Origin of the sequence: Mesomycoplasma ovipneumoniae (genome assembly GCF_038095975.1) — a bacterium.
GTDB classification, from domain to species: Bacteria; Bacillota_I; Bacilli_A; order Mycoplasmatales; family Metamycoplasmataceae; genus Mesomycoplasma; species Mesomycoplasma ovipneumoniae_C.
This window is the reverse complement of sequence record NZ_CP146003.1, coordinates 980,413-1,038,083: the sequence shown is the minus strand read 5'-3', so window position 1 is coordinate 1,038,083 and position 57,671 is coordinate 980,413. Positions and strand designations below refer to the sequence as shown.

At 29.5% G+C, this 57,671-nt stretch carries 47 protein-coding genes, 2 tRNA genes, 1 rRNA gene, 1 other RNA gene and 1 pseudogene (2 of these 52 only partly in view); 41 read left to right on the top strand and 11 right to left on the bottom strand.

Annotation, left to right across the window (positions count from 1 at the left end):
- The 21 genes from argS to V3255_RS03750 all read left to right on the top strand — a co-directional run.
- On the top strand, positions 1–421 hold the 3' end of the coding sequence (gene argS, locus V3255_RS03850; protein WP_341516250.1) for an arginine--tRNA ligase. It extends 1,184 nt beyond the left edge of the window; 421 of the gene's 1,605 nt are visible here — the last part of the coding sequence; its start codon lies off the left edge, out of view; the stop codon is at positions 419–421.
- 3 nt (positions 422–424) lie between these two features.
- A complete protein-coding gene (gene rpoE / locus V3255_RS03845; protein ID WP_044284293.1) occupies positions 425–670 on the top strand; it encodes a DNA-directed RNA polymerase subunit delta in 246 nt (81 codons plus the stop codon).
- 21 nt (positions 671–691) lie between these two features.
- Positions 692–1,555, top strand: coding sequence for a class II fructose-1,6-bisphosphate aldolase (fba, locus tag V3255_RS03840; RefSeq protein ID WP_333503609.1), 864 nt, complete (start codon positions 692–694; stop codon positions 1,553–1,555).
- 5 nt (positions 1,556–1,560) lie between these two features.
- Positions 1,561–2,412, top strand: a complete 852-nt coding sequence (locus V3255_RS03835; RefSeq protein WP_333503608.1) for an RluA family pseudouridine synthase — start codon at positions 1,561–1,563, stop codon at positions 2,410–2,412.
- A 96-nt stretch (positions 2,413–2,508) separates the two neighbouring features.
- The gene (locus V3255_RS03830; RefSeq protein WP_333503607.1) at positions 2,509–2,802 is read left to right on the top strand and encodes a glutamyl-tRNA amidotransferase; all 294 of its coding nucleotides are present in this window, start codon (positions 2,509–2,511) and stop codon (positions 2,800–2,802) included.
- On the top strand, positions 2,795–4,114 hold the full coding sequence (locus V3255_RS03825; protein WP_341516249.1) for an amidase family protein: 1,320 nt from the start codon (positions 2,795–2,797) through the stop codon (positions 4,112–4,114). Before V3255_RS03830 ends, V3255_RS03825 begins: the two co-directional genes overlap by 8 nt.
- Positions 4,104–5,504, top strand: a complete 1,401-nt coding sequence (gene gatB, locus V3255_RS03820; protein ID WP_333503605.1) for an Asp-tRNA(Asn)/Glu-tRNA(Gln) amidotransferase subunit GatB — start codon at positions 4,104–4,106, stop codon at positions 5,502–5,504. The genes V3255_RS03825 and gatB overlap by 11 nt, the downstream gene beginning before the upstream one ends.
- Positions 5,505–5,619: 115 nt before the next feature.
- Positions 5,620–9,069: a P97 family adhesin gene (locus V3255_RS03815; protein ID WP_341516248.1), complete on the top strand. Its 3,450-nt coding sequence runs from the start codon at positions 5,620–5,622 to the stop codon at positions 9,067–9,069.
- A 42-nt stretch (positions 9,070–9,111) separates the two neighbouring features.
- Entirely contained in the window at positions 9,112–12,549 is a 3,438-nt protein-coding gene (locus V3255_RS03810; protein WP_341516247.1) for a P110/LppT family adhesin N-terminal domain, read from the top strand.
- A 71-nt stretch (positions 12,550–12,620) separates the two neighbouring features.
- Positions 12,621–12,726: ribosomal RNA gene (gene rrf / locus V3255_RS03805) — 5S ribosomal RNA — on the top strand.
- 90 nt (positions 12,727–12,816) lie between these two features.
- Complete coding sequence (gene whiA, locus V3255_RS03800) at positions 12,817–13,671, top strand: DNA-binding protein WhiA (RefSeq protein WP_303535771.1); 855 nt, start codon at positions 12,817–12,819, stop codon at positions 13,669–13,671.
- Positions 13,661–14,458 (top strand): MAG0110 family membrane protein, encoded by a 798-nt coding sequence (locus V3255_RS03795; RefSeq protein WP_303535768.1) that lies wholly within the window; start codon positions 13,661–13,663, stop codon positions 14,456–14,458. Before whiA ends, V3255_RS03795 begins: the two co-directional genes overlap by 11 nt.
- 45 nt (positions 14,459–14,503) lie before the next feature.
- Positions 14,504–15,061 (top strand): inorganic diphosphatase, encoded by a 558-nt coding sequence (locus V3255_RS03790; RefSeq protein WP_337903009.1) that lies wholly within the window; start codon positions 14,504–14,506, stop codon positions 15,059–15,061.
- 97 nt (positions 15,062–15,158) lie between these two features.
- Entirely contained in the window at positions 15,159–16,505 is a 1,347-nt protein-coding gene (locus V3255_RS03785) for a BMP family ABC transporter substrate-binding protein (RefSeq protein WP_341516246.1), read from the top strand.
- A gap of 82 nt (positions 16,506–16,587) precedes the next feature.
- Positions 16,588–18,114: an ABC transporter ATP-binding protein gene (locus V3255_RS03780; protein WP_337898653.1), complete on the top strand. Its 1,527-nt coding sequence runs from the start codon at positions 16,588–16,590 to the stop codon at positions 18,112–18,114.
- On the top strand, positions 18,107–19,825 hold the full coding sequence (locus tag V3255_RS03775) for an ABC transporter permease subunit (protein WP_341516245.1): 1,719 nt from the start codon (positions 18,107–18,109) through the stop codon (positions 19,823–19,825). The genes V3255_RS03780 and V3255_RS03775 overlap by 8 nt, the downstream gene beginning before the upstream one ends.
- Positions 19,825–20,736: an ABC transporter permease gene (locus tag V3255_RS03770; protein ID WP_303438031.1), complete on the top strand. Its 912-nt coding sequence runs from the start codon at positions 19,825–19,827 to the stop codon at positions 20,734–20,736. The genes V3255_RS03775 and V3255_RS03770 overlap by 1 nt, the downstream gene beginning before the upstream one ends.
- A gap of 83 nt (positions 20,737–20,819) precedes the next feature.
- Complete coding sequence (locus V3255_RS03765) at positions 20,820–21,374, top strand: thymidine kinase (protein WP_044284307.1); 555 nt, start codon at positions 20,820–20,822, stop codon at positions 21,372–21,374.
- Positions 21,375–21,439: 65 nt separating this feature from the next.
- Positions 21,440–21,513, top strand: a tRNA-Gly gene (locus V3255_RS03760).
- Positions 21,514–21,637: 124 nt separating this feature from the next.
- Positions 21,638–21,907 carry an HPr family phosphocarrier protein gene (locus V3255_RS03755; RefSeq protein ID WP_010321031.1) on the top strand — a complete coding sequence of 90 codons (270 nt, stop codon included), beginning with the start codon at positions 21,638–21,640 and terminating at the stop codon, positions 21,905–21,907.
- Between the two features lie 244 nt (positions 21,908–22,151).
- On the top strand, positions 22,152–24,635 hold the full coding sequence (locus tag V3255_RS03750; RefSeq protein ID WP_337903006.1) for a glucose PTS transporter subunit IIA: 2,484 nt from the start codon (positions 22,152–22,154) through the stop codon (positions 24,633–24,635).
- Positions 24,636–25,354: 719 nt separating this feature from the next.
- Here the strand turns inward: V3255_RS03750 and V3255_RS03745 are convergent.
- The 4 genes from V3255_RS03745 to V3255_RS03730 form a co-directional block, all read right to left on the bottom strand.
- Entirely contained in the window at positions 25,355–25,540 is a 186-nt protein-coding gene (locus tag V3255_RS03745) for a hypothetical protein (RefSeq protein WP_252262835.1), read from the bottom strand.
- Between the two features lie 30 nt (positions 25,541–25,570).
- The gene (locus V3255_RS03740) at positions 25,571–25,762 is read right to left on the bottom strand and encodes a hypothetical protein (protein ID WP_303465773.1); all 192 of its coding nucleotides are present in this window, start codon (positions 25,760–25,762) and stop codon (positions 25,571–25,573) included.
- A 197-nt stretch (positions 25,763–25,959) separates the two neighbouring features.
- Positions 25,960–26,643 carry a hypothetical protein gene (locus tag V3255_RS03735; protein ID WP_252262837.1) on the bottom strand — a complete coding sequence of 228 codons (684 nt, stop codon included), beginning with the start codon at positions 26,641–26,643 and terminating at the stop codon, positions 25,960–25,962.
- Positions 26,644–26,649: 6 nt separating this feature from the next.
- Positions 26,650–27,507, bottom strand: coding sequence for a hypothetical protein (locus V3255_RS03730; RefSeq protein ID WP_252262838.1), 858 nt, complete (start codon positions 27,505–27,507; stop codon positions 26,650–26,652).
- Positions 27,508–27,638: 131 nt separating this feature from the next.
- On the opposite strand from V3255_RS03730, the gene V3255_RS03725 reads away from it, so the two are divergent.
- A complete protein-coding gene (locus V3255_RS03725; RefSeq protein ID WP_333503549.1) occupies positions 27,639–28,721 on the top strand; it encodes a hypothetical protein in 1,083 nt (360 codons plus the stop codon).
- A 261-nt stretch (positions 28,722–28,982) separates the two neighbouring features.
- Here the strand turns inward: V3255_RS03725 and V3255_RS03720 are convergent, their stop codons facing one another.
- Positions 28,983–29,771, bottom strand: a complete 789-nt coding sequence (locus V3255_RS03720; RefSeq protein WP_333503548.1) for a hypothetical protein — start codon at positions 29,769–29,771, stop codon at positions 28,983–28,985.
- A gap of 299 nt (positions 29,772–30,070) precedes the next feature.
- On the opposite strand from V3255_RS03720, the gene V3255_RS03715 reads away from it, so the two are divergent.
- The 6 genes from V3255_RS03715 (at position 30,071) to V3255_RS03690 (ending at position 38,985) form a co-directional block, all read left to right on the top strand.
- A tRNA-Trp gene (locus tag V3255_RS03715) sits at positions 30,071–30,144 on the top strand.
- A 34-nt stretch (positions 30,145–30,178) separates the two neighbouring features.
- Positions 30,179–30,670: a peroxiredoxin gene (locus tag V3255_RS03710; RefSeq protein WP_252262842.1), complete on the top strand. Its 492-nt coding sequence runs from the start codon at positions 30,179–30,181 to the stop codon at positions 30,668–30,670.
- A gap of 134 nt (positions 30,671–30,804) precedes the next feature.
- The gene (locus tag V3255_RS03705; RefSeq protein ID WP_333503547.1) at positions 30,805–31,785 is read left to right on the top strand and encodes a prolipoprotein diacylglyceryl transferase; all 981 of its coding nucleotides are present in this window, start codon (positions 30,805–30,807) and stop codon (positions 31,783–31,785) included.
- Positions 31,786–31,894: 109 nt separating this feature from the next.
- On the top strand, positions 31,895–32,812 hold the full coding sequence (locus V3255_RS03700) for an NAD(P)/FAD-dependent oxidoreductase (protein WP_333503546.1): 918 nt from the start codon (positions 31,895–31,897) through the stop codon (positions 32,810–32,812).
- 17 nt (positions 32,813–32,829) lie between these two features.
- Complete coding sequence (locus V3255_RS03695) at positions 32,830–35,970, top strand: P97 family adhesin (protein ID WP_333503545.1); 3,141 nt, start codon at positions 32,830–32,832, stop codon at positions 35,968–35,970.
- A gap of 6 nt (positions 35,971–35,976) precedes the next feature.
- A complete protein-coding gene (locus V3255_RS03690) occupies positions 35,977–38,985 on the top strand; it encodes a P110/LppT family adhesin N-terminal domain (protein ID WP_333503544.1) in 3,009 nt (1,002 codons plus the stop codon).
- Positions 38,986–39,748: 763 nt separating this feature from the next.
- Here V3255_RS03690 and V3255_RS03685 read toward each other — a convergent pair.
- A complete protein-coding gene (locus V3255_RS03685) occupies positions 39,749–41,824 on the bottom strand; it encodes an ATP-dependent Clp protease ATP-binding subunit (RefSeq protein WP_337903003.1) in 2,076 nt (691 codons plus the stop codon).
- A gap of 164 nt (positions 41,825–41,988) precedes the next feature.
- Here V3255_RS03685 and tpiA point away from each other — a divergent pair.
- The 5 genes and pseudogenes from tpiA to rplA form a co-directional block, all read left to right on the top strand.
- Positions 41,989–42,705, top strand: a pseudogene (tpiA, locus tag V3255_RS03680) (triose-phosphate isomerase); the annotation flags it as partial.
- 197 nt (positions 42,706–42,902) lie between these two features.
- Positions 42,903–43,169: a 30S ribosomal protein S15 gene (gene rpsO, locus V3255_RS03675; RefSeq protein ID WP_010321230.1), complete on the top strand. Its 267-nt coding sequence runs from the start codon at positions 42,903–42,905 to the stop codon at positions 43,167–43,169.
- Between the two features lie 49 nt (positions 43,170–43,218).
- Positions 43,219–43,562: RNase P RNA component class B (gene rnpB, locus V3255_RS03670), an RNA gene on the top strand.
- A 519-nt stretch (positions 43,563–44,081) separates the two neighbouring features.
- On the top strand, positions 44,082–44,525 hold the full coding sequence (rplK, locus tag V3255_RS03665) for a 50S ribosomal protein L11 (RefSeq protein WP_069099168.1): 444 nt from the start codon (positions 44,082–44,084) through the stop codon (positions 44,523–44,525).
- Complete coding sequence (gene rplA, locus V3255_RS03660) at positions 44,525–45,220, top strand: 50S ribosomal protein L1 (protein WP_333503541.1); 696 nt, start codon at positions 44,525–44,527, stop codon at positions 45,218–45,220. Before rplK ends, rplA begins: the two co-directional genes overlap by 1 nt.
- Positions 45,221–45,323: 103 nt before the next feature.
- Here rplA and rpsT read toward each other — a convergent pair whose 3' ends face one another.
- The 3 genes from rpsT to V3255_RS03645 form a co-directional block, all read right to left on the bottom strand.
- Positions 45,324–45,596 (bottom strand): 30S ribosomal protein S20, encoded by a 273-nt coding sequence (gene rpsT / locus V3255_RS03655; protein WP_313414349.1) that lies wholly within the window; start codon positions 45,594–45,596, stop codon positions 45,324–45,326.
- 144 nt (positions 45,597–45,740) lie between these two features.
- Entirely contained in the window at positions 45,741–46,196 is a 456-nt protein-coding gene (locus V3255_RS03650; protein ID WP_044284321.1) for a YhcH/YjgK/YiaL family protein, read from the bottom strand.
- 96 nt (positions 46,197–46,292) lie between these two features.
- Positions 46,293–47,777, bottom strand: a complete 1,485-nt coding sequence (locus V3255_RS03645; protein ID WP_337903002.1) for a potassium transporter TrkG — start codon at positions 47,775–47,777, stop codon at positions 46,293–46,295.
- 238 nt (positions 47,778–48,015) lie between these two features.
- Here V3255_RS03645 and V3255_RS03640 point away from each other — a divergent pair, with 238 nt between their 5' ends.
- The 6 genes from V3255_RS03640 (at position 48,016) to V3255_RS03615 (ending at position 54,811) form a co-directional block, all read left to right on the top strand.
- On the top strand, positions 48,016–48,711 hold the full coding sequence (locus V3255_RS03640) for a TrkA family potassium uptake protein (protein WP_337898662.1): 696 nt from the start codon (positions 48,016–48,018) through the stop codon (positions 48,709–48,711).
- Between the two features lie 497 nt (positions 48,712–49,208).
- Positions 49,209–50,543, top strand: coding sequence for an ABC transporter ATP-binding protein (locus tag V3255_RS03635; protein ID WP_337898663.1), 1,335 nt, complete (start codon positions 49,209–49,211; stop codon positions 50,541–50,543).
- On the top strand, positions 50,530–51,390 hold the full coding sequence (locus V3255_RS03630) for an ABC transporter permease (RefSeq protein WP_155270896.1): 861 nt from the start codon (positions 50,530–50,532) through the stop codon (positions 51,388–51,390). The genes V3255_RS03635 and V3255_RS03630 overlap by 14 nt, the downstream gene beginning before the upstream one ends.
- Positions 51,383–52,207: an ABC transporter permease gene (locus V3255_RS03625; protein ID WP_303437990.1), complete on the top strand. Its 825-nt coding sequence runs from the start codon at positions 51,383–51,385 to the stop codon at positions 52,205–52,207. Before V3255_RS03630 ends, V3255_RS03625 begins: the two co-directional genes overlap by 8 nt.
- Positions 52,192–53,907, top strand: coding sequence for a hypothetical protein (locus V3255_RS03620; RefSeq protein WP_333503539.1), 1,716 nt, complete (start codon positions 52,192–52,194; stop codon positions 53,905–53,907). The genes V3255_RS03625 and V3255_RS03620 overlap by 16 nt, the downstream gene beginning before the upstream one ends.
- Positions 53,908–53,971: 64 nt before the next feature.
- On the top strand, positions 53,972–54,811 hold the full coding sequence (locus V3255_RS03615) for a leucine-rich repeat domain-containing protein (RefSeq protein WP_333503538.1): 840 nt from the start codon (positions 53,972–53,974) through the stop codon (positions 54,809–54,811).
- A 9-nt stretch (positions 54,812–54,820) separates the two neighbouring features.
- Here the strand turns inward: V3255_RS03615 and tsaB are convergent, their stop codons facing one another.
- Positions 54,821–55,348, bottom strand: coding sequence for a tRNA (adenosine(37)-N6)-threonylcarbamoyltransferase complex dimerization subunit type 1 TsaB (tsaB, locus tag V3255_RS03610; protein ID WP_303465802.1), 528 nt, complete (start codon positions 55,346–55,348; stop codon positions 54,821–54,823).
- 33 nt (positions 55,349–55,381) lie between these two features.
- Positions 55,382–56,734, bottom strand: coding sequence for a hypothetical protein (locus V3255_RS03605; protein WP_333503537.1), 1,353 nt, complete (start codon positions 56,732–56,734; stop codon positions 55,382–55,384).
- Between the two features lie 156 nt (positions 56,735–56,890).
- Here V3255_RS03605 and pyrH point away from each other — a divergent pair, with 156 nt between their 5' ends.
- Both pyrH and V3255_RS03595 read left to right on the top strand, forming a co-directional pair.
- A complete protein-coding gene (gene pyrH / locus V3255_RS03600; protein WP_252262915.1) occupies positions 56,891–57,601 on the top strand; it encodes a UMP kinase in 711 nt (236 codons plus the stop codon).
- A 1-nt stretch (position 57,602) separates the two neighbouring features.
- Positions 57,603–57,671: the start of a ribosome-recycling factor gene (locus V3255_RS03595; protein ID WP_333503536.1), read on the top strand. It continues 492 nt past the right edge of the window; 69 of the gene's 561 nt are visible here — the first part of the coding sequence; it begins with the start codon at positions 57,603–57,605; the stop codon falls past the right edge of the window.

Here is a 57,671-nt window from a genome sequence, read left to right as displayed (position 1 = left end):
TATTGCTGAACGGGGGTATAATTCGCTTGTAGAATTTGATGTAGACTTAGCAAGTAGCATAAATTCACAGAATCCGTTGTTTTTAATCCAATATGCTCATGCTCGTGCAGTTAATTTGCTGGCTAAATCTAATTTAAATGTCGAAAATCTAGAGACATTTAAATTAGAAAATGAAACTAATTTAATTTCAAAATTAAACCAATTTGAGGAAATTGTTTTAAAAATAGCAAAAAATTATAAAATTAATTTGCTACCAAAATATTTACTAGAACTAGCTAACCTCTTTAATTCTTTTTATTCTAATACAAAAATATTGAATAATTCAGACACAAATAATCTTTTATGTTTAACAAAAGCTGTCTCAATTGTTTTAAAAAATGGATTAAAATTACTTGGAATAAAGGCAAAAGAAAGGATTTAAAAGATGAAAACTATAATTTCAATAGCAATAAATTTTCTAAAAAACCGAGAATCTGCCCATTTTAGCGACATTTTTCTTGAAGTTCAGGTGGCCTTGATGTCAAAATGAGAAAATCAATTACCTAATTTATCCACAGATAAAATTTTAACTTTAAAAAGAGGTGAGCTCTATAAATTATTAACAATTGATGGTAGTTTTGTTGCTTTGGGCAATAATTATTGAGCCCTTAGAAGTGATATTTTAATTTAATTTATTTTTTAAAGGTGTAAAATGAATCTACAAAATACAAAAGCAATGTTGGAAAAAGCCCGTAAAAACAGATACGCAATTCCACATATTAACATAAATAATCTTGAATGAACAAAAGCCGCACTTCTTGGTGCACAAGCTAAAAAATCTCCTTTAATAATCGCGACCTCAGAAGGTGCGCTAAAATATATGGGAGGTCTAAAAACCGTTTATAATTTAGTGACAAATTTAATTGAATTTTTAGAAATAACAGTCCCTGTTGCCCTTCATTTAGATCACGGAAGTTTTGAAACTTGCAAAAAAGCTCTTGAAACAGGATTTACTTCAGTTATGTATGATGGTTCAAGAGAAAAATTTTCAAAAAATTTAGAACTAACAAGAGAAATTGTTGAGCTTGCAAATTCAAAAAATGCAACAGTTGAAGCTGAAGTTGGTCAAATTGGTGGCGAAGAAGACGGAATTGTCGGAAATGGCGAAATTGCTGACGTTGATCAAGCATATGAAATTTCCAAAACTGGAATTACTTGCCTGGCTGCCGGAATTGGTAACATTCATGGTGTTTATCCCTCTAGTTGAAAATCTTTGGACTTTGATGTTTTAGACAAAATTTCTGAAAAAACTCAACTTCCACTAGTTTTACATGGTGGTAGTGGTCTTCCAAAAGATCAAATTCAAAAAGCAATCAAATTAGGAATTGCAAAAATTAATGTAAATACTGAACTTCAACAGGCCAATGCTGCTGCTGTAACAGATTTTGTTGTTTCTGGAAAAATTAAAGAAGGCAAAAATTTCGATCCTCGAAAATTATTAGCCCCAGGAACAAAAGCGATCCAAGAACTTGTTGAGGCTAAAATTGTCGAATTTGGTTCAGAAAATCAAGCATAATTTGGATGATAGAATTTAGCGTATCTGAAAATCAAGTAGGCCAAAAACTTATTCAATTAGTCAAAAAATTGCTTTTGAATTTCAATTACAACGAAATTCAAAAGCTTTTTCGTAATAAAAAAATAAAGGTCAATAATAAGGTTGAATCACAAAAATATTTGCTGGCTTTAGGTGACAGAGTTTTGATTTTTAACTCTAAAAAAGAAGTTGAAAATCAAAAAAAGTTACCTAAAATAAAGGCAAATTTAAAAATAATTTATCAAGATTCAAATGTTTTGATTGTTGAAAAACCTAAGGATTTACAAGTTCATGGCGGTGACAGAAATCTTGATTTGGCCGTTTGAAATTATTTAAAAATAGAAAAAACCGACGTTTTTATGCCTTCGCATGTTGGGCGTCTTGATAAAAAAACATCTGGAATTATTTTATACGGACTTAATTATAAAAGTGTTGTTGAACTTAATAAAAAGCAGAAATTTTTTGAGAAAATTTATACCTTTGAGTCAAAAATAAAGCTAAAAAAACCTATAAAAACCGATCTTTTTATAAGGAAAAACGACCTTAATAAAAAAATGGAAGTCTGCAAAAATCAAGTAGGATGCCAGCTTATTTCTACGACATTTTTTTTTAAAAACAAAAGAAATTTTGCGATTTTACATACTGGCAAAAAACATCAAATCCGAGTAACTTTATCACACCTGGGCTTCCCGATTTTTGGTGATGAAAAATACAATGGCGAGCAAAAAAATCGCTTATTTTTGCATTCATTTTCTTTAAAATTCAATAATTTAGACGGCTTTTTATCTTATTTAAACGGCAAAAAATTTGTCTCAAAACCAGAATGATGAAAAGTATAGATTTTCATCATTTTTTACTTAAAATTCAAATTAAACCCTAATTTCTAGTATAATTTTAAGTTTAATATAAATTAAAATAACAAAATTGGAGGCAAAATGGATAGAGAAAAAATAATTAAACTTGCAAAATCGCTTTATTTTGTTCCTAGTGAAAAAGTAATTGAAACCGTTTTACAAGAAAAAGATCAAATGCTAGAACGAATTAATTTTTTGCATACTTTTGATACAAAAGACGTTCCTAACTTGGAAAAAATTAACTCTTTACCAAAAGGAATTGAAATTTTATTCGATGATGAACCAAATTTTTCTGATTTTAGATCTCAACTTTTTACAAATTCAGTCCATGCAAATCAAAATGAAATTATAACCAAAAAGGTGATTGATGACTAAATTTGAACTAAATATAAACCAAGCGACTGAAAAATTAAAAAAAGATGAAAATAATGCTGTTTTTTCTTTTTTTGAGCTAAAAAATCAAAAAAAGGGAATATTATCAGGCATGTTTTTTAGCATAAAATCAAATTTTGCCACCGCTGAAGGAGTCTCACATGGTTCATCAAATTCGCTTATTAATTTTAGACCCGGATATAATTCAACAGTTTTTCAAAAATTAATTGATCAAGGAGCCCAGCCATTAATTAAAGTTTATAACGACGAATTAGGTCTAGGTGGTAAAGGTCTTTTTTCTTTTTTTGGTAAAATTTTAAATCCACTCGACAAAACCAAGTTAGTTGGTGGCTCATCTTCAGGAAGTGCGGCAACAATTGACTCTGTCCATTTTGCAATCGGCTCAGACACCGGTGATTCAATAAGAAGACCGGCTAGTTTTTTCGGAAAAGTCGGTTTTAAGCCGTCATATGGAGCCGTTTCTCGCCATGGTTTGTTTGCTTATGCAACTTCTCTTGACACAGTCGCTTGACTTACCCACAATGTTAGTGATTCGATTTTGGTTTCGCAGACAGTTTTTGGCCAAGATGAAAATGACTTAACTTCTGTTGAAGTACAAGTCCAAAAAGTTGAAAAAACTAAGCCAAAAAAAGTTTTATTTTTAAATTTTGATGACGAAATTGAACCTTATGTTAAAGAAAAACTCTATAAATTACAGCATATTTTACAATCTGAAGGTGTTTTGGTTGAGAACATCATCCCTGATTTAAATTTACTAAAAACAATTTTACCGGTTTATGAAATAATTTCTTATTCAGAAGCTACTTCAAATTTATCAGCAATAAACGGTTTAACTTTTGGAAATACAGACAAAAATCTAAAATGAGAAGATATTTTCTTAAAAACAAGAACAGACGGATTTGGCTTTATGCTTCAAAAAAGACTGATTTGAGGATCTTTTTTTCTTGAGCAGAAAAATCAAGAGCACTTTTTCATTAAAGCAAAAAAAATTAGAACCCTAATTAAAAATTATTATGAATCATTTTTGAATCAGTTTGATATAGTGCTTTTCCCTGCTTTTTACGGCGTTGCGCCCGATGTTTTTGGAAAAAACAGTGAAAAAAGTGACCAAATTACCAATTTTATACTTGCAATTTCTAATTTAGTCGGAAATCCTTCGATAACAATCCCATTAGGAAAACACAAAAATTTACCTTTTAATCTAGCCATTGACTCAAAAATTAACTCTGATGCAAGTTTATTAGGTTTTTCACTTTATATTGAAGAAAAAATAGGTGACATTAATGTTGAATAATAAATATTTAGTAACTATTGGGGTTGAAATTCACTTAGAACTTAACACAAAGGCAAAAATGTTCTCAAATTCACCAAATTCGAGTGGTCAGCCTAATAAATTTTTTAATCTTTTTGACTTAGGTTATCTTGGAACATTGCCAAAAATAAATAAAAAAGCTGTCGAAAAAGCAATAATTTTAGCAAAATCCTTAAAAATGGAAATTCCGTCAGTACTGGCTTTTGACCGAAAAAATTATTTTTACCCTGATTTGCCAAAAGGTTTTCAAATTACCCAGCAATTTTATCCAATTGGAAAAAATGGTTCAATAAATGTTGGCGATTTTACTGTTTTGATTGAAAGAATTCACCTTGAAGAAGACACGGCCAAGCAAATTCATAAAGAAAATCAAACATTTTTTGACTATAATCGCTGTGGGGTTCCTTTGATTGAAATAGTGACTCATCCGATGCTAGATTCGGCCGAAAAAGCTGCTCAATATGTTGATGAAATCAGAAAATTAGCTTTATTTTTAGGCATTTCTGATGCAAAACTAGAAAATGGTTCGCTTCGAGCTGATATAAACATTTCAGTTCGTGAAAAAAATCAAGAATTTTTTAACCCAAAAGTTGAAATTAAAAACATAAATTCAATTTCTAACATTCAAAAAGCTGCTCAACTTGAAATTGAAGAGCAAATTGATACTTATGAAAAAGGCCAAAAAGTTTCTCAAGTAACTAAAAAATTTAACGACAAATTAATAAAAAATCAAACACTGAGAACCAAAACGGATGCCATAGATTATAAATATTTTCCTGAGCCAAATTTACCTTATATCGAACTGACAAAAGAATTTATTGACTCTATCCAAGTCCCGCTTAGTCCTTTAGAAATCCAAAAAAACCTTGAAAAATACGGTGTTTCTACATTTTATATTAATCAAATTTTAAATAATTTTGAATTTTGAACTTTTTTAAAAAATTCAAATCCAGAAAATTGATCCCAAAATGTAAAATTATTTTTTGCTGAAATAGTTCCAATTATTAACAAAAACGGTTTTGACCAGCTTTTTATTGACCCCGATTTTTTTGGAAAATCAGTCAAAAAATTGCTAGATAATCAAATAAACAACAGCGATTTTCGTCAAATAATTGAAATAAAAAATAAAGAACCTAACTTAGAACTTGAGATTATTATAAAAACAATTTTGGACAAAAAATTATCTGATGACGAGATTAAAAGCCTTTTGGCTGAACTTGTTAGTGAAGAAACTAGTCAAATTGAGCAAAATAAAAACAATAAAGAAAAATTATTTAAAATTTTGATAGGTAAATTAATCAAAAAAACAAAAGGCAATGCTGATCCTAAAAAAGTAAATCTGATTTTGACTCAGTGGCTAAAAAATCTTTAAAAATAAAATCATTTTTAAATGAATTTTTTTGCCTAAAATTACATATAAACATATAAAAAACAGCGATTTATGATATAATTATGTATCTATAAACAAAAATAAATAAGGAGAAAGGATGCACGAAAAAAACAAAAATTCATTAATATTAGCTCTGACCGCTGTTGGTGGTGTTGCTATTTTTGCAACAACGATTGGGCTTGTAACTCGAATTCGCTATACAGGAGAAAATCCGCGAGCTGAGTTAGAAAATTTAGTTTCTCGAATCCAAAATGTTGCCTTTAAATCTGATGTCTTTGATGATTCTACCACATATAGTCAAATAAAAGCACAACTTTTTGACGACAGTGGAAAATTATTAGCTGGCACAAATTTAAATAAATTTATATCTTTTTACACACAAGTTAATTCCAAATTACGCAAATTTGAGCCAACTTTTGCACCAAATAAACCATTTTTAGAATTTGTTGACTTAATTCCAAACGATAATGATCAAAGTTTTGAGCTTCGTTTCCGCGCAAAACACCAAATTGACAATAATCACACCGCATTTTCAACAATAATTTCTAAAAAAGTTTCATTTGCACAACGTTCACAATTTGCTCTTGCCGACTTTAATTCAAATTTAGAAAAAATTACTAAAAGTTTCAAAGAAAACATCCAAAATTTAAGAAGAACAGGTTTTAGCTCTAATTTTTCAAGTCCTAATTTAATTGATCAAAAAATCGCATCCTTAACCCGTGTTGAGGATTTTGCCGCTGACATTAATAAAGCCGGAACTCAACTTGAGGCAGTTGAAAAAATATCTCAATATTTCCCGGATTTTCAAAAAATAATTAACGAGTTAAATTTTGATCAAAATAATTCTTTCCCTTTTAAACAAGGAACAATTTACAATTTTAGTTTAGAAAAACATCCTGGAACAAATAATTTTATTTCAGTTGATTCAAACTCAGTTCCAAGTTTTTTAGTTAAAGCTGAATTGACTGATGATGCAAAATTTGAGCTTAAAAATTTCAACATTGAGGACGCTCAGTTACTTGAAAAAATTGACTTAGTTCCCCAAGTTAGTTCAGGTTCTGAATCAAGTCAAGATGCAAATAATGAAGGAAAAGCTGACGAATCTGGCGAAAAACAAGCAAAAAAAGCAACTTATTTTGCTGATTTAGATGATATTTTATCTAAAATTTCACTCAAAAAATTAAATTTTCTTGATTTTAAAGTTGCTCCAGGGACAATTGCGCAAACTTCTACAAATGTTGCGGCTAATTTACTTTCCTCATCAACTCCTGAGTCATTACCACAACTTCGGCAAGTAAGTTCAGTCCAATTATTTCAAGAAGAAGGACAACAAGAAGGGCAAGGAACTGAAGGAACCCAACCCCAAGTTGATTCTTCAGAACCAACCCCCGCTCCTGAAACAAAAACTGAAAGTTTTGAACAATTTATTGACAAACTTACCGTTAATTCAACTACTTCGATAGAATTTTTAGAAAAAATAAATAAAGATCTTTATAAATCAAATCAAGATCAATCTAAATCTGTTGTAAAAGCGATTGAAGACAGTCTTTTAATAAATCCGATTTCTCTTGATTTTGGTGAATTTTCTCCATATTTTGCACAAAAAAAAGTATCAGGAGTTGATTTTCAGCTTGATATTAATAAAGCAAAAGCAACCTCAAGTACTCTTGAAATTCCGGTAAATATTAACCTTTATTCAAGTTTTTTTGGTGATAAAAATCCTAAACTATTAAGATCAAAAAAAGACACTTTTGAAATAAAATATTTCAAACAAAATGATGGAACAACTGGAACAACTCATCAACTTGACAAAAATCGTCAAGATTTTTACTTTATTAATTCATTACCAGATAATTCTACTCAAACTCAATCAAGTCAAACTTCATCAACTCAGCCTAAAATTCATGAAGAAAAAATTGTAACCGCAACTTCATTTATTTCCAAAGCTGAGTTAGAAAAATTAATTGAAAATGATAATCAAAAATCTGAAGAATTAAAGCAAATTTTATCAAATCAGTTTCAGTATGGATATGACTTTAATCCTCATGAATCAATGCTAAAATCATGAACAGGAAATCAAAAATTCCCTAAATTACATGATTTTTCTGATTTTCAATCTGATGATCAAACAAGCGCACAATTTGGAATTAAATCATTAAAATCTAAGAAATTTTTCACAAACGAGCATGATGTTGCTGCTTTTTATGCTTATTTATTAAGCATGGAGCCAACTGAAATTTTGGAATATCTTTTTGAAATTGCAAAATCAGCAAACTTAATCGATCCTAATGAAAAAATAAATGTAAATGACATCAAAGAAGGTAACATTTTTAGAACCGCAGAAGGTATAGAATTTAAACCTGAGTCTAACATTATGGGTCTAGATTTTAACGGTCATGTTAAAACTTTTGATAAAAGAGGTTGAATTTCTAACTTATTTTTACCAAAAACTATTGCTGACAAATTCAAAAATAACCGTGATGATGACAAAATTTTTGAAGAACTTAACAAAATAAGTCCAGCAAAAATCCAACAAGATTCTTCAGGAAGTGCAACAGGTCAAACCGAAGATATCTACAAAGATATTCGTGAAAATACTAAAAAAATTAATCAAACTAATAACACTTCAAGCTCAGGAAGTGGAGTTTTAGCACCAGTTTCAACCGACGCTGGTCAAACTGAACAATCTGTTAAACCTGTTGAAGAATTAGTAAAAGATTTTTACTCAACAAAAACTGAAAAACTGACTAATTTAAAAGATTTATTACTTGCATTTTATGTTAAGGCTAAAGAACTTAATAATTTTAGAGCTTGAGCAAAAGTTAGTTCAGATTTAGATTATCAAATTGTTTTTGAAAAACAAACTGGTGCAGCAAATTATTCAACAGGAACCGACATTCCAAGCGGATCTGAAGGGTACAATCTTACTTATTATTACAAAATTTTCAATAAAGAAACTAAGGTTGAAGAATATCAAAGCCCTAAAACATCTTTAAAAATATTAGTTTCTAAAACAGATCAAAAACAATCTGAAGAAAAAAAGACACTAAATAAAGCAGTTTTAAGTATCCCACCTTCTTATTCATTGATTCAATATGGAAAAACTGAATTTGATAAAATAGCTACCCAAACTGGTGGTGATCAAGCTTCAAAAAAAGCTTTTGAAGATACAAAAGAATTTAAAGAAATTCAAGAAATTATTAAAAAACACGATCCAAATTTAGTCCTTAGTGTTAAATCTGAAACAAAAGATGTTTTTCATCCTGAAACAACAAAAATAGTTCTCCTTGAAGTTACCAAAAAAGCTCAAAGTGAAACTGAATCTACCGAAAATTCAACCCAAAGTAGTGAAAAATCTCAACTTAATTTTCAAATTAGAATTCAAAAACTACCAGAGCCTGTTAAACCAGCTACTTCAGAAACAACCTCGCCAGCTCCAGAAGCAAATTCACAAACTTCAGGAGCAACAAGTTCAACAACTTCAGAAACAAGTTCAAGTGGTTCAGAAACAACAACAACCCAAACCCAATCATCATCATCAAGCTAAATAATCAATTACAACCACATAATTTTTAGAAAGTAGAAAGACATGCTTAATAAAATAAACAAAATAAAAAATGCAAAAACAATAATTTCAACAGGTTTTTCGATCACAGCAATTCTTACAACGATTGTTGCAGTTCCAATTGGTCTAACAATTTTTGAGCGTTCATATAGTTCACAAATTTTTGGTAATGTTGATAAAAATGAGGTTGTTAGTCTAAAAACTCAGACAACTTTTAGCGAGGAAGATTTTATTAATGCCCTTAATAATCTAAAATTGCACGATGAGTACAAAAATTTATCAGCAAAAACAGCCCTTTCACTGGCTAAAAACCCTTCATATGCTTTTAATTTTTTAAAAGCATATGACTTTAGTCCAATTACTAAACACAATTTTCGGGTAGTTTTAGATATTGAAAAAGCAAATCCCTCTGGCACTGAAGTAAAAAATGTTGTAGTTTATGCTCATTCAGATCCACTAAAGCTTACTTATTCAAAACAAGTTGACCTTAAAGGTTTTGCCCAAAGCGATAAGGCCGATGGTGATTTAGTTGGATTCCAAATTGATCTTGAAAAATCAAAATTAGAACTTTCCGCAGCAAAAAGTTCTAATTTGACAGCTTCAGAAGTTGCTTTTAAACTCGACAATGATTTTCAAGCTTCCTATAAAATATCACGCTCAAAATCTCAAGCATTTTCTGATGCTTTATTCCAAAATGGATTAACTTATAATTTGGTTAACGCTTTAGGTTTGCCAACAATTTTGGAAAAAGGTTATGTTTTGTCGCCAAAAACAGTTGAAAACCAAAAAGCTAAACAAGAAAAAATGGTTATGATTGGTGATTCAGACACCAAAAGAGTTGATAGTTTAATGAATGTTAAAAACTTGGTTTTCAAAAATCATGACGATAAAGCCGGAACTCTTTCAATTTCTTTTGAGTTAATTGACCCGACCGGAAAAATTGTCAAAGAATTTGACTTCCCAATTTTAGGAATTAAAAAATTAAGTGTTGATGTCAAAAATGTTGACCAACAAATTCTTTCACAATTTAGTGATTTAGTTCAATTAAAACCTTTAGTTCAGCTTGCGCTTGTCAAAGATGATCTAAGTTTGGCCCAAACCATTTACAACACCGATAATAAACCCGTTAATCTCGCCAAAGTCTTGAGCAAAATTACGCAAAACTCTCAAGAAATTGGACGACATAATCAAGTTTCAACCCAACTTTTCCAGAATTCAGGGCAAAATTCACAAGCTAATGATGACAAAGTTGAAATAAACCGCCAGGATTTCAATGCTTTTTTCAATTTAAAGTCTGACAAAATCCAAATTCCTGGTCTTGATGGTTATTTTGTTGAAATTAGCAACATTAAATTAGCAGAAAATTTATCCCAAGCTCAAAAAGATAAACTTTTAAAAGAAAATAAAGTTTCTTTTGAAGTTGATTTTAGTCTAAAAAAACAGCTAAATATTCAAGCACCTTACCTTGAAAGTGAATTTGTTAAGTCAAATTATCCGAAAGTTCTTGAATCTTCGCTTGCAAGTTTAGGAAAAGGAAATGATTCTAAATTTGTTTTAGTTGATCTTGGTTCTTCAAAATCTAGTTTTGAAGTTCAACTTGATTATGATGAAAATCAGCGAAAACTTCTAAATTCTGCTTTAAAACAAAATTCACAAATTGACTTTTCAAATCTAGACAAAATTGATTTTGAAGATCCAAAAATTCAAAACCTTAATCCTCTAGCTAAAACTTTTGAATTCAAAGAAAATCCTAATGGTCCAAAATTAACTTTAGAATATGTTAAATCTCTAGTTACAGAAGTTGTTGAAGATGCTAAACAACAAAAAACATTTGATCAAGTAGCTAGAAAACTTTATTTCTTAGATCACGGATACCAACCAGAAGATGTTGCTAAATTAGAAGAATACAAACAAAAATATTCAGCAATGTTTTCTAAAGGTGAGAAAAAATCTGAAGAAAAAGATAAAAAAGAAGAAAAAACAACACAAGATCAAACTGGAACCACACCTCCAAACACAAATTCAGCTCAACCTTCAACTTCAGATCAAGCTTCATCCGCACCTCAAACTCCAACTGACGGATCAACAGAAACTAATTCCCAAACAACAACCGGTGGATCAACAAGTGCTGCTGCTTCTGCAGCAACTCCAACCCCAACTCCTGCTGCAACCCCTGTAGCAGCAGCCGCTTTTCAGGATTTACCTCAAGAAACATCAACTCAAACTCAAACAGATGAAAAAGCTAAAACACCTGAAAAAACTGAAACTACAGATGGTTTAGGTATTAAGCTTTGGTCATTTTTACAAAAATCTAACTATCCAGAATTAGAAAATTCTGATGTTTCTTATGATGTTGTTAAAAATTCTAACAGTCAAATTGATGTAGTTATGAGTTTTAGTCCAAAAACAACTGGAGAAACTACAACAAAACCAGCAAAATTAATTTTTTCAATTCAAAATCTTGAAGACAATCAGTCTTATGATTATTTAGTTAAATATAATCCGCTACTTCTTTTTGATTTTAGAAAAAATCAAATAACTGAAAATGGAACTGTTTCAAAAATTTCATCATTAAATCGAACAGATGTTGAAATTGAACTAAATAGTAAAATAACCGAAGAAACTGAACAGGCTGAAGAGGCGCAAGAGGAAGAAATGTCAATATCAACCTCAATGCCGGTTGCGGATGCAGCTCAAACGAGTCAAACTACCACTCCAACTCCTGTTCAAAATACCGCTACCCCAGAAGATGGAATAATACTAAAAAAACCTGTAATTTTAGGAAATGGTACCCAACCTGCACTTAAAAATGGTGTGGTAATGTTAGCTTTTAGCCTAAAAAACATTACTAAAAACAAAAAGACTCATTTACTTTCATCTAAGGATGGTAGAGGTTTATTTATTTCAAAACTTGATTTTAATAAAAAAGAGACTTTAGTAATTGGTCTAGACCAAAATGGTTCTCAAGCCGCATCAGGCGCACTGGCCATCCCAGTAGTTGGCCTAATTTCTGGAGTTCAAGGTAACGCGGTTGGACTTTTTGAAATTAAAGACAACCTTTCTAAACTTGAAAAAAGTAATATAGCATCATTAGATTTTGATGTTTTTTCTCAAAAAAATATCAATTTAACTAACCAAAGTGCTAATTTTGATTTACTTAAAGAAGATGATTTATTATTTTTAACTATCTCTAAAAAAGATACTAATTACACATTTACTTTAAGTTCATCTCGTAATCCATTGTCTCAAAAAATTGTTTCTAATTTAAATTTAGAAGATACAAACCCTCAATTATTTAATAGCCACCTTGATTGAAGTTATTTAGGTCCAAACCCAGAAGACAAATCCGATTCTACAGTAACTGTTCGTGGTCTTGCAATTTATGATTCTATAGATTCTGCAAACCAAGAATCAATCTCTCAAGAACTTACAAATGCATTTATTAATGAACTAACTAGATAGTTTTCCTACCTGTAAAAAAAAAAAAAAAATATTTTGCACAAAAATTTTTTTTGTGATATAATTATAAACATAACAGTAACAATAGCAAAAGGGATCACCTGAACCCATTCCGAACTCAGTAGTTAAGCCTTTTTACGCCGACGATACTAGAAATAGGAAAATAGGGAGTTACTGTTTTTTTATTTTCTTAAAAAAACAGTAAAAATAACAAAAAATAGTTAAAATAAGCCAAAAAACGGCTAAAAATAGCCAAAAAAGAGTTAAATTATGACTTTCAGTCAACAAGCAAAACTTGAAATTTTAGCAAATCGACTAACTCGACCAAAATTTAATTCCTTAGTTAAAGGTTTAATTTTTTCATCATCGCTAGATGATGATTCAAACTTTTTTATACTAAGAATTAACAAAAATGAAATTAATTCTCGATTAATTGAAATTTTTCGAAAATTTCAATTGTTTTTTTCAGAAACTAAAAAAAACAAAAATTGGATCTGTATTGAGAAAAAATTAATTAAAATTGACAAAACACCTGAGAATATTCAATATTTTTTTGCCGGACTTTTCATAGGAGGAGGTTCGATTTCACCCTTAGGGTCAAAATCTTACCACCTTGAAATTTCATTTTTAGATAAAACAAAATGTGAAAAAGTTCTAAATATTTTGCGCCAGAATCAATTAGAATTCACTTTTAAGCAAATTTTTTATCAGAACCGCTTAAAAATTTACTTAAAAAAAGTTAACGAAATAATTTATTTTTTAATGGCTATCGGTGCACTTGAACAAGCTTCAAAATTAGAAATTTTGAGAATTGAACGTGATCATTATCTTAATGCTAACAGAATCACAAACTTTGACATAAAAAATGCCAAAAAGATAAGTGAATCATCAACAAACTTTATTAAAAAATGAAATTTAATTAAAAAATACAATCTAACATCGCAATTTAGCGACCAAGAATTAATTTTCTTTGAAATGAGGAAAAAAAATCCTGAATTAAGTTTACAAGAAATTTGTGAAATTCTAAAAAAAGAGTATAATATTATTAGAACAAAAGCAGGCCTAAACTATTGGCTTGTGAAGTCTAATAAAATTTTAGAAAAAGGAGTGAAAAATGCACAATAGAATTATTTTTGACCGCAAAGATTGACGTGCTTATAGCCGTGCAGACGAAGCTACAAAAAAACTAACAAATAAATTGTTGTCTTTTTCTATTATGTGATTAGGGGTTGCAATTTTACTTGTTGGCTTAATTACGTTTGCAATTTTATCAATAGACTCATTATTTGCAATTTATTTAAGATTAGTTAGAACTATTACATCAAGAACTACAGGGATTTTACTATTTTTTGTTTTACTTTTAGGAGTAAATTTTGGGGTGTCATATTATATAAATAAATGAGCATTAGCCGATAACCCGCCAACAATCGTTCTTGTTTTACTCTTTTTTGTTTTTGTAATGGCTAATTCTATCCTTCTTCCGTTAATTTTCGCTGTTCAAATAGCCTTAGGGCAAGGTAGCTATATAATGATAGCAGTTGGTGGTGCTGGTGGTTTAATGGCCTTAATTGGAATTTTAGGTTATTTCCAAGTTATCAATTTTGGTAGATTATTACCTTTAATTTTCATTGGTCTTTTTATTGAATTAATTCTTTTAATTGTTTCCTATTTTGTTTTTTCTTCATTTGTAGACACCTTATACTCATTTGTTGGTATTACAGTTACATTAGGAATGATCGGATATGAGTTTTGAAGTATCAGAAATCAATCATCAATAATTTTAGGCAATTACAATAGTCATACAGAAATTAAACGCGTTTTCTTAAGATTAGCAATCTGAAATGCACTTAGTTTATATATTTCTTTCCTTCGTTTAGTATTACACATATTAAAACTTTTGAATAGACGTTAAAATATATAATTTAGTCTCTATTTTCAAATATTTTTTAAGGATTTTATGCAAAAAAAAGTAATTTTAGTTGATATTGAAATTGAAAAAGGGTCAAACATCAAATATGAAATTGACCCTAAAACTAAAAAATTAGTTGTTGATAGAATTCTTCGTGGTGATTTTGTTTATCCGGCTAACTATGGGAGCATTCCTGAGACACTAGATTGAGACGGCGATCCATTAGATGTTTTAGTTTATTCTAGTCAAAAATTTTTACCCGGATCACAACTAAACGCTAGAATTTTAGGCGCCCTTGAAATGATAGATGACGGCGAGATTGACACAAAATTAATTGCAGTTCATCATGATGACTATCGTTTAGATCATATTAATTCAATGGACGGTCTACCTCAGGAGTGATTAGATTCAATTCATTATTTTTTTAGCAATTATAAAAATTGAAAACGACCCGGAATTACAAAAGTCTCAAAATTTATTTCTCTTGATGAGGCGATTAAAGAATTTGAAACTTGCACTAAACTTTATGAAGATTTTCACCATTATTCAAAAGAAGATTTTCTTAAAGCAATGCAAGAAAAATTCCCGGAAAAATATCAAAAATAACCCAAACACATTTTTTTGTTAGTATGCAAAAAAATGTGTTTTTTTATGATATAATAAAAAAATAACAAAAAACATTATTAAAATTTTAGAGGAGAATATGAAAACTAAGTGAAACAAGTTTTTAAAACTAGGTTTAGTTATGCCAATTTCTGTAATTGGAGTTATTGCTAGTTGCGGTAATGGTAACTCAAATGATGGTGCAAAACAAACTCCTGAATCACCAAGCAACCCAGGTTCAGGCCAAACACAAACAATTACCGATGTTTCCAAGATTTCTAATTTAGTTTCATCCCGCAAAGATGAAATAAGCGCAGCAAAAGCAGATCCTTCCAAACATTTTGCAATGAATATCGCAATTGTAACAGCTGATGGAACTGTTACTGACAAGTCTTTTAATCAGTCAAGTTGAGAAGCGATTCAACAAATTGCCGCAATAACAGGCGGAGAAATCACTTCGATTGATAGTAGTACTGATAGTTTATCACAAAAATATAATTCCTTAATTAACACAAATAAAAACATTTGAGTTCTTTCTGGATTTCAACATAATGAAGCTCTACAATCTTGACTTGCTATTCCAGAAAATAAACAATCATTTACTAGTAAAAAAATAATTGTTATTGGAATTGACTTACCTGGTTTGGATGATGTAATTCCGCAAGGTCAATACATCCGTTTAAATTATAAATCTGAAGAAGCAGGATATCTTGCAGGTTATGCAAATGCAGCATTTTTAGCCGCTAAATATCCAAATGATGCAGCCAAACGTTCTGCAATAACCGTAGGTGGTGGTGCTTTTGCTGCTGTTACTGACTTTATTGCTGGATATTTGGCCGGAATTAAAGCATATAATGCCGCAAACCCTACCAAAAAAACTAAAATTACCGCTAATACAATCAAATTAGATACAAATTTTGCTGTCAATGCAACAAGTAAACAAACACTTGAAGGTTTAGCGGCAAGTGGTTCTCCTTCAACGTTGCTAGCAGTGGCCGGTCCACTAACAGGTGTTTTTGCAGATATTGCCGCAGGAGATCATGATCGTTTTTTAATAGGGGTTGATACTGATCAGTCACTTGTTTATACAAATGCAACAAGAAGATTTTTCACATCAATTTTGAAAAATTTAGGATATTCACTTTTTTCAGTTCTTGCCGATCTATACACTAAAAAAACAAATTCAAAATATTTAGGCGGATTTGTTCAATCTCAAAAAAATGCATTTGTAAAACTTGGATATAAGGATAAATTTGTCGACATTGCCAATCCAACCCTACCAGATTCAGATAAAACTTTATCCAATAAAGCAATCGAAGATGCAAAAAAACATTTTGATGAAAAAACAGCAAACTCAACTGATGTTCGTAAAACATTAGATATTCCAGAAATGGACAAAGATCAACAAGCTCGAATTGATAAGCTAGTTTCTGAAATTAATAAATAATTTCAGCGCTTTTTCAAATCAAGAAAAAAATCCAGGCTATTTTGTCTGGATTTTTTAATTTTTTTTGCTAAAATTTAATTAAATGGACAGAGAAGAAAATGTAATTGAGTTTATTGGCGTTTCAAAAAAATTTGGCAACTTTTTTGCTAATAAAAATATTAGCTTTAAAGTTAAAAAAAACACAATCCACGCACTAATTGGGGAAAATGGTGCCGGAAAATCAACACTTATGTCCACTCTTTTTGGAATTTATACACCAGATGAGGGACAAATAAAAGTAAACGGAAAGCAATCATTTATTGACAATCCTAATCGTGCAAGCGACTTAGGAATAGGAATGGTTCATCAACATTTTAAACTAGTTGATGCTTATACTAATTTTGAAAACATTATTTTAGGTCAGGAATTTACCCATCGCGGTGTTCTAAATCGACAATCTGCCCGTGAAAAAATAAAAAAAATACAGCAAATTTACAATATTGAATTTGATTTAGACCAAAAAACTGGCGATGCTTCCGTGGTTGTAAAACAGAAAATTGAAATTATAAAAATTTTATATCGCGACTCAGATATCTTAATTTTTGACGAACCAACAGCAATTTTATCACCACAAGAAATTGATTCCTTTTTAGATATTTTAAGATTTTTTATTAAAAACGGTAAAACAATAATTTTTATATCACATAAATTATCTGAAGTTAAACAAGTTGCAAATTCCGCGACCGTTTTGCGTCATGGCGAAGTCGTCGCTAACTTTGAAAATCTCGAAAACATTAGTATTTCCGAGATGACTGCGGCAATGGTTGGTAAAAAAGTTGTCAGCTCAAAAAATTTACTCAAAAAAGATTTCACTCAAGTTGGACTAAAAGTCGAAAATCTTAGTGCTTCTTTTGATAAAAAAATCGAAAATTTAAACTTTGAAATTCATAAAGGTGAAATTTTTGCAATTGCAGGTATTGAAGGCAACGGTCAACTTGAGGTCGAACTTGCAATTTCAGGTCTAATTAATTCAACAGGTAAAATTTTGGTTTATAATCAAAAAAACGAACCTATAAACTTAGAAAATTCAAGTGTTTCTTCTCGTTTTGGTTTGATTTCTTATGTTCCTAGTGACCGCCATAAATACGGAATAGTTTTAGATTTGCCAAATTTAGATAATTCAATAATAAGAAACATGCGAAATGAAAAATATGTTTCAAAAAAATACATAAAAACTCAAAAAGTTCAAGAATTATACGATAAAATTGTTGAACTTTTTGATGTAAGAGGTGATAAAACCGGCCAAAAAAATTCTCGACTTTTATCTGGAGGTAACCAGCAAAAATTTGTTCTGGGCCGCGAAATTTTAACTGATCACGAAGTACTTTTAATAGTTCAGCCAACTCGTGGACTTGATATCGGGGCGATAAATTTAGTTCATCAAAAAATTCTTGAAGAAAAAAGCGAAAATAAAACAATTTTACTCATTTCATACGAGCTTGATGAAGTTTTGGCCCTAGCTGATACAATTTGCGTTATCAATAAAGGACAAATTTCTAAAAAATATTTTGCAAATGAAATTGACCGTTACAAAATAGGTAGACTAATGGCAGGTTTAAATCATGATTAAGAAAAAAATTAATTTTTCTATTTTTTCTAATTTTTTCTTTAAAAAATTAGAAAAAAACACCTCTAAAAGCTTATCTGAAAAGATTTTGTCTACTTTTTGGGCAATTTTCTTTGGAATTTTAGTTTCTTTTATTTTTATCTGATCATTTGGATACAATCCGCTTAGAGTTTATTATACTATTGTTTTTAAGATCGCCTTTGCCTGAAATGAAGTTAGAAATTTGCTATTAATTACGTCAATTTTCATTTTTGCTAGTATTGCAATTGCAATTCCTTTTAAATCGGGGTTATTTAATATCGGTCTTCCGGCGCAAATGATGATTTCAGGGATAGTTTCCTTGATGATTGTTTTAAATTTGACATCAATTAATATTTATGCTCGGTTATTAATAGCCGCACTTTTAGGTATTTTAACAAGCGGAATTCTGGGTGCACTAGTTGGTATTCTTAAATCTTATTTGAAAATAAATGAGGTTATTTCAACAATTTTATTAAATTGAATAATTTTTTATATCGGTAAATTTTTCCTTACATCAACAAGTCTTGACATCGGATTTAAAACTACAACACTAACTTCACAAACTATAAACGAGACGGCATTTTTAACATCAATATTTTTAACCCTTAATTTTTCAATAATAATGCTATTTTTATCATTATTATTTGCATTTTTAATCTGATTTGTTTTGCAAAAAACTTCAATTGGCCTTTCAATAAAAATTACTGGTCAAAACAAAGATGCTGCAAATTATGCCGGAATTAATAACAAAAAAACTACTATAGCCGTGATGACTTTTTCAGGAATTGTCGGCGGGATTGCCGGTTTTGCCTGGTATGTTTTTTACAGACGATCCTTTACAATTCAGGCTGGAATGCCACGAGAAGGTTTTGATGCTATTTTATTAGCGCTTTTAGCCTTTAATTCACCTTTTGGAATAATCCCGATATCCTTTTTTTACTCAGTTCTTCTAATTGGAACAAATGCACTTGAGGCTCATTCAATCGCCCTAAATCAACAAACAACACAAATTATTATTGGAATTATAGTGTATTTATCTGCTATATCCGTTATCTTTATTCATTTTAAGCCTCTAAAATGAACGATGAATGTTTGATACTTGTCTAGAACAGGCCGATTTTTCAGTGCTAAAAATGCAAAAAATATAAACACAAAGCCAACAAGCCCTGGCCACAGTAATTTAAGTTTATTGCTGATAAAACCTGAAAAAAAGGAAAAAATTAGTAATTTGCAAACAGAAATTACTAATTTTGAAAACATTAAAGCAGAACTTTTAACTTTATTTTTAGACCAAAAAGTTAATATTTTTTGAATTTACCGAAAAATTCAAAAAATAAATATTAAACTTTTCTTATTAAAAAGAGCGTACTTAAAAATTAAAAATTATGAGAATACTGCAATTTGAAAGCAAAAAAAGAAAGAATTAAAAAACAATTTTGACCTAGATTCAGCACTCAAGTCTAAAAATGTTGAAGAAAAATTAGCCTTTTTTGAGCAAATTAACCAAAAAAGGCGTAAATTAAATATCGAACTAAATGAGTTAGGTTACTTTGATGCTAAAAATAATTTCAATGCCTTTTGACAGCAAATTATTGAACATCACTTGCAGTTTCGCAGTTTAAAATCTGAAATTATTCAAAATTTTAAAGCAGACCAAAAAGCTAAAAAACCTTTAAAAACGGAGGAAAAATAATGACTTTAGAAACAGTTATTCCAATTTTAGCACTTTTCTTTGTTTTTTTCTCAATAATAACAACCGGATCGATAGCAGGACTTTATAGTGAAAAAGCTGGGGTTGTAAACATTGCAATCAACGGAGTTATGATTATTGGGGCGACAGTTTATGGTCTTTTTTCAATTCTTTTTGATGTTTCAAACATGGCGATGCAATTGATTTTAATCCCACTTGCAGCGCTTTTTTCAGGATTATTTTCGCTACTGCACGGATTTTTAACAATAAAACTAAAAGGAAATCATATTATTTCAGGGGTAGCGCTTAACATTTTGGCGCCAGCAATTGCATTTGCACTGCTTAAAATTTATGGAAATAGTAGCCGCTTTGAGTCACCAGTAAATGAACTTGCCTTTGGCCCACACAGAACATTTTTGAACATTTTTTCACTAAAATTACTAATTGTAACAGCGCTAATTTTTGTAACTTGGTTTGTTTTTTCCAAAACAAAATTTGGACTTAGATTTTCAGCTGTTGGGGAAAATCCACATGCCGTTGCTGCAGCTGGAATTAATGTCAATAGAATGAAATGGCTTGGAGTTTTTCTTTCAGGTCTAATTGCCGGAATTGCAGGTGCTTTTTATTTCCAGTATCTCGGCTCTTCTTTTACAGGCGACGTTCAGGGACTAGGATTTTTATCGCTAACAATTTTAATTATGGGCCGTTGAAAAATAATTTTAATTGTAATTTACGGCTTAATTTTCTCATTTTTATACACAATTTCAATTAGTCTAGCCGGAAATTTTGGTGACTTTTTAGCAATTATTGAAGCTGCACCATATTTAGTTACAATTTTGATTTTAGGTCTTACTTCCAGAAAAGATCTAGCGCCAAAAGCACTCGGAATACCTTATGATAAATCTTTAAAATAAAACTTAAAAATTTATAGTATAATTCTAAATCCTTATCAAAAAATAAAAACAGCATTCACGAAAAAATATTTCAAGGTTTTATTATGTACAAAAAATTTTTCGAAGGTATTATTGAAGTTATTACCGGCCCAATGTTTTCGGGCAAATCTGACGAACTAATTAAAAGAATAAAAATTCTAACTTATGCAAATATTAAGATTTTAGTAATAAAGCCTTTAATTGACAACCGTTTTTCTGATTGCGAAATTGTTTCGCGCTCAGGTCTGAGAATTCCAACTTTTAGCGCCAAGACAACTCAAGAAATAAAAGATCTATTTGCAAAAGAAAAATATGGGGCAATTGCAATTGACGAGATTCAATTTTTTAGCGAAGATATTATCCCCTTTTTGGACAAAATTGCAAACAAAGGAATCCGCGTGATTGTCAGCGGCCTTGACCAGGATTTTCGCCGTAAACCTTTTGGGGTTTTGCCAAATTTAATGGCAATTGCCGAAAATGTCACAAAATTACAGGCAGTTTGTACAATTTGCAAACGCGCTGCAACCACAACGGCTCGCCTGGTTAAGTCAGAAAAACAAAACTTAATTGGTGATAGTGCCGAATACGAGGCGCGCTGTCGTGCCTGCCATAACTTGTAAAAAAAAAAAAAAAAATATTTTTTCTACTAATTCAAAATTTTGTGGTAAAATTGTTTTTTGCAAGTGCAAGTGTAGTTTAATGGTAGAACTTCAGCCTTCCAAGCTGACTGTGAGGGTTCGATTCCCTTCACTTGCTCCATATCAGGTTGTCCAAATTCTCAAAGAAAAGCGCGTAGGCGCTTTTTTTATTAACATTTTATACATTATTTTTTCAAAATAATGTATAATTTAAAAAAGATTTAATTTCTTAAAAAGGAAAAAAAATGGAAATAATTTCAGGAACAGTAATAGACAAACTTGGTTTTCACGCCCGCCCTGCTTCAAAAGTTGCAAAATTAGCAACAACATTCAAATCACAAATTAAAATCATATCTGGTGAAAAATCAGGTAATGCCAAATCAATTATGAATATAATGGCTCTTGGAATTAAAATGGGATCAAATTTTACCATTGAAGTTTCAGGTGAAGACGAAATTACTGCCGCAAAAGCGATCAAAGAATTAATTATTGCTGAAAAATTAATTCTTGAATAAACAAGTAAAAACCTTGTATAAATAGTAAAAACACTGCATAAAATAAACCGACAAAACGTCGGTTTATTTTATTTTTTTGCCAGGTTTTGCCAAATCTTACCGAAAATTGAAAAAAAAATATATTTTTCAATTATTTTCTAGCAAAACCTATAAAATAATGTAAAATTATGGTAATTAATTTGATTTTTTGCGTTATCAATTTATCAAATTAATTATTTTATATATAAAAAAAGAAAGGAGAAAAATGTCCATTTCACTTAAATCAGTTTTCAGTGAAAAAATAAGAAAGAGCACCAACAACTCTGGCGCTGGGAAATTGCGTAAAATTTTGTCCAAATTATCTGGCGCTTTTATGCTTCCAATCTCAGTTATGTCCATTGCTGGTCTGCTCTTAGGAGTTGGTGCTGCGATTGCAAACAACGCCGAATCGCTTCATAACCTTAAACAATTTGGGCAATTTATCCAAGCCCTAGGTGATGCTGTTTTTGCCGGTTTACCAGTTTTATTTGCGATTGCCTTTGTTATTGCCTTTACTGATGAGTCCGGTGTGGCTGTTTTTGCAACATTAATTGGATATCTTGTTTTCTCATCAGTCCAAACAGTCTTTATCACTGATGTTGATATTCCTGATCCTGCTGATGCTAAAAAAAGCATTGGTAAAGGGGTTTCTATTTTATTCTCTGGTGCAGGGCGTGATCCAGCCGGATTAACAAGGCTTGTTGGTGGTGCTCTCGGATTCAGGGCGCTTCAAACCTCAGTTTTTGGTGGAATAGCTGTTGGACTTGTTGTTCAATATCTATATAATCGCTTTCATACAATTCAATTACCACAAATGATTTCATTTTATGGAGGTAAAAGATTTGTTGCATTAATCACAATTCCAGTAATGGGGCTTTTAGCTTTTGTTTTCCTAATTTTCTGACCATGAATAGGAATTGGGCTTAACCTCTTTGGTGCTTCACTTGCAAAAGTTCCTTATGGATTTGAGTCATTTATTTTTGGTTACATCGAAAGATCTCTAATTCCTTTTGGTCTACACCATGTTTTCTACGCGCCACTTTGATTTTCATCAGCCGGAGGAGATGCAGGTGCAACTATCGCCGATTGAGCAAAAGATCAAGGAATTGAAGTTATCCAAAAAACTACAGAAGCCGCAAATCAAACACAAGTAATTTACGAAGTAGTTGCTAGTGGTAAAGTAATTCCTGGTGTTTCACTTAAAGAAATTTTACTTGACCATGCTCAAAATAAAGATAAATTTGTTGGTGACTCAACAGCATCAATTTATTTATTGAAATTTGCTAACACAATCGATTACACCGAAGATGGAAAAGCAGTTTCAATCCCATTATTTACCTTTTTAGAAAACCATGGTTTCAAAGTTGGTAGATTTGCTGATGGTAAATTCTCAGGAATGATGTTCGGTCTTCCAGCAGCAGCAGCGGCCATGATTATGGCAGCGCCAAAAGAAAATCGAAAAGTTACTGCAGGAACTGTTGTTCCAGCAGCAGCAACTTCATTTGTAACTGGTGTTACAGAACCGATTGAATTTACATTCCTATTCCTATCTCCACTACTTTTCTGAGGATTCCACGCATTTATGATGGCCCTTTCCTTCATGTTTGCGAATTTAGCTGGAGTTCACATTCCAATGGTCTTCTCAGGTGGAGTTCTTGACCTTTTAATTTATGGAGCCGTTCCTGTCCAAAAAGGTACAAATTTCTGGTGAGTTTTAGTAGTAGGGCTTGCTTATGCACCAATTTACTACTTTGTTTTCCTTTTTGTTATCAAATGGAAAAACCTTGAAACTCCTGGAAGAGGAACAAACACCAAATTATTTACAAAATCTGATTATTTAGCACGTAAAGATAGTTCAAAATCTGCCTCATCAGTTGACCCACAAGTTCTTGCGATCGTTGATGGATATGGTGGAATTGATAATATTACCAATTTTAATAACTGTGCATCACGTCTTCGTTATGACATTAAAGATTTATCACTTGTTGACGAACAAAAATTAAAAGCTGCCGGCGTTGTTGCTATAAAAGTTGAAGGACAACACCATGTTCAGGCAATTTTAGGGCCAATCGCTGAGCAAATGAATGCAAAAATTAATTCCCAACGTGATTTAATTAAAGCTATGTCTCAAGACGAAATTGACGCAATTTTGAAAAACAAACCAGCTAAATCTATGCCAGAAAAAGTTGAAATGACTAAGTGTGAAAACAAAACTTGCCACTTGCCAGAAGAAATTTATTCTCCAGCAATAGGTGAATTAATTGAATTAGCTCAAGTAAAAGACGGCGTATTTTCTGAAGAAAAATTAGGAAAGGGTTTTGCAATTCGTGTTGGAAACACCGGTAAAAAAGACATTTTTTCACCAATTAATGGTCAAATTAAAATGGTCTTTAATACCAAACACGCAATTGGATTTGCTTCTAAAGATAATAAAACCCAAGTTTTAATTCACATCGGAATTGATACTGTCGAACTTCATGGTCAAGGTATTGAGGTTTTTGTTGAAGCTGGCCAAGATATTAGTGTTGGAGATAAAGTTGCTAGCGTTGATCTTGATTATTTAACTCAATCAGGAATAAAAAATACCGATATTATCGTTGTTATTCTTCATGAGTCAGATAAAAAAGAATTCCAATTTAAAGTTCCCTTACAAAACATTAATCAACTCCCAGTGCTAGTTGGTCAATCATTACCAACCAAAAAACAATAAAATTGGTCTCTAAATTTTAGAATATTTTTGTAAAAAAACCGCGATTAACCTCGCGGTTTTTGTTTTAAATTAACTTTAGGCTAAAATATACAAATAATTTTTTAATACTGATTTATTAAGCCCTTTTTGTTAAAATTTATAACCATTTTGTTGAAGTCTAAGTAAATACCTGAGTTTAACAGTTTGATGGCAAAAATTTTTAGTGAATATAAATACACAAAAGTACCGCTAAATCCATGGTTTTTGAACTAAAGTCTTAATTTTTATTATTTTAAAATTAACCTTTTGCAAAAAAAAAAAAAAAGCTTGGTCTAAGAAAAAATTATGTTATTATAATTAATCTCACTTAAGAATAAATTAATAAATTTTGATGTTGAATTAAGGGGGAATTAATTATGTTTTTGCGTAAAAAATCAGAAAATGCGAATTATCCATTATATTTTTAAATATGATGGGATACCATAAATTTAACCGTTTAGAAATCTATAAATTTATGGCTTTTAATTATGGCTCTTTCAAAACTTCACATATTTTTTTAGGCTCATGTAAATAAGAACGAGTTTTCTTTTTGCATTGAGTTTAAATAGTAGTTGTTTTTTTATGATTTTTGTTATTTTATCCATAAATTGATTTTTGCCAGTGTTTTGAACTAAAAAAGGTAGTTTAGACATTTTATAATTTTGCTTTTTAAGTCAAAATTTTAGCTTTTTTAGTTTGCTTTATTTTATTAATAAGTAGATTTTTATTTCGTGAGTATTAGATTTAAAATTTAGTTTTTTGGCTTCACTAAGTTTTCCTGATTTTGATTTATTTTTATTTATTTCGTAATATCTCTTAGCTATTTCTATTAATTCTTCTTTTGTAAATTCGTTTCAATCAGGTTCAATTGATTTTTTATCTGCCACTCCCTAGTTTTCTGTTCGAACCCTTTTTATTTAATAATTGATCTTGCATACCATTATCATAGTATCTAATATTTTTTTGATTCTTCGAACTAGTTGTTTTCTGGTTATAAAATTTGTATCTGGCGAAATATCATTTATATAATTTATTGTTTGTTTTAATCCAAATTCATTGTAAATTTTATAAATCATATCAAACTCGTCTTTTGTAAAGTGTCTTGACATTAGTATTCTCCTTTTTGTTGCATTAGAAAATTTAAAAAAGCTAACACTTTTGGTGTTAGCTTTCTCCTTAAACTCAGACAAAAAAACAATACCTTAGTGTTAATTTTTTGTCCTAGTTTAAAACCGGACGCTTTTTTATGATTATCTCATCAAATTATGAACGCTCCCGTTTCAAGCAAACAACTAAACATTAAAAACTACAGTTTGATATATACCTTCGGCATAAAAAGTCTTGCAATTGAATTTTTGTATTTGTTATAAACTGCTTCGACTGTGTTTTTAATAAGTAGAGCTGATATTTTATATAAAAAAAATGGACTTATAACAAAGATAGCGTGACTTAACACATATATTGCAAAGTGAATAGAGAAATAAGCACTTTTAATAGGAAGAATTGTAATAATTATTGTTAATATTGGCAAGGAAATAAATAAAATAAATACATAAATCATTTGCAAAATAAAGATTCTATAATGAACGTGAAATAAAAAGATTTTCTTCTCCTTGTTGAATTCAATCTCATCAGGATAATCCCACATATCACGAATAATAATATTAAAAATATTAAATCAGCGAGGTTTTAACGATAATTTTTCATATTTTTCTTCAAATTGACTGTTAGTTAAATTTAACGCTTCTTTTTTATATTTCTTTATAAACCAAACATATCTTATTAAATAATATAAAAATAAAATAGATAATGCTGAGCTTACACCCCAAATAATAATTTTACCTCATAACGTTGGATAATTAATAATGACATCGTTGTAAGAGGCAGTGACTGTAAAAAAAAGCGCTTCAAAGAAAGTAATTAAAAAGTAAAAAAGTCTAACCGGCCAGTTCAAAAAAAGATATTTAAAAAGAAGAGTTATTGCTTTCATGGAAAATTAATACCCTCAAGCAAGTATTTCCTGCAAATCAAACTCTTTAAAATTTATTGTATTTCCTGATAATTCATTTATATTAGCTATAATTTTTCTAATTTCTTCTTTAAGTCCATTTTCTAAATCTGTATTGTTTGAAGTCTTAATTAATCGAAAAACAGCTTTTAAACTATCAAGTTCCTTTGTCATTTTTTGAGCAAGATTTCAATAACTAGAAGTTTTCACAGCTGAGTCAGCTGAAAGACCTATTTGCGTTCCGGTGGCAGCTACGCCAACTATGCCAACTACACTAGCTATCCCAATTACTAATCAACCAATAGGACCTGATGCTGATAATAGCGTGGCAGCAACAGTACCAGCAGTCGCCAGAGCAGATCCTCCCGCTCCAACTCCTCAGCCAACGGTACTATTGTGCTTTTCAGTAGATCATTTTTCATTTTGATCAACAACCCGTTGAATTCTATCAATTCAATCCTCAACGGTAAGCCTTTGGTATTCACTAAATAAAGCTCTTCTTACTCTTCTACGAGAGTTTTTGCTTTTTAATTCTTGAAATTTTTTATAAATTTCGCTTGTAGATCGAAGTTTTTGAAAAGTTTTATTTTTTTGGTCTTGATTATTAAAAACTTTGCCTCTAAAAATATAGTTAAATTGTTTATAAGTAAACGAGTCAAGTGAATCTATTGAATTTCCAAACTCTCTTATTAACAAGTTTTTTGCGTCTTCATCTTGAATTTTGTCTAAAATATTAGCTTCAAGCTTAGAGATTAAATTTTTGAGTTTGATATCAGCATTTTCATAAGGCTGTGCAACAACAACATTGCCCAAACTCAAAAGATTGATTAGTTCTAGATTTTTCATTTTTATTTCCTCCGTGTTGTTATAATTACATTTAAAATTATACAATAATAATTTTAAGTTTTTTTTTTTTTTTTAGGGCAAATTCAATCAAAAAAAACTAAATATTTATTTTAGTTTTTGGGAAGGTGAAAATGATAATTAATTTAGATAATGTAGATATAGCACAAAATAAAGACGAGAATTTAATAAAGGTTGTGCAAGGAAGTTTTGCCCTGCATTCTTATGGGATATTAGAAAGAAAGCCTAATGATTTAGATTTAATAATTTTTTCTAAAAAGATTAAAAGTTTAAGTTTTCTAAACCAAAAACTAATGATTGAACTCAGTAAAAACAAAAATTTAGATGTAAAATTAAGCACACCTTTTTTTAAAAAACTTGAATTTAAAAATTTAGATTTAAATATTGAGATAATTTTGGCAAAATTTTTAAAACCTAATATTTACAAAAAAATTAAAAAAAATCTTTATTTTGTAAAACCTGAATATGCTATTTTGACTAAAATATTTCAAATTTCAGCAGTTTTATCCAATCATTTTTTAGGCTCAGACAATCTAAATTTCCAAAAAATCCTTACAACTTTACAAGATCTAAAAATTATTTTGAAAAATAAGTTGCTATTTCATAAAACTAGAGCATTTATTAGGAAAAATTTACTAAACATTATTATTAATAATTTTATTTTTGATTTTTTTCTAAGAGACAATGTAGAATTAATTTGATTTTCTAAAAATGCATATAAATTTGAATTGATAAATTCTATTGAAGGTAATAAGTTTTTGTCAAAAAAAATTAAATCAATTTTCCATTTAAATAAGAATTCAAGAAACTTATTTAATAATTTGATGGTTATAAATGACTATTTTTTGAAGAACAAATACAATATCATAAGTAAAATTAATTCGCTAAACAAGTCTAAATATGTGCTATCTTCAAATGAAATTTACTTGGAAAACGTAAATTTTTTCTTTGATAATTTCAAAATGATAAACAAACAAAATATAATTTTTAATTCAAAAATTTCACCAAATTGAGACACCGAAATTATAGAAATTAATAAGTCATTTCCCTTTATAAAAGTTTTAAAAGTTGTATCGTTAAAATATAAAATTAACGAAAATTTAAATAAAAACCAAATTTTAATCTATTCTAGTAATAATCAAGAGTTTTTACTTAATACTTTATATAAACTAGTTGTGTTTTTAGTCTTTATCTAATCAAAAACTTTTAACCTAATAAGGGTTGAAATATTTATTTTGCAAAGCATTTCATCAATAGTTGCTTCTATTAATGAAATTATAAGATTCATTTATTATTATATAATAATCTAGGAATTCGGGTTATTCGCTATGTAAAGGCTCAAGTTCCCACACAAACTAAATTAATTTTTCAAATCTTTTAAATGGAGATTTTTGGAAAATAAACAAATATTTGTCACAAAACATAACAAATAACAGACCCATTACTAATTTGAATAATTATTTTTTATTTATTTTTACATAAATTCCAAACAAAGACTTATTAAAAGTTTTCGTGATTAATTCAATAGGGTTGTCAAAAGAATTTGAAATTAACCTATAAATTTTGAATAAATTTCTATTGTTGTAAAAAATAAAAAAGTAAAAAGAAAAAAACAACAAAATAGTAATAGAAAAAATAATAACTAAAATGATCGTCAATAAATTAATATAATTTTTATCGACTTTTATAAGCGCACCTGTATCTCGGATAAAATCTATAGCAAAATTGTTATTACCAAAAACAAGAGTTAAGAAAATTTCGAGTAAAATAAATGTTAAAATTGAAAAACTAAAGCAAAAAGTTGCAAATCATAACTCAAATTTACTTATTTTATAAATAATTTTAGATAAAAATTGTTTCAATTCGGGGTTTATTTCCTTCCCCTGCAAGTAGGAAGCGTTGTTAATTTTATTAGTTTTCTTAAAATATCAACGAGAATTTGCAAATAATCACAAACCAGCTTCAACTATATAGTCTTGATACTCCCTGTTAAGCTGTTGTTTTTTATATAAAGAAAACAAGGTAAAAAAATTTCTGAAGATAATAATTGTTAGCGAAATAAAAATCAAATAGGAAGCTAGTCTTACGAGAAATAATCCGCCGTTGGTATTTATAAATTCAATTTTACTAAATGAAATTATAAATATAATTACTATTGTTAGATAAAAAATAAAAGGTAAGACAATAATATGGAGAAATTTTCTATTAAACAGTTCCAAATAGCGCATGTAGAATTTTTGGTTCATGTTAATTTAATTAATATCCATTATTTTTATAATTTAACATTATTGTATCTTATAATATTAAGTACAAGTTAAAAAACAATAAAAAATTTTTCCATCAGTAAATTAGAAGAAAAAATTTATAAAACCGATAGAATCAAAGCCATAGACAAAAAAGTACTTGCCTGAATTTTTTTATTAATTTAGCTAAAAAATTTAGCCAGTTAGGATATTAATTTTCCTGTAAACATAAACATTTTTTATTTAGCATTTAGTTTTTATTTATAACTTTTTAGGGTATAATTTAATTAGTTTGTGGAAAAGGGGGTTTAGTATAATGGCAGTACCATGGACTCCAAACCCATCAGTGAAGGTTCGAATCCTTTAACCCCCGCCAAAAAAATTATTTTTAAAATACGAAAGGTGACAAGATGCAAACAAAATTCAAGAACAAAGCATATAATTTAGTTTCATCGTTAATACAACCAGGAGAAAAACTAGAATTTACCGTTAGTGATATAAATTTTGATGTTGTTGACTTTAAAAATTTTGGAAAAACAACGCTAATCTCAATTTTTCCGTCAATTAACACCAAAATTTGTGATGAACAAACAACATCCATCCGTGATTTATCAAGGAAATATTCACAATTTAGATTTATTTCAGTTTCACTAGATCTTCCTTCTGCGATTGCTCAGTGAAAAAATGCAAATTTATCCGAAAATATGGAGATATATTCTGACTATCGTTTGCGTAGTTTTGGATTAGCTACTGGATTTTTAATTGATGATGTATTTTTATTAAATCGTGGTTATATTATTGTTGACTCTGATGGAAAAGTTTTAGTTGTTGAACCTAATTCTGATGTTCACGATCAAATTAATTTTGAACAATTAGAAAAACATCTTCAAAACCTTTCATAATTTTGCTAAAAACTTAAAAATTAATTTTTATTTACACATCCAAGAAATGCACATTTAATTGTGTATTTTTTATTTATTTTTTAAAAATAAAAAAAGTGGTATAATTTATAAGACAAAATAAAATAGGAATAACAATGAATGACCTTACAAAAATTCCCGCTGACCTAATAAATGAACGCCCTTTTAAAGAAGGTGAGGCTTTTTGGTTAATTCAGGATTGAATTCCAATTTATGCCCTCACAGTCGTTCTGGGTATGGTTGCGTCAATTATCACAATTTATTTTTTCTGAAAACGCGAAGGTTATAAATTTGATCATTTAGCCGCGCTGATTTTTATCACAATTCCTATTTCTATTGTTGGAGCTCGTTTTGGATATATTCTTGAGCGTTTAGTGGTAGGGGATTTAACATCATTACAACAGTGATGAAATATTCGCCAAGGTGGACTTTCAATTCAATGAGGTGTTATTTTTCCAACTGTTGCAAATTTAATTTATGCTTATCGAAAACGGGCTAGTTTTGACTGACGAAAAGGCTTTTCTTTTATCTTGCCAGCGGTTTTAATTGGCCAATTTTTAGGAAGATGAGGAAATTTTACAAATCACGAAGTCTATGGATTCCTTGATCCTGAAGGTAAAACCGTAAATTGATTAGGTGATTTTATTCGAAAAAATATGTTTATTGCCGATAAACATGCACCAAATGGTCAACTTCGTGTTCCATTATTTTTCTATGAATCACTAACCTCGCTATTTGGTTACTTGGTAATTGTATGAGTTTTAAATCTTTTTTCATGACTCAAACCAGGTTCAACAGGGGCGCTATATATTTTATATTACGGAATTGTTCGGGCTTCTATGGAATTTTTACGGCAAGAATCATATGTTTATTATTTTATAATCGCAATTTTGATGATAATTCTGGGAATTTTGCTGTTCATCCGCTTTCAATTTTTCACAAATTACTACGTAAAAATTGAAAATAAAAAGTTAAAATTAGCATTTTCTGAAAGATACACAAAAGAAAACAGACGCTATATTGGTTTGCCTTGAATTAGATGAAATCGTAACCTTTCTGAGCCTGCAAAATCAGAACCAAAAATCTTAGAGGCTTAGGCAAAATTGAAATTTTACAACGAAAAACATTAGTTTTTAATGTTTTTTATAATTTAATATTATATAATTATTTATAATCATTAAAATTTTATTCTTAAGGGGTCTAGTCATGGAAAATTATGATGTTATAATAATCGGAGCAGGGCCGGCTGGTCTAACAACTGCTCTTTATGCTTCTCGTGGTAATTTAAAAGTTCTAATTTTGGAAAAAGGAGCCCCGGGTGGGAAACTTGTTTCACAATCTAAAATTGAAAATTGACCTGGAGATGAGTTTATTGATGGTGCATCTTTAGCGCTAAGAATGTATAAACACTCACTAAAATTCGGAACAAAACACCGTTATTGTGATGTTGATTATATTGAGTCTAACTCACCTTTTGACCATAAAGTTATTTGTAAAGACGGCAAAACTTTCACAGCAAAATCCGTTGTTGTAGCTTCTGGAATGGTCGAAAGAAAACCGTTAGATATTAAAAATTACCTTGATTTCGAAGGTAAAGGTGTTTCTTATTGTGTTGTTTGCGATGGTCCTTTTTATGCCAACCAACCTTCAATTGTTATTGGAGGAGGAAATTCTGCTGTTGAGGAGTCAAGTTTTTTAGCTTCAATAGCTTCAAAAGTTTATGTTTTAGTTCGTGATGACAAATTTATTGCCGAGCCACTTTTAATAGAAGAACTTAAAAAAAACAAAAATGTTGAAATTTTATTTAACGCTAGAGTTTTAGAACTTCAAGGTGACGGTGCGCTTGAATCAGCAATTATTGATCACAACGGTGAGCAAAAAACACTTGAAATTAAGTCACTTTTCCCATACATTGGGTTTTTGCCTGCTACTAGTTTTTTGCAAAAAAACCATAAAGAAATTCTTGATAAATTTAATTTTATTTCTGTTGACAAATACGGACAGTCAAAAATTCCTGGCGTTTATGCTGTTGGTGATGTTGTTACAAAAGAAATTAGACAAATTGTTACTGCCGCAAATGATGGTGCAATTGTTGGTAAAATTTTAACTAATCGAATTAAGTAAAAAAAGGTTCCTATATAGTGAAAATAGTTAAGAAATTTTCCAAAACAAAATTTTTAACAAAAAAATCAAAAATTTTACTAGGCCTTACTTTATCCGCATCATTTCTTGGTGTTTTAGGAATTTCAGTCGGTATTTCTTATGGTTTTGGCTTAATTAAAAAAAATTCTTATCAAACAACTGTTGAAGATTTAAATAGAACAATAACTAAAATTAATGCTCTTAGTTTTAATGCTCAAAAAGTTTCTCCTTTTTCAACTTATGCCTCACTAAAAGACGAGTGAAAAAAAATTCAAGACTCAACAGATCAAGGTGATTTTTTCGATCTTTTTAGTCTTGAAAATAAAAGATTGCAACCATATAAGTTACCAAACGGAATTTGACTTGAGTTTGTAGATGTAAAACCAGATGATGCCAATCAACAATTTAATGTTGAATTTTTGCTCAAAACTCATAATCACTCGAGAATTATAAAATCTGACATAAGAACTGACAAAATTTCTATAAGTCCTAATTCAACTTTTTTTCTGGAAAATTTTTACCAAGCTCTCCAAATAAATCTTCAAAATATTAGACCATTTTCTAGAGGCGAGCAAAATAAAATCTCTCCTAAAATTTGGCTCGCAAGCGACTTTTTAGCAGAAGCAAATTCTGAGCAAAGTGCAGAAAGTTTTATCAAAAAAGTTCATGATTTTTTTGACTTTGACTTTGAGTCAATTTTAACTAATAAAAACTTTGCTATTAAACACGAAAATAAGTTAATTTTTCCTTACAAAATAGAAATTATAAAAAATAATAAAAACACTTGAGTTCAACCTTCACAATTGCACTCAGATTTTTTAGAAATACAAGGTAAAATTAGCTTCACAGAGGAAGCCAAACAAATTTTCCCAAAAAATTTTAATACAAACATTACTAAAAATTTTACTTTTTTACTTTTTGATTCAGCTAAAAATAAGTCTGCTTTTGTTGATCCTAAACTTTTTATACAAATTCCAAAACTAACAGATCTAAAAGTTGATCAATTTTCAAACGAAAATCAAGAGAACAAAGTTGATATTTCACAAAAATCAATATCTTGAGTTTATAACTTTCTTAAATATAAAGAAAATACAAGCATATTAAAAACACCTGAAGAAGCAAAAATAGCCCTTAATTCTTTTATTAATTCAGATTTACAACTTGATTTTACCGATTATGATGACTTAGATCCAAAAATCAAGCAAAAATTTGGCTTTAACATTATAGTTGAAAAAATTCAACTTGATTCAGACGAGCAATCATCGCTAGTTCGTATACCGTTTGAAATTTTTTATCCCCTTAATGATGATGGTTCGGAAAAATTAACTAAATCTTCAGAACTTGTTTTAAGAAATTTCAAAAATTCTGAATCCCAAAATGTTTCTACATTTGACCCTAAAAATTTTAGCCAAATTCCAGTTGTTAATTTAGATTATCTTATTGATAAAAATAAAAAAGATGAAACCTTTTCATCTTTTGACTATGTTTCAAAAGATGAAATTCAAAGATTAATTGATTCAAATGCACACGAAGAAATTTATAATATTTTAATAAATTCTTCAAAATTTAATCTTAATTTTCCTGAAACTCAAATTTTAAATTCTTGAACTTTTAAGTATGATTTTCCAACTATTTCTGAGTTTTCTAAGAGAACTTTAACTCCAGAAACGCTAGAAAATAACACAAATACTCGTGCTTTTTTTGAAAATAATCAAGAATTTATATATTTTGTAAAAAATATTTTGACCTTACCTAAAGAAGAAGCTCAAAAATATCTTAGAATTCTTTTTAATTCCCTTGCAGAAATAAAATCTGATACTTTTGATGAAAAAGAGCAAAGTTCTGAAACTCAAAGTCTTGATTCAACCCCAAAAAATGAAACTGTTGCCGCACAAGCAACTCAATTTCAGGAAACAGAAGCTGCAAATACTGAAAGCAACACAGATTCTCAAGGTTCTCAGCAACCTGGAAACCAAGAAAACCAACAACCAAAGGTAGAAAATCAAGCCCCTGACACTAATTTAACCCCACAAACTAAGACTATTAATGAGAAAATTGTTTCAAATCTTCAAAATCAATATTTAATTTCGGAATTTAGCGACTTAATTTCTAAAATTGAGGCCTTAAGTGCAAAAAATGGAGAGTCACAAGCGGAATTAAATGCTCAAACATTCTCTGAATTATTTATAGAAACTTATAAAAATAATAATTTAGTTAAGCAGTTTGAAACACTTGGCGAAAATCTTTCTTATAAAATTGTTTTTCTAGCCAATCAAAACTCAGAACAAATCGATTCTGAGAGCCAAAATTTAACTCCAACACCAGTTCAGGTCGCCGATCAGGAGACTTCTGAAAATGATAATACCCTTAAAAAAGAGATTTTTACATTAGGTTATTATTATATTTTCACTTCTGCTACAAATAATAAAATTGTTTTTAGAACCCCAATTAATTCACTAAAATTAGATGTTTTTGCAGATCAAAATCCTCAAAGTGACATTGAAATCTTGTCCAATGTTGTCTTAAATTTTCCACAAAATCTTTTAAAACTAGAGCTTGATGAGTCTAATTTTGCAACTGCACATACATTTTCTAAAAGTGCTGAAGAGGTTTTAAATTCTGAGTTTAATAGTCAAGATAAAGATTTTAAACAAACGTTAGAAAGTATGAAAAAACTTTTTGGTTTTTCTACTTTTGTCCAAATTTATCCTTTATTAAATGGAAATGGTCTTGTATATAAACAAAATAGTGTTTTCAAAGATAAATTTGGGAATTTGAAAATTAGATTTGCTGTAAAAAAACTAGATTCTACTGAAAAATCTCAAATTTTCATCCCAAACACTGTGGGTAATGAGCAAAATAATCCTGATAATTCAGCGCAAAATCCTTCTGCCCCTCAAGATTCGCCGTCAGTTCCAACCCCACCAGCGCAAACCCCACCGGCTCCAACTTCACCGCCAACTCCAACTCCTCAACCTCAACAACCAGCTCAACCTCAACAACCTCAACAATCTGCAACTCAGAGTACGCAGCCCCAACTTAAAAATAATCTAGAACCCTTTGTACCGCAAGAAAATGAAGCAAAATATCCGCTTATTTTTACAGTAATTAGACCAAAAAGACAGCTAAGTCGAAATTAGGAAAAAATGAAAAAAACTAAAATAGTAAGAAAAGTAAAAAAAGTTTCACACACCAGATCTTTAATGATTATGGCGACTTGGCCTATTGCAATTGGTGCAATTTTAGGTTTTTCTTATTTAACTTATTCACAGGTTGAGTCAAAATATTTTGATGTTGTGGATCAGCGAAATTTAGAAAAAACTGAAGTTAATCAAAGAGGGATTCAACTTTCAAATGAAGAATTTGGAAAAATTGTCGATCAAATGCAAATTGACGAGGATTTTTCCAAATATTCAGCCGAACAAATTCTCGATTTATCTCGTGATTCAGCGTCTAATTTTCATCTTACCACAATTTTTAACCTTACCAATTTTAGTTCAAAATATCCTTTTTTAAAACTTAACATTAATCCTATTAATAAATCTGACGTTGAAAATGACGAACTAGTTACAAAAGTTGTTAATAATAACTTAATTAACGTTGTTTTTTCGGCGCATGATCAATTTACAAATAAAACTTATTCAAAAGTTCATTCAATTCGTGGCTTTAATGGAAAAGGTGACATTCCATTTATAAATTTTAATATTGACCAACAAAAGTCCGCTTTTATTTTGCAAACAGCACAAATAAACCAAAAATGAAACGCACTTTCACTTGTTCAAGTGCTAAATTCTGAGTATAAAAATACAAAAGATGCTAAAAAAACCCTTGAAAAATTTGGTTCTTTTTTATTTTTAGACTCAAATGATAATTTAGTAAATCTTCCTGAGGGCACCCATTTTGATTTTGAAACAGACTTATCTGGCAGCATAGTTTTTAAAAATATTGATGACTCAACCGGTAATTTGTGAATTTCCTTTGGGATTTTTGACTCAAATAAAAATAAAATTCGCACATTTGATTTAAAAGTTTCAAATTTACTAGATTATGCACAAGTTACTAATTATCTTAATAATTTAATTAAAACTGATGACGAACTTATCATCTTAAAAGACGAAAAAATTCAAGAAATTGTTGCACAAAATGTATCTTTATCTACTTTTTTGGTGTCCCAAACTGATCACAGCAATCTCTTTGACATATCAAAATTACAAAATTTATTCACAAATTCCTTGCCAAATTTTAATGTAAGACTGTTTGGAACAAATATTCAAATGGACCGAATTGGCGAAGTTGAACTTATGGTTCAAATCGATTTTAAGGCTAAACAAATTGGAAATCTAGCTCAAAATCAGTTAACTCCTGAGAATATAAGTGTATCAAATTTACAACAAAACTCACCTGTCCAAGAGCAAAAAACCCTTCAAAATCAGGTATCTTTATTTCAAGATGCTGGCTCAAATAATTCTGAAAATTCAAGTCAAGAAAATTTAAATGACTCACAAACTCAAGAAAATTACCGTAAATTTAATTTTATTTACACCTTAAAACCTTTTAAAAACTTAGCCCAAAGATATTTGGATTCGGTGATTAAGGATAATGATCTTTATATTGTAAGGCAAAAATTTAATTATTTAGATGGTGCTGAAGTTATTAATAATTTAAGGTCAATTAATGCTAGTTTTTATTCTTTTCAAGAAAATAGAAACACAAGTAAAGGCTTGGAAATTGTTAATTTAGAAAGCAGTCCAACTTATGATAGTTTGACTAGTCAAAGAGCAATTGTGACGTGATTTAAAGACTTTTTTAAAGATTCATTAACATTTCCGACTTGAAAAAAAACTGATGAAAATGAGAAACCTGAAGAAGTTTTATCAAAAATTTTTGCTAAAATGAATGACATAATTAACTCTAAGCAAATTTTTTCTTACGGTGTTAAATATAATTTATTTTTTGAAAGCTCTACTGGTCAATTAACAATAACAATTAGTATTTATGACAGATTTAATAAAATTTTAGGCCAAAAAGATATAAAAATAAGCGGCTTGTCACCAACAAATCCTCAATTATTATTAGCCAAAGAAAATCAAGCAAATTTTTTTATTGACGGATCTGGCGGATATAATGTTAATGAATCTGATGAAAATAATTTGTTTCACACAGAAATTAAAGGTCTAAAATCAATCACAAATCCTCAAGTTTCGCTTGGCCTTGACTCTTCAAAAAGCCGTGATAAAAAAGTTAAACTTGTCAGAAATTCAGGAATTTTATATCCAAGTCTAAACGACAATTATTTAAAATTGCTTTATAAAAGTGATGAAAATACTCAAAGAACTGTAGCTTTTGAAGAAAATACTCCATTTTTTTATTCATTCTCAGTCCAAAATAACTTAGAACCTGAAAAATATAAAATTGTCCTTAAATTTATTACGCAAGAAAACACAACTTCTGATCAACAAACAAATCAAGAACCAAATTTAATTTGAGTTAAAAAACTATCTAAAAAAAGTGATTTAACAAACTCAAATATAACAAATTCAGACTCAATCCCTGATAATACACCAGTTTGGCTAATAGGTGTTTCAAAAAAAGCAGAAATTGAATCAACTAGCGCAAATGCAACTCAAAATCAAAAAATTATTGGTATTTTGCCTGTTGATGAAGGACAATTTACTAATTTTGTTCTTTCTTACAATTCTCTCAATGAGAATTCATCTTCAAATTCAGGCGCTCAAACTCAAAATTCTCAAAAGATAATTGTAAAAATTGCAACTCCTAAATCAAAAGATCAACCCCAAATTGAATTAGAAAAAAACTTTTGATCTACTCAGAATACTTATTCAACGACTTCAGTTACTTCTTCAGATTCAGGTTCTTCAACAACCTCATCATCCCCAACAACTCCAACTTCAACAGTCCCAGCACCCACAACAACATCTGCTTCCACAACAACAACAACAACAACAACTTCAACAGCCGCTTCTTCAGCCACCGCAGCAACCCCAACAAAAACTTTAACCCTTCATTTTGGAGATGAAGAAAACAACAAAAACTCCGATAAATCAGAGGTTTTGTTTAGATATTTTATACAATTTAATAACCAATTTTCCAAAAAAGAAGATTTTGAAAAAGCCTTTGCAACAGCATTAAAATAAAACTATTTTTCTTTTTCCAAATATAGATTATTTTATTTTTAAAACAATCTATATTTGGAATTTTTTGTTATTTTTGAGTTTTCCAGTTTGATGGCAAAAATTCACTTTTTAGCGGATATAAATACGCAAAAATACCGATAAATCCGTGTTTTTTTACCTAAAGTCTTAGTTTTTATTATTTTAAAATTAACTTTTTGCAAAAAAAAAAAAAAATGTTTGATCTAAAATAAAATTATGTTATAATAACCATCACTAAGAATAAATTAATAAATTTTGATATTGAATTAAGGGGGAAATAGTTATGTTTTTTGTCTAAAAAAATCACAAAACGCGAATTTTTTGTCATATTTTTAAATATGATGGTATGCCTTAAATTTAACCGTTTAGAAATCTATAAATTTAAGGCTTTTAATTATGGCTCTTTCAAAACTTCATATATTTTTTTAGGCTCAATGTAAATAAAAATGAGTTTTCTATTTGCATTGAGTTTAAATAGCAGTTGTATTTTTTTATGATTTTTGTCAGTGTTTTAAACTAAAAAAGTAGTTTAAATATTTAATATTTTGTCTTCTAAGTCAAAATTTTAGCTTTTTTAGTTTGTTTTATTTTATTATAAGTAGATTTTTGTTTCGTGAGTGTTAGATTTAAAATTTAGCGTTTTTGCTTTGATAGTTATTTTTTCTGAGTTTGCCAAAAAAGCTAAAAAAGTGCCCAAAAACCGGACACTTTTTAAGATTATCTCATCAAACAGGGAAACTCGGAACTATTTTTCTTTTTCCAAATATAGATTATTTTGTTTATAAAACAATCTATATTTTGAATTTTCTGTTATTTCCTTTGTAACTATTTTTTGAGCAATAAAACTTTCTATATTTTTTTTGATAAATCTTTTGATAGGACGAGCGCCAAAATTTTTATCATAACCAGATTGAATAATTCAGTCAATAACAGAATCATTAAAATTTATCTCAAAATTATTTTCTATTAATCTTTTTTTGAAAGTATCAAGTTCTAAGTGGATAATTTCAGAAATTACCTCGTGATTTAAAGGGTTAAAGACAATAATTTCGTCAATTCTATTGATAAATTCAGGTTTTAAATATACTAATAGTTCATTTTTGATGTTAGATTCGCCAATTTTTTTGCCTTCAAGAATTTTGTTAGCGCCAATATTTGAAGTTAAAATAATAATTGTGTTGCGGAAATTTACCTTTATAGATTTGCTATCAAGAAGCTCACCGTTATCAAGAATTTGTAAAAAAATATTAATAACTTCAGGATGAGCCTTTTCAATTTCATCAACCAGAACAATTGAATATGGATTTTGTCTAATTTTGTTAGTTAAAATCCCACCTTGTTCAAAGCCAATATAACCTGGAGGAGCCCCAATTAGCTTAGAAATACTATGTTTTTCCATATATTCTGACATATCAAGTCTAATAATTTGATTTTTATTGTCAAATAAATTTTGAGCAAGTGCACGGGCAACTTCAGTTTTTCCAACACCAGTAGGTCCTACAAATAAAAAGGATGCAATTGGTCTTTGTTCGTCATTAATTTTTGCCTTAAATCTTAAAATTGCTTCTGAAACTGATTTTAAAGCTTGATTTTGTCCTTTAATGACTTTTTTGAGATTTTCCTCTAAATTAATATATTTTTGACTTTCGGACTCTAAAAGTTTGCCAATTGGAATTTTGGTTCAATTTGAGACAACTTTTGCAATATGATTTTCATCAAGAACGTTTGAAAATTCAGTCTGTTTTTCCTTTAATTTTTCCAATTCTTCCATAATTTTAGGAATTTTTACATACTTTATTTGCGAAGCGCCTTGATAATCGCCCTGGTCCATTAGTGTGTTTTGCTTGTGTTTTAATTCTTCAACTTTTGTTGACAAATTTGCAATTTTTGAAGCTAAATTTCGCGAGTCGTTTCATTCTTTTTGCATTTGGTCAACCTGATTTTCAACCTCAGCTATTTGTTTTTTGAGGTCTTGATTGTTCGAATTTGTCGAATTAATTTCCATCATTTTCAAATTGATTAATTCGCGCTTTGCCTTTTCTAGTTTTTCTGGTTGGTAATTAATTTCCACTTTTAAAGAAGCGGCCGCTTCGTCAACCAAGTCAATGGCTTTATCGGGCAAAAAACGGTCAAAAATATATCTGTTTGCCATTTTTGCAGCAAAAATTAAAGCTGAGTCAAGAATTTTTACCTGGTGAAAATTTTCAAATCGTTCCTTAATTCCGCGCAAAATATTGATGGTATCAACAACCAAAGGCTCTGAAACCTCAACTTTTTGCATTCTTCGCTCGAGCGCTCCATCTTTTTCGATATAAAGTCGATATTCAGAATTTGTTGTTGCGCCAATTAATTTAATCCCACCTCGAGCCATTATTGGTTTTAAAATATTAGCAAAATCCATTGAATCAGATCCGGAGGAACCTGTTCCGATTAATAAGTGGATTTCGTCAATAAAAATAATAAGTTCATCAGATCTTTGTTCAATTTCAGTTAAAATTGCCTTAATTCTTCGCTCAAATTCACCTTTATATGAGGCACCAGCGAGAATACTTGTAAGGTCAAGTTCAAAAATTTGCTTATTTTTTAAGTTATCTGGAACTTGCCCTGCAATTATTTTTAGTGCCATTCCTTCAACAATTGCTGTTTTTCCAACGCCGGGATCGCCAACTAGAACAGGATTATTTTTTGTCTTTCTTGACAAAATTTTTATAATTCTTCTAATTTCAGAATCTCGCCCAATTACAGGCTCGATTTTGTTTTCTTTTGCTAATTTAGTTAAATTTCTTGCATATTTTTCAAGATTTTCAAGTTTAATTTCCATTTTTTTCTTCCTTATTTTTACTTTTTTACATTAATGTAAAAATAATTATAACATATTTTTGTCACTCGTGGCAAATAAGTGCCAAAATTTTTTTATTTAAATTACATACTTAAAAAATAACACTATTATTTTGACTAATTTATGTTATAATTTTTACTTATATCATGAAAAAAATTGTTATCGGGAATTGAAAAATGAACCAAATCAGAAAGGAATTTTATGATTTCCTTTTTGAATTTGATGCGCTTTTTAACAAAAATCCAGAAAAAGTTGCTAAAACAATGGAGTTTGCGATTGCCCCTCCTTTTACTTTATTAAATGAAATTTCTAAATCTCAGGTTAAAACATTAAAAATAGCTGCTCAAAATGTTAGCCAGTTCGAATCTGGAGCTTACACAGGCGAAATTAGCGCTAAAATGTTAAAGGATTTAGACGTTAGTTACATAATAATTGGTCATTCTGAGCGAAGAATGTTTTTTAATGAAACTGATGAAGTTTTAGCTCAAAAAATTTCACAAGCACAAAAATACGACATAACCCCCGTGTTTTGTGTCGGGGAAACATTAGACCAATATGAAAATAAATTAACTAAAAAAGTTATAATTTCACAAATAAATGCCGTAAAACACGTGCTAAATTTCGAAAAAGCGATAATAGCTTATGAACCAATTTGAGCAATTGGAACTGGCAAAACAGCATCTGCTTCAATTGCAAATGAAATTTCGTCCTTAATTAAAGAAGAATTTGGCAAAAATGTTAGAGTTATTTACGGAGGTTCTGTTAACTCACAAAATTATGCAGATTTTTTAAATTCAGAACTTATTGATGGTATACTTGTTGGTGGTGCATCATTAGATCCTGAACAATTTTATAAAATGGTAAAATTTTCTGATGCATGCCCAACAAATTCACTAAATTCTGGCATATTAGATGACGATACTCATTGCGGATGCGGTGATATCGATTTAGATGAATAATTTGCCTGATTTATTAGTTAAATTTATGCTTGGTTTTAATAGTTTCGCGAATTATTGCTAGGTTTAAATTTGTATTTATTTATTTTTTTAAAGGAATTAAAATGATTTCAAAAGCGAAAAAACAAGAATTAATTTTAAAGTTTGGAAAAAACGCTAAAAACACCGGCGATACAGCCGTTCAAATTGCAATATTAACTGAGGACATTGAAAAATTAAAAGTCCATTTTGAAAAAAATAAAAAGGACAAACACTCAATGCGAGGTTTTATTGCAAAGGTTAATAAACGTAAAAAATTACTTTCTTATTTAAAACAAAAAAGTTTTGAAACTTACAAAGAGACAATCGAAGCTTTAAATATACGTAAATAATTTTGAATTTTTATACCAAGTATTTTTAAAGTATGGTATAATTTAATTTTGCACAAGTCAACCGCTGGTATTTTTAAGTTTTTAATTTAAAAATACTTGAGGAAAGTCCGCGCTAGCACTGCCTGTGATGGTAGTAGTGTTCATGTTGGATCTAAAAAATCCAAGCCTAGACGACAAGTGCCACAGAGACGAGTTTATTTGTTAATCTAAATTTTTCATAATCATTGTTCACTCCTAAAAAATCCTACTAACAAATAAAGTGAAACGCGGTAAACTCCATGAGCTAGAAACCTAAATTTTGGTAGGGGAATCCAATTTGGGAAACGAACTTAAATTGGAAGGTCTAAAAGACCTAGATAAATGGTTGACTAATACAGAACGCGGCTTATTAGTGCAAAAAACAGCGAATTTTCGCTGTTTTTTTATTTCAATGCAGATTTTTTTAATTTTTTGTTTATTTTGTTTAGACTTCTAAAATCTTTTTTATCATAAAATAAATTTGCTATTACACAACATCACCATTTTTAAAAATATGCAAATTTTACTGATTTTTGGATTTTTAACCGTTTTATGGTAAAATAGAATGGTAAAAATTTACGGAGGTTAGAAACAATGAGATCGAGGAACATCTTAAATTGAGTTAAAATTAAAATTTTAAATTGATGGTCTTCAGTGGTCAAAGTTGACGAAATTGTTGTTTTATTTATAAAAATATTACATCTTTTTGTCACAGAACACTAATTTAAAGAAATAAAAGCCACACGTTGTGGTTTTTTTAGTCCAAAAAATTATCTGTTAAATAATTTTTTGTAGGATAATTTTATTTTTTTGTGGTATAATTTTAAATAATTTTTGTGGAAGGTTTAAAACCGTTAACCACTAAGAGAACTAAAAAATAAAAGGATGCTCGAAATGGTAAAAAAAAATGTAGTTAGAGTTGCAAAATTGCAATTCAATGCCGGCCAAGCAAAACCCGGACCAGCTCTTGCAGGTCTTGGTATTGTAATGCCTGAATTTACAAGAAAATTTAACGATGAAACAAAAAATCGTGGAAGCGAACCAGTTCCTGTAAAAATTACTGTTTTTAAAGATAAAAGCTTTGAATTTCAGTTATATACAAGCCCAACTTCTTACAAAATTAAACAAGCTGCAAAAATCGAATCTGGATCTAAAAAATCTAAAGCTGAAAAAGTAGCTAAAATTACCCTTGCACAACTTAAAGAAATTGCAGAATATAAATTACCAGATTTAAATACTGATAATATTGAAAAAGCAATTCTTACAGTTTATGGAACCGCCAAACAAATGGGTGTTGAAGTTGAAGGCATCGAAGAATTTTTACAAGGAGTTAAATAATGAAAAAAATTTCACGTAAATTAGCTCAGTCTCGTGAATTAGTTGATAAAAATCATTATTATTCACTTGAAGAAGCGATGGAATTGGTTAAAAAAACATCATATACTAAGTTTTCTGGCTCTGTTGATTTAGCTATTCGACTTAATTTGGACACTCGAAAAGCTGACCAACAATTAAGAGGTTCAGTTGTTTTACCTTATGGAACCGGGAAATCTGTACGTGTGCTTGTTGCGACTGACTCTTCAGAGGTAGCAACTAAAGCTAAGGAAGCAGGCGCTGATTTAATTTATTCAACAGCCGAACTTGAGCAAAATTTAAAAATTGATAATTTTGACTTTGATGTTATTGTTGTTGAGCCTAAATTAATGCCAGTTTTAGGAAGATACGGGAAAAAATTAGGACCAAAAGGACTTATGCCTAACCCAAAAACAGGTACAGTTACCCCAACACCAGAAAAAGCTGTGGCTGAAATTAAAAAAGGTAAAGCAAATTATCGTGCTGATAAATATGGAATTATTCACTCATTAATTGGAAAAACCAACATGGAAGTCGATCATTTAGTTCAAAATGCTAAAACCCTTTTACAATTAATCCGTAAATTGAAACCAAATTCAGTTAAAGGAAATTATTTTAAAAATTTAACTGTTTCAGCTTCAATGGGTCCTTCTATTAAAATTCGCTTCGACAATTTGTAATTAAAATTAACCTATAAAATAAAAAAACCCTTTATTTAAGGGGTTTTTTTATTTTTGAGCTTCGAAAAATTTTCAAAAATTTATTATTAAAACAGGAAAGAGATTAAACTGTTGTTTTTTGATGTTTATTAACAAACAAATGAAGTCTAGAAATTTTTCGTGATGCTTTTCCTTTGTGGAAAACACCTTTTGATTTTGCCTTTGCAATTTCTTTATGAGCTTTTGCAACTAATTCATCTTGATTTTCTGCGTGAGCTGTAACAGCTAGTTTAGCCTTTTTGATTGCTGTTTTTACACGAGATTTAATTGCATTATTTCTTGCTCTTGCTTTTTGCATTTTGGTGATTGATTTAATTTTGGATTTTATATTTGCCATTTTTTTCCTATATTTATATATAATAGTTTATTTCAGCCCTTTAAAAAACGGTACCAAAAATTATACCATAAAAATATGTTATTTATATTTAAAAAATGAATTTTTAATTTCTAGACTTAATAAAAAAATTTAAACTTAATAAGACTAATATTCAACTTTAAAAATTATTTTTCTAACTACGCCAATTTGTCCGGTATATTTTGGCAGATGAGCATCGCCAGGTAGAAAAATTAAAAATTCGCCTTTTAACGGTCTAATTAAATTTCGGGTCGAATCTTTTTTATAAAGAGCTACATCATTTTCTTCAGAATAATCAGTTACTTTATTGACTAATTTCTCTGAAAAATCAAAGAAATATTGTTCTTTTTCGTCAAGTACTACATGAACATCTGCGTATCGTTTGTGATATTCATAGAGAGCGTTTGTATCATCGAAACTTTCAAAATCAACATGTATAACAAAAATTCTGTCTTCATCAATTACAGTTTTGCCTAGTGGTAATTTTGCTAGGTCTGTTTCTTTTAGATATTTTGCTAATTTTGCAAAATTTTCATTTAAACAACTATATTTGCTAAAATTTTCTAATTTGTCATAAATCATTTTCCACCCCTCTTTTATTTATATTTTTCTTAAATTATAGCAAAAAAATTGATCTAAAAAAGAATAAATTTCAAATTAAACACTTTAAGTAAAAAATTATCCGATTAAAATATCTTCAGTTATGTATGTTTTATTTTGTTTGCCGATATTATCACCTTGTCAAACGTAAATAAATGAAGTAATTCCGAGCTGACCAATTAGCATAATAATCATAAATCCAATTTGTGAAACAACAGATAAATCTCGGATTAAGCCGGTCGACAGACCCGAAGTTCCAAAGGCCGACATAACCTCAAAAATTAAATGGTAAATTCTATATTCACTAGTTTTTTCCTGGTTTGAAATACTATCTAGCGAAAAACTCGAGAGAAAAACTACCGCTATTACTAAAATAAAAGATATAAAAAACACAGTCGCAGCTGAAACAATTTTGTCAGTTGTGATTTTTCGCTTAAATATATTAACGTCACTAGTTCCCCTAAGTTTAGATAGAACCACCGCGATAAAAATTCAAAAAGTTGTAACGCGAATTCCACCACCTGTAGAAGAAGGCGCAGATCCAATAAACATTAATAAACTTGTTAAAAATGTGCTTGGTTGAGTTAGTTGTTTTAAGTCAAATGTAAAAAAACCGGTTGAACGAGTCATAAAATTATGAAATAATAATGCAAATGATTTATCAAATCAGGCGCCATTTTGCTTTTGGTTTCAAAAAGTAGAAGGAGAATTTGAACTAGCTTCAAAAGTAATTAAAAGAATAAAACCAATTAGCGCAATGACAAAATAGCTCAAAATTGAAACTTTAGTAAATAAAGAAAATCTAAATCTTTTTATTTTCTGTTTAGAAAGTTTAAGTTTGAAAAAGCTAAAAAAATCATAAATTACCGGGTAGCCAATTCCTCCTATTATTGTCAGAATTATTATCATAATTTGCAAAAAATAAGCGTGATAATAAGGTTCAAAACTATTTGGCCCGATTATATCAAAACCAGCATTATTAATTGCAGAAATGCTATGAAAAACAGCAAATCTTAGTGATAAAGATATATTTTTATAAGGCGATTTTTGAAATGAAAACTTTTGTGGATCAGCATCATAAAAATAAAAATAAAGACTAAGAGTAAGACTACTAACTAAAACAAGAATCATAAAAAAATTGATAGAAACCTTGATGACACCTTTTAGTTCGCTTAATTTGCTTGAACCTCTTTCGATTTTTAAAATTTCACGGGACAAAATGCTTAGTTTTTTTCCGAATAAATGGTTAAAAATGTAGAATTTTATTGCAAAAATTCCAATTCCTCCCATAGAAATCAAAATCGCAATAATAGCTTGGCCAAAAACATTAAAACTTGTTCCAGTGTCAACCAAACTAAGTCCAGTATCACTAAATGCAGAAACTGATGTAAAAAGAGCCGAAAAAAAATTAATTTTTTCTGAATTTTCAGTGTGTGAAAACGATCCTGTTAGAATTCCGGCCCCAAGAAGAATAACTAACGTGTAAAAAGTAAAAATAATGTGTATCTTTTTAAGAGAAAAAATGGACCGCAGAAAATTTTTGATATTAATTTTCAAGTTCATTATTCCTCGTTTTAATGGTTGACTAAACTAAAAAATTAGTCAGTTAATTTACTTATATAAAACAAACAAAAAAGCTAAATTATTAAATTATACATTTTTTTTCAAAAAAACCAAGCAAAAACAAGAAAATTTAAAAATACACAGAAAAACTAGCCTATAAAACATTTGTGCTTGCACACCTTCAAAAATTTTCTGATTTTTGAACTAATTTATTGTTTTTTAGATAAAATTTAAGCAAATGAAACGAGCAAATATTTGTATAATTGGTGCCGGACGACTAGGTAGAGCAGCAATAACCCAACTAGCAGAATCAGGGCACAATATTATTGTGATCGATAAAAGAGCTGAAAATTTAAAATTTATTCGCGAATTTGCGACTGTTGAACCAATTATAATGGACGCTAGCGACATAAATGCAATTCGTAATGAAGTTGGACTTGAAGATATAGACACAATAATCGTTGCTACTTCAGATAATATTGAAATTATTGCAACTTTATTAGAATTACAGACTGAAATTAATTTTTTCAACAACTTAAAAATAGCCGCACGCGCTGTTAATAAAAGACATGCTCGTGTTTTAAAACAGATCGGTGTTGACTGAATTATTAGTCCTGAAGAAGAAGCGGGAATTAAAATGGCGCTTTTAAGTGTTGATAAAAATTTCCTGAATTATGCAGATAATCTTAAAGAAATAGCAAATGGAATATTTGCTGGAAGCGTTAATGTAAAATCGCCAAACTATATTAATAAAAGCATAAAAAACGCTAATTTACGTCAGTATAATGTCAATGTTGTTTTAATCAAAAGAAATAAAGAAACAATTTTGCCAGCTGCAGAGACAATAATTCATCAAAATGATGAGATAACAATAATCGGAAAAATTGGTGATGTTACAACAGTTTTGCAAAAAATGGAGTCTATAAAGAACTAAAATTGGAAAATTTTAGGAAAAAGTCCTTTAAAAGTTCTTGGGACAACAGCATAAAATTTTATTTTTGCTAAAATCGCAAAAATTGGTGATGTTACAACAGTTTTGCAAAAAATTAAATCTATAAAGAGTCAAAATAGGAAAATTTTAGGAAAAAGTGCTTTAAAAGTTCCTGGAACAACAGCATAAAATTTTATTTTGCTAAATTTTTTTGAAAAGTTAAAAATATAGTATAATTTTCAAATAATCATGGATTTTGGAAAATACTATTTATATTTACTAAAATATTACATGTTTGCGGCATCTCTCTTTGATGATGCTGCTTTTTTCCATGAATCTGCATCAGAAGATATTTTCGATAAATTCCCCACCACTCTTCATTAGAGAAGATTTTTTTCTTCAAAGATGAAGTTTTCATATTTTTTTTAGAATAAAATTACATTTTTTTATTTAAATTAGATATTGTTTTTAATTTTATCTACTCAAGAGGGAATTATAAAATGCAAAAATTTCACAAAAGTGAAACAATAATCTCGCTTGTTGATGTTGATAAGGAATTTGGTGATAAGAAAGTTTTAAATCAAATAAATTTGGACATCAAAAAAGGTGATTTTGTCACTCTTTTAGGTCCATCTGGATCTGGAAAAACTACAATTTTACGCCTAATTGGTGGTTTTGAATGAACAACCCGAGGCGAAATTAAATTTAACGGGGTTGATATTAAAGACGTTCCAGCCCATAAACGAGATACAGCGACTATTTTTCAAGATTATGCACTTTTTCCACATTTGTCAGTTAGAGGAAATATTGAATTTGGCCTAAAATTAAAAAGAATTAAGAAAAGTGACTCTGAAATTCCACAGTCAATTTGGAAAAAATTTGAAGAATTAAAGCAAAAATGGCAAGCAAAACAGGACAAAAAAATTGCAGAACTTAATAATTTGCAAGCAAACCTAGAAAAACAGCTTGAAAATCCTAATTTAGACAGCAAAACCCGTAAAAAATTACAGGAAAAACTTGATGATTCAGATTTTAAATATTCTAACTGGGAAAATTATGTTTTTTATAAATCTGTAACTTTTGAAAAAAAATACCTTACTCGTAAAATAACAAAAACGGAAATTGATACCGAAATTAAAGATATTATCGACCTTGTTGGTCTAAGTGGCAACGAAAACCGTGCAATTTCAGAGTTATCTGGTGGAATGAAACAGCGAGTCGCACTGGCTAGATCGCTTGTTATTGAACCTGAAATAGTTTTATTAGATGAACCTTTATCAGCTTTAGATGCAAAAATTAGACAAAAAATGCAAGTTTTTCTCAAAAAAATTCAGCAAAAATTAGGTCTAACTTTCATTTTTGTAACTCATGATCAAGATGAAGCCCTTCAATTATCAGATAAAATCGCTGTAATTCGTAACGGAAAAATCGCTCAATATGACGTGCCAAAGAAAATTTATGACTATCCTGCCAATAAATGAGTTGCTAATTTCATCGGTGATTCAAATTTTTTTGAAGCAAAATTTATTGGAAAAAATAAGGTTGAAATTCTGGGTACTGAGCTCTACACAATTCACACAGAATTTAATTATGGGCAAAAACTGGATGCACTTATTCGTCCTGAAGACATCGATATTGACCTAAATTCTGGATATTTTAAGGGTAAAGTGGTTCAAAATATTTATAAAGGGTCATATTATTGACTAGATATTCAAGTTGGTTCTAAAATTATTTACGTTGAAACTAACGATTTTTACGATCTTAATACGCAAGTTTATCTAAAATGAGATGATGATGCAATTCACTTAATGGAGATTGAAAGTGGAAACTCTTAGCTTTTTTGATAAATTTTGACAAAATTTCAAAAAAAATTTAAATCCACGCATCAGTCTTGTTCTCCCTTATTTTGTATTTGCCCTAATTTTAATAGTTATTCCACTTATTTTACTTTTTGTTAAATCTGTAAGTCCACTTTCGACAAACGGCAGTCCATTTGACAACCATCTTTTAGTAAAAGAACAAACAACTTGGCAAATTATTGCCCGTTCAATTTTTGTTGGACTAATTAGCGCTTTTATTTGCTTAATTTTAGCATTTCCGTATGCTTTTATTGTCGCAAATTCAAAATCACGTATTTTTAAAATTTATTCTTTATCATTAATAATTACACCTTTAATTATTTTTACGATTGCAAAAGTCTTCTCATTACGAGCTTTATTTTTGGCAATGTTTGACGAAGGATCGCTAAATAATAACTCTTTTATGATTCTTGGTCTAATTTTTCTCAATTTTCCTTTCATGGTAATTCCGCTTTATACAATTTTTAGAGACATGCCTAAAAACTTAATTGAAGCTGGCACAGATTTAGGGTATTCAAAATTTTGAGTTTTGATTAAAGTGGTTCTTCCTTATAGTTTTCGGGCAATTAGCTCTGGATTTGCGATTGTTTTTTTAATGGCAGCAACTTCAATAGTTGTCTCAGATAAATTGCTACCAAACGGATCACAAAATCAACTAATTGGAAATTTAATTAATAATTCCGCAAACACAACAAACCCTTTTGATCTAGCTCGAGTTTCATCACTTGTTTTAGTCACACTTTTAGTTTTTATTGGAATTTATACACTAATTCATTTTACACCGATTGTTATCATGAAACTTAAAGGATTTAAATATGACTAAAATTATTGATTTTTTTCAAAAACATGAGATTTTGAAAAAAACTTACGTTTGATTTTTGATAATTATTTTTTATATTCCAATAATTTTTGGCTCTATTTTTTCATTTAACAGTCCGTCAAAAAAAGGTTTTGTCTCTTCAACATGAAACAAATTTAGTCTGCAAGCATTTGACGAATTTGCAAAAGATACTTTTGCTTCAGCGTTAATTAACTCATTAATTATTGCATTTTTTGCTGCAGTAACCGTTGTTTTCCTTTCGCTTTTAACAGTTTTTGCCCTCTGAAGACAAAAAAATAAATCTGTAAAAATTTATGTAAATGTCACCTCAAATATTCCTTTAATTAATCCTGATGCTATCACTGCAGTTTCGCTTGCAATTATTTTAGGCTTCATTTTTGGTTCACTTTCAGCGGCTTATGAAGGTTTGTATCGGGCAATTATTTCCCACATTGTCATGACTTTACCTTACGGAATTTTGATAATGTATCCAAGAAGTGAAAAATTTTCGCTGAGTTTATATGAAGCAGCCCAAGATTTAGGGTACTCAAAAATGAAGGCATGATTTTTGGTTTATTTAAAACACATGTCGCCAGCGATAATTTCGGTTTTTCCTGTTGTTGCTTTTCTTTCTTTTGATGATTTTATAATCACAAAAATTACATCAAACACCCAAACAGTTGGAACGCTTTTGTATCAAGGAACTTTTAAAACTTGAGCGCTAATGTTGGGAACAATTATGCTCTTTATTTCCGTGATTTCTAATTTAATTTGACTTTATTATAAAAATAAAAAGGAAAAAACATGAAAAAGAATTTAGTCAATTTTTTTGCCAAAATAGCACTCGCACTTTCGGTAGTTAGTGTTGTTTTTATTGCATCTTTTTCAAAATCAAGCTTCCCTTTTAAACCGGTTGTCTATAATTATGAAGCTTACATTTCTGATTTTGGTCGCGATGTAATTAACAAAGATTTTAATTATCGCGAATTTGGTGATGTTAGCGAATTTACAAAAGCAATTGAAGACAATCGCACAATTGCTGGGGTTGGTTCAGATTTTCAAATTGCACGTTTGGCTCAAAAAGGTCTTTTACAAAAAATAGACTATTCAAAGCTTTTTCCAAATTGAGAGCTAACTAAGGTTTTTCAAAAACCGCAAAATTATGCCAGTTTTTCTTTGGCCCAAAAGCAAGAATTTATCAATAAAAAAAGGGCCGCTTTTGAAGAAATATTTCGCCCTGAAATTGTTGAGCATGTTGATAAATATGACCAATTTATGAAAGATGCCTATGATCCCCGAAAAAATCTTGACACTGATAATGATGGAATTCAGGACCGTTTTTGAGAGTTTTTCATACCTTATTACACCCAAGACAAAGTGATTGCCTACACAATTGGCGATTATGATGTTGATGGTAAAAGAAAAAATCTCCGTAAATTTCAGGACAAATGAACCGCTGAGCAAAAAGAGCAAATTCAAGAAAAAGGCCTTAAATTTGAAGACCAAAGTCTTAGCGGAATTGGTAAAACTTTGCGAAAAAATGGCTACAGTTTTTTTGAATGAACTGAAGCTATGCGAGATAATTTGCTAATCGGGGCCGAAAAAACTAATCAATATGGTCAAATATTAACTGAAAATAACTATAAATCATTTGTTGATGGTTTTATTGACTATATCGGTGAAATTTCTGGTTTTGACTATTTTAATTTGCGACACAATGTTTTTAAAACTTCAGGTCTTGACTTAGCCAATTCGGTAATCGATCCTTCTTTGAATCAAGATGTTGGCTTTTTGTATAATGGCGATTCTCTTGATGCCCATTATTCTAAAGATAATTATGAAGAACTTGAGGAAGAAAATACAATTGCAATTATCCGCCCAAAAAATAATTTAACTTTGCTTGATGGCTGAATTATTTTAAAAGACACTTCGCCTGAATTGACCGACAAGGTTTATAATTCACTTTATGAAGGAATTTATAAAGGTGAAGATTTTGACTTAGAAGAAATTGTCCAAAAAGCAAAAGTCGAGGTTGATTTTGCTTTTGTCCAAAATAGCGAGACAGAAAAATTTGAACCTAAAAAGGGAAAAGGTTTTTATTTTGACTATGAATCTATTCCTTTTTTAGCAAATTTTGACTATATAAATTACACCCCAACATTTAAAAAATCCTTTAAATTCTTTAAGAAATTCTACTTTAATGATGCAGTTGAAACTGTTCGCGAAACTCTTGAGGGCGAAGACCGCTCAGTTTTTGTTGACCTTAATGATGAAATTATTGATGATGAGAAAAACTTAAATTACAACAATATTAAATCTGAAACTTCATCAAACAGATCGCTTCGAGCTTTAAATATGTACCTTTCTCAACAACCTGAGCAAACTTTTTATGGTAATATGCCAACCGAAAATAACACTGACGAGGGTAGATATCAGATAAATTACACTTTTTTAATGCCCTTGGACGAAAGACTTGCTTCTCAAATTCGCACTTACTATAATTTAAAGACAAAAAATTAGTACTTTTATCAATAAAAGTTTCTAATTTAATATTTTTACTAAATATTATTGTAAAATTTACCTTATGTTCAAGTTTAAAAAAATATTAAAAACATTAGCGCTTTTATCACCAGTGATTGCACTTTCTGCATGCGGCCAAAGTCCATCTCAGGCAGAACAACTTCTTGCTTCGATAGATAAAACTGATTCAAAATATGTAAAAATTGATGAGTCAACAAATTCTTTTGTGCTTGACTTATCAGATTCTGGACTAACAAAAATTGACAAATCTGCATTTTTTAGTCTAAAATCACGGATTTATCAAAAAACCACTCTTCAAAATCAGAATCAAACTAATCAAAATAATGGCGAAAATGCGCAAAAACCTCAGGAAACAAAGGTAAATTTTTATTTTTTGTCAAAAATAATTTTTCCAGAAACACTAACTGAAATTGAAGATTATGCATTTTATGCTGATAGTGCAAATTTGACTGATAAAGAAAAAATTCAGGAACTTGATTTTTCAAAGGTTACCAATCTGAAGAAAATTGGCGATTTTGCTTTTCAAGGAAATAACATTACAAAATTAGTTTTACCTTCATCTTTAGTTTCAATCGGTAAGCAAGCTTTTGCTAAAAATAACCTAGAACAGGTCGATTTTTCTAACTCAAAGAATTTAGAGATTATTCAAACTGGCGCTTTTTTTGATAATAAAATTAAAAATCTTGATTTTAGTCAAAATACTAAATTAATCGAGATTTTCACTAGCGCTTTTGAATCTAACAAAATTGAAACCGTAAAATTCAACAAAAGTGCAAAACCAGTTACAATTGGAACATCAGCTTTTAAAGATAACGTTATAAAAGCTAACGAAAATTTTGAAAACCTTCCTGAATTAAGTTCTCTTAAGTCACCATTTAATTAATTTTTTAAACTAATTGTTATACAAAGGGAAAACATTAACTATGTTTTCCTCTTTTTTAAATAATTTTTGGGCTTTTGCAAAATTATTTAAAATTAACTGGTAATCAACTTGATCATCTGGCCCATTTTTAGACTTAATATCTGAAATTTCAGAGACTAATTGTCCGTCATTAGCAAAGGCACTAAACTGTGAATTTTTACTGTAACTAATAAAATATTGCTTTTTTTCCTTTTTTTCAAAAGATAAAAGGTTAAAAGTTGAGCAAGTTCAGAGATTTATATTGCCTAATTGGGCAAGAGTTCTAAAAAATGTCAGTCCAACCCTACATCCTGTAAATGTTCCTGGCCCTAAATTAATGTAAAAATCACTAAAATCTGTAATTTTTAGATTATTTTTTGACAAAATATTACGAACTAATTCAGGGAGCAAATCAGCTTTATTTTTAATTTCGACTATATTAGAATCGACAAGGTCGAAATTTTTGTCAAAAATTGCTAAAACTAGGTCTTTACTTACACTGTCAATAAAAAATTTCATAATTAAAAGTATATTTTAATACAAAATTTGTTTTTAACTATAAACATTAGAACGAAATTCTGCAGGGTATCTTTTTCATGTCAGAAAGTATTTTCTTGGCTTATCAGGTTGAAAATTTACATTAGAAACTCTAATTCGGTATTGGGCGTCTTCAAAAGCTTTAAAGCTAATTTTGTCAAACGGGCTTATATCTGAGTTTGCCTCAATAATTTTTTGTCAACTTCCACGGTAAATTTCGATTGAAATATCAAAATCATTTGTTTTATAATTTGGTTGACCATAAAGCAAATTACTCACTCCATCACGGACTGTTTTACCAAAATTATAAAAAAAACCGCTAAATCCCGATAAGTATTCTCCCACCACTTCTTTTTCAGAAAATCTATCATTAAAAACAAGAGCTGAAAATTTTTGACCTTTTAAAAGCTCAAAAGGCTCGCTTACATACTCATTTCCATCATAATTATTGTATAAATAATTTTCTTGTTCCAGAGTAAAATAGGCATCTTTGTAATTTATAAATCCAAAACCTTCGCTTGAATGGGCACCATTAAATCCTAAATTGCTATTTTCTGAGGGTTGAGCCGTTAATGATAAGGCTGAAATTATTTTTAGATTCCTTTCTTTTAAACTCTCATAAGAGTCAAAACTTGATGAAAGTGCGCTAAAAATAGCCGAAAGTAGGAAAGCTGAGTAAAATTTTATGTTTGAATCACGAAAATTTAACTGATAGTTAAATTTTAATTCTGGAAGTACAAAGTGGTTTGATTTTACCATTCCAGAACTGTTGCCAAAATTTTTGACATAATTAAAAAGTCGCGAATCTTTCTTGAATCTGTCGTCTTGTTTTGCAAAAAAGCTGAAATTACTGTTAATTTCATCGCCTAGAGTTCTGCTTCCGTCAAAAAAATTTATTATTCCAGTTTTACCACTTCAATAATCAAGAAAATCTCCTAATTTTAATAAGTCTCTCCCATTTGAAAAATATTCATTTAAAAAAGTTCTTTTTTCCTTATACAAGTGCAAAACCATCTCGACCCCAACAGTTTCAAAATGTGAAAGGCCTTTATTTCATTGCTCACCTGTTTTAAAACGGTAAATAATTAAATTTGAATTAGGGGCAAAAAACTGAAAAATTGCTTGCAAGTTGTTAAAATCATTGTTATTTTCGTCCCCGTTTTCTTCAATAAAAACTCCAACCTTGACATTTCTATTTACTTTATTTAAATTTGCATCAAAATTTAAGTTTGAAGCAAGTTCTTTAAAATCAAAACTTGAGTTTTGATACTGGTGAAAATCACCAGATTTTTGGCTAAAAAGCAAAAAAGGACTTAATATTGTTAAACTTGGCAAAATAAGTCGCTTAAAAATTCCCTTAATTTTCATTATGACCACCTTCTTCTTTTTCTTCACACATAATTAAATAATCAGGCTTCTTTTTGCCTAAAAAAAGTAAAATCAACACTTTTTTCCTAAATTTTTCCTTTTTTGTAAATAATCGATTAAAATAAAGTATAATTAAATAAAATTTTTTGAGATAACATGAAGTCAACTATTCTAATTAAACTTTCGGGTGAAAGTCTAGCTAACAAACAAAAATCACTCGCAATTGATTATGAACTTGTCGGTCGAATTGGCCATCAACTTAAAGAAATTCAAAAATTAGGTTATAAAATTTTAATTGTGATTGGCGGTGGAAATTTTTGGCGTGGAACTTCCGCTGCAAAAAACGGAATAAATCGAAATACTGCCGATTATATTGGCATGCTTGGGACTGTAATGAATGGACTGGCCCTTGATTCAGTTTTTCGTGATTTGCAAATCAAAACTCGTGTTTTGTCTTCAATGAGTTTGGATCCTCGAATTTGTGAGTATTTTGTTCGAGAAAAAGCTATTAAATATCTCTCAGACGGTCATGTTTTAATTCTTGTCGGTGGAACTGGTCGTCCATTTTTTACAACAGACAGCGCCGCTACCCTTTTTGCCTCTGAAATGGATGCAAATTTAATTCTAGTTGGAAAAAATAATGTAAACGGGGTTTTTGATTCTGACCCTAAAATTAATCCAAATGCGATTAGATATGATAAAATTACTTATGATCAAGTTATTGAAAAAAATCTAAAAGTAATGGATTCAACAGCCTTTTCGATGGCGCGCGATAACAAGATTAGATTATTAATTTTCGACATTAAAGAAGAAAACAGTATTGTAAAATTAATAAAAGGTCAAATCAAACATACGGAGGTTTATTAAAATGAAATCTGAAATTGAATTCAATTTTTATAAAGAAATTCTAGAACAAAAAGCGCAAGATGTTTATTCC